Source organism: Mesorhizobium sp. M1329, from assembly GCF_040318035.1.
Taxonomy (GTDB): Bacteria; Pseudomonadota; Alphaproteobacteria; order Rhizobiales; family Rhizobiaceae; genus Mesorhizobium.
Window position 1 is genome coordinate 1 of sequence record NZ_JAMYLN010000031.1, and the last position, 55496, is coordinate 55496.

The window sequence follows — 55496 nt, forward strand, 5'->3', positions numbered from 1 at the left end:
ATGCCCCCTAAGTCTCTCAGGCTTTTTCGCGTGGGCCTGTAGTTGTTATAATGATACTGGGGGGACGGCGTTATTTTAACGCCCCCCCCGCGGGCCTGTTCGCGCCCACCTCTCCCCCGCTTCGCGGTGGGCGAGGAACCCAAGTCTTGAGAGGTCGGCGCCCGACCCCCTCTGTCGCCTTCGGCGACATCTCCCCCACTTTGGGTCCCCTTTTGGGGGGAAATGGCAGTTTCGCCGTCCGCGCTTACTTCCTCGCTGGTCAAAATCCTCGCGGCTTGGCACAGTCGGACAAAGAGGAGCCTGTTGATGCCGAAGACCGCCAGTGCGACGAAACCAAAACCCTGGGCCGAGATGGCGACGCATCTGGTCGATGTCGCCATGGGCCGCAAACCCGCCGATCTCGTCATCCGCAACGGGCGCTGGGTCAACGTTCATTCCGGCGAGATCATCGCCGGCACAGACATCGCCATCGCCGGCGGCCGCTTTGCCTATTGCGGGCCGAATGCCAGCCATGCCATCGGCCAGGGCACCAAGGTGGTCGATGCCGGTGGCCGCTATCTGGTGCCGGGGCTTTGCGACGCGCATATGCATGTCGAGAGCGGCATGGTGACGGTGACGGAATTCTGCCGCGCGGTGATCCCGCACGGCACCACCTCGATGTTCATCGATCCGCATGAGATCGCCAATGTGCTCGGCCTGCCGGGCGTGCGGCTGATGCATGACGAGGCCGTCGCCATGCCGGTCAACGTGCTCGTGCAGATGCCGTCCTGCGTGCCCTCCGCCCCGGGGCTCGAGCATGCCGGCGCCGAGCTGACCGTCGCCGACGTTGCCGAGGCGATGACCTGGGAGAACATCATCGGGCTCGGCGAGATGATGAATTTTCCCGGCGTCGCCGCCAACGATCCGGTGATGTCGGGCGAGATCGCCGCGACGGTGAGGGCCGGCAAGACCGTCGGCGGGCATTATGCCTCGCGCGATCTGGGCCTGCCGTTCCATGGCTATGTCGCCGGCGGCCCGGAGGATGACCACGAAGGCACGCGCGCCGAGGACGCCATCGCCCGCGTCCGCCAGGGCATGAAGGCGATGCTGCGGCTGGGCTCGGCCTGGTACGACGTGGCATCACAGATCAAGGCGGTGACCGAGAGCGGCCTCGACCCGCGCAACTTCATCCTGTGCACCGACGACAGCCATTCCGGCACGCTGGTGCACGAAGGCCATATGGACCGGGTCGTGCGCCACGCCATCAGCCAGGGCTTGAAGCCGGTAACCGCGATCCAGATGGCGACGCTCAACACCGCCCAGCATTTCAAGCTGGAGCGCGAAATCGGCTCGATCGCGCCGGGTCGGCTCGCCGATCTGCTGATCGTCTCCGACCTCGCCGAAATGACCATCGACGAGGTCTATGGCCGCGGCGTCAGGCTGGCCAAGGGCGGCAAGCTCGAGATCGACATTGCGGCCTACGACTATCCGAAGACAGCGAAAAACACCGTCAAGCTCGGCAAGAAACTCAAACCCGGTGATTTCGACATCGCGGCACCCATGGGCGCCAACGAAGTGCGGGTGCGCGTCATCGGCGTCATCGAGAACCAGGCGCCGACGCGGGCGCTCGAGGCCGATCTGCCGGTTGAAGAGGGGCTGGTCGCCATGGACCGCCGCAACGACGTCTGCCAGATAGCGCTGGTCGAGCGCCACAAGGGCACCGGCGGCGTCACCAACGCCTTTGTCTCCGGCTTCGGCTATATCGGCGACTGCGCCATGGCCTCCAGCGTGGCGCACGATGCCCACCACATTATCGTCGTCGGCACCAACAAGCAGGACATGGCGCTGGCCGTGAACCGGCTGGGCGAGGTCGGCGGCGGCGTTGTGCTGTTCTCCAAGGGTAAGGAGCTGGCGCTGGTCGAAATGCCGATCGCCGGGCTGATGTCGGACGAGCGCGCCGAAATCGTCGCCGCCAAGGCGGACAAACTCAGCGATGCCATGCGGCAGATGGGCTGCTCGCTGAACAACGCCTACATGCAGCACTCGCTGCTGGCGCTGGTCGTCATCCCGGAGCTCAGAATTTCCGATGTCGGCCTGATCGACGTGACGACGTTTCGGAAGGTCGATCTGTTCGTTTAGCGCCGTCGTGCGGAACTTTTGAGGCTGGAGGGACAGCGCCCCCCTCTGTCCTGCCGGACATCTCCCCCACGAGGGGGGAGATCGGACGTCACCTCGGTTTTCGCCAATCTTCCTCGTCGCAAAAATTGAGCAGAGCGCTGAAGCTGCCAATCTCCCCCCAAGTGGGGGAGATGTCCGGCAGGACAGAGGGGGGCGCGAAGGATTGCTACTTATGCCCGGCAGCCCACGCCGTTGCTCACCCGCCGGTGGCGATGGTCAGCACCTTGAACGGCGTGGTGATGACGATCTCGGCGACCGAGCCGACGGCCTTGCCGAGGCCCTGGCCGAGATTGTCGAGCTGGGCCGGCGCGGTTTCTTCGGAGGCGAGGCCCGCCGGGGCGCGCAGGCGGTCGCCGAGCAGCTGCACCAGAAACGGGTTGTCGGCGAACTTGGCGTGGTTCAGCCGGTCGCCGCCCTTTGTCTTGGTCAGGTCGACCACCGAGACGCCATAGCTGGCGAGGTCGGCCGCGTCGCCATAGTCGCCGACGCGCGGCTTGTCGCCGGAGATCATGGTCGACAGTCTGAGCGCCCGGTCGTCGCCCGAAAGCAGCACGGCGAACGGCTTGTCGGGCTTGCCGTAGCGGATCATCTGCTTCTTGAACACGTCGACGTCGATGTCGGGCGAGGCCAGGATGACGTAGCCGAGCTTGCCGCCGAGGTCGCGGTCGCCGGTGATGGCAAGCTGGCGCAACGCTTCCATCGTCACCCAGGTCCCCATCGAATGGGCAATGATGTCGATGCTCTTGGCGCGGCTCTTGGCGAGCATGCGCAGCGTCGCTTCGAGATCGTCGCGCGCCGCATTGGCGCTTTCCTTGTCGTAGATGTAGCCGGTCGTCTTGCCGCTCGATGCCCACGAAAACAGCACCGGCGTTCCCGGGTATTTGGTGTCGTGCGCGATCTGCGTCAGCCGGTAGATGCCGTCGTCGAAGCCGTTGTTGAAGCCGTGCACGAAAACCAGCGCGCGGTCGCCGCGCATCGCGATGTCGGCGCCGACCGCCTTGGCGAATTGCGGGGCGCCTTCGTAGAAGGTGACGCCGGTCGCCGTGAAATCCTTCGCCGGATTGCTGTTGGCCGAGCCCTTGACCCGCTCGATGGCGCCGAGCTGGTGGATTTTGGGCACCGTCACCTCGACGCTGGCAAAGCTGGTGGTCGGCGAACGGTCGCCGTCGAACACCTGCCGGGGCTCTTTCGTTGCCCTTTGCCGGGTTGTGGCGACGAAGATCTTGTGCGTTGCCGCAATGTCGGAAGCAGGTACGGTGATCGTCGTCTTGTTGAGCAGGTCATGCGTGTTCTGGCCGGCGCAGCCGGTAACCGCGAGCGCGAACGCAACGACGAGAAAGATCTTCGAAGGCACGATCACGCGGGCTCCCGCAAAGGCGACGTCGAGCCGGAGACGTCTTGGCCTATTCGATAGAGGCAGAGGCCGGCACGGTCCAGTTCAAACTGTCCCGATGGCGCGGCAAGGGTCAACAATGACGGCCGTGCAATGCAGCTATTGTCCGACCGAGGCGATGCGGTCTGTCACTTCGCGGTCACTGGCAAACCCGTCATCCTCGCGCAGCTTCTGGCCGATCAACTGCACCAATTCCGGATTGTCGGCGAATTTGGTGTGGTTGAAGCGGTCGGCGCCCTTGACGCTGGAAAGGTCGACGACCGACACGCCATAGCTGGCGAGGTCGGCAGCATTCTTGTAGTCGCCAACGCGCGGCCGCGAACCGGCGATCAGGCCCGATAACCTTAGCGCCCGGTCGTCGTCGGAGAGCAGCAGGATGAACGGCTTGTCCGGCTTGCCGTAGCGGCGCATCTGGCTCTTGAACACGTCGACGTCGATGTCGGGCGAGGCCAGCACGACGTCGCCGAGCTTGCCGCCGAGATCGCGGTCGCCGGTAATGGCGAGCTGGCGCAGCGCCTCCATGGTAACCCAGGTCCCCAGCGAATGGGCGACGATGTCGATGCGCCGCGCGCCGGTCTGCGCCAGCATTCTCAAGGTCACTTCCAGCTGGTCGCGGGCAACGCTGGCGCTTTCCTTGTCGTAGACGTAGTCGGTGGTCTTGGCGCCCGACGCCCAGGAAAACAGCACCGGCGTGCCCGGATAGCCGGAATCATGGGTGATCTGGGTGACGCGGTAGACGGCGTCGTCGAAGCCGGTGTTGTAGCCGTGGACGAAGACCATGACGCGGCCGCCGCGCGCCGCGATGTCGGCGCTGAGCGCGCTGGAGAATTTCGGCTGGGTGTCGTAGCCGACGACCTCGGAAGCCATGAAGTATTTGGCCGGATCGTCCGACTTGCCGCGCGAGCGCCGCTCGATCTGGCCTGTCTTGTGGATGCCGGGGACGGTGACGTTGACGCGGGCATAGTTCAGCGTCGCCGACCGCTCGCCGTCGAAGACCTTGTTGGGATCGTCGGAGCGCTTGCGCGTGGTGGCGATGAAGATCGAGTGGTTGCCGGCGATTTCCGTCACCGGCACCGCCATCATGGCGCTGCCGAGCAGTTCCTCGGTTTGGCGGCCGCCGCAGCCGGCGAGCAGCGCGGCAAGAACAATGATGCAAATTGTCTTCAAGGGCACTTAAGCAATTCCACTCCGGCCTAACCAAAGGCCCATCCACCTCCGCCGCACCTCCCGGACAGGCGAAGTGCGGCAGAAGTAAGTCGCAGGCGCCGAAATGCGCTCAGCGCCTCGCGACTGCCATCGCACTGTTGCGCGAAAGCCAGAACGGCGGCAGGAAGGCCGGAATGTTGGAAAAGGGCAGCACTTCCGGCTTCAGCCTTATGCCGAGCACGTCGGTCATGAAGGCGCGGCGCGCCTCGATGCGGCGCCAGGCTTCAGGATAGCGCGCGGCGATCTCTTCGCGCAGCGCCTCGTCGGCCAGCGCGATGCCGTCCTCGATGTTGGTGGTGAAGTAATCGGTGCCGGTCGCCGGGATGATGTCGACCTGCAAGGCCATGCCCGACTTCAACCTGATGTCGGAGCCGGAAAATACCGGCGAATGCATCCATTCGTCGATATGGACGAGATGGCCGGGATTGAGCGACACGCCAAAGAACGGATCGCCGATGCGCTTGTGCACCGCTTGCCACAACGCGCCGCCGGGAACGCCGATGCCGACCGTCTCATACCAGTCGACGACGGCGCAGAAATAGGGCGCGACCAGCCTCTCGACATAGTCCTGGATGCCCCTTGGAAGCTCGGCCGCGTCCTCGACCAGAAAACCGGCGCGGGCGTTGAGTGAGCCATGGATGCCATAGGCCATGGTGATCGGGTCGCCGCGCTTGATGACGTCAAGACGCGGGCTTGGCAGGCCATAGGGCGCCCGCCTGCCGGCCGACAGCATCGGGTGACAGCATTGCGGCAGGCCGTTGATGCCCATCAGCCGCGCCGCCTGCAATTCGGTCATGCCGGGTTCGATGCCTTGCAGCACATTGCGCAGGCCTTGCGAGGAATAGGTCGCGGCGAATTCGAACGCCGCCAGCTGGTCGGCCTCGTTGATGGCGCGCAGGCCGTCGGCAGGGTTCATCAAAAGGTTCGCCGCGTTGACGACCACGCCCCTATCGCCGGCAAGGCTGCGCAACGTGTCGGCGATGAAGGACGGCAGGTCGAGCGTCGTTTCGCCAAAACCGACATCGCCGGGGCCGAACGGCTTCCAGCCGATGGCGCCGATGCGCAGGCCGGCTTTCAGGCCGCAATCCACGAGGATGTCGGCCAGCGCTTGCGAGCGGTCGCGCGGCTGCGCCGGCAGCGAAAACGTCTGGTAGAGCACGCGCTCGTACGGCCCGTCGCAGATCTCGGCATAGCCCCAGCCCTCATTGCCGACCAGTAATTTCGGCGGCTTGCCGGCAACGATGACCAGCAGCGTCTCCTCGAAGCGCGGATCGTAGCCGCAGAGATAGGCGACATTGGCCGCATGTTCGCGGTCGCCATAGACGACGAAGGCATCGAACCCGCCGCGCGCGACCAGTGCCGCTATGCGGACCTCATAGGTGGCGCGCGTAACCAGCGGCATCACCGTCGGCTCGCCGAACTCTGGCAGCGACACGGTTTTCTGGGCCACCGATGCGACAGGCATGAACAGACGCTCCTAACGGCCAACGCGGTTTTGGGAATACCCTTTCGGGGTGGCCGGACAATGGCTTCGCGAGGCCGGATATGCAATAGCGGGACCGAATTCGGCTAGCTGTGGGGTGCTCTTGCCATGACCAGTTTCTCCTCTCGCGTCGCTGCCGCCGCTGCCGCGATCCGCGAGATCTTTCCGGAAACACCGCTGCAGGAAAACGACTATCTGTCGAAGAAGACCGGCGCGCGGGTGCTGCTGAAGCGCGAGGACCTGACGCCGGTGCGATCCTACAAGATCCGCGGCGCCTTCAACTTCTTCCGCAAGACGCTCGCCGCCGGCAACGCTGCCGAGCTGTTCGTCTGCGCCTCGGCCGGCAATCACGCGCAGGGCTTTGCCTTCGTCTGCCGCCATTTCGGCAAAAAGGGCGTCGTCTTCATGCCGGTGACGACGCCGCAGCAGAAGATCGACAAGACGCGGCTGTTCGGCGGCGAATTCGTCGAGATCAGGCTGGTCGGCGATTTCTTCGACGACTGCTACCGCGCGGCACTCGAATTCACCGAGACTGCCGGCGCACACATGGTGCCGCCTTTCGACCACAAGGACATCATCGAAGGGCAGGCGACCGTCGCCTACGAGATATCGGGCCAGATGCCCGGCGCGCGCATGCCGGATATGGTCATGCTGCCGGTCGGCGGCGGTGGCCTGGCCGCCGGCGTCACCCATTATTTCGCCGACCAGCAGCGTGAAACACGCTTCGTCTTTTGCGAGCCGGCCGGCGCACCGAGCCTGAGCGAGAGCCTCGCCACCGGAAAGCGGGTCAAGCTCGCCAAGGTCGACAATTTCGTCGACGGCGCGGCGGTGGCCGAGATCGGCCGCGAGCCGCTGCGCCACCTCAAGGAGTTTGCCGCCGATACCGTGCGGCTGATCCCGGAAAACCGGCTCTGCGCAACCATGATCGAAATGCTCAATGTCGAAGGCGTCGTGCTGGAGCCGGCCGGCGCGCTGGCGATCGACGCGCTCAAGGATTTTTCCAGGAAGGAAATCAGGGGCAAGACCATCGTTGCCGTGGTGTCAGGCGGCAATTTCGATTTCGAGCGGCTGCCCGATGTGAAGGAACGGGCGCTGCGCTTCGAGGGCTTGAAGAAATACTTCATCATCCGCTTTCCGCAGCGGCCCGGCGCGCTGCGCGATTTCCTCGAATTGCTAGGTCCCGACGACGACATCGCCCGCTTCGAATATCTGAAGAAATCGGCGCGCAATTTCGGTTCGGTGCTGATCGGCATCGAAACCAAGGACCGCCGCAATTTCGACCTGCTCAAGGCGAATTTCGATGCCGAGAGCGTCCATTACCAGGACATCACCGACAACGAGACGCTCGCCGGGTTCATCATATGAGCAGCAACGATCTTCCGAACGCTCCGGCGAAGGTTTTTATCGCGCTGTTTTCCGGCATCAACGTCGGCGGCAACCGCATCGTCAAAATGGCGGAACTCAGGTCATTTTTCGAGCAGCTCGGCTTCTCCGATATCGCCACCTATGTGCAGAGCGGCAACGCCGTCTTCCGGTCGCCAGATTGCGATGCGGCGATGCTGACCAGGCGGTTGGAAGCGGAATTCGAGAAGAAATGGGGGTTCCATTCGCGCATCATGGTGCGCGATCTCGGCTGGCTCGAGCGGCTGGCGGTGGACAATCCCTATCCGGAAGTGGCCGGCGAGCCGACGAAGCTGCACGCCTATGCGCTGGAGCGCCAGCCGACCGCCGAGGAGGTCGCCCGGCTGGCGGAAAAATGCACCGGGCCCGAACGCTTCGAGGTCAAGGGCGACGTGCTCTACCTGCATGCGCCTGACGGGCTCGCCAAATCGGTGTTTGCCAATCTCATCCCGCGGGTTCTGAAGGTGCCTGGCACGGCGCGCAATTGGCGCACCGTGCTGATGCTGCTCGAGATGGCCAAGGCCGGCGGTTGAGGTCGTCTACGCGGCCGGAGCGCGTTTCCAGTCGAATGCCAGCTCTTCACGGAAGGCGAAGCGCTTGATGTGCTCGGCAACGACCGTTTCCAGGCGCTCGAGCGAGCCGGCTTCATCGGTCGTCACCGCAATGTGCAGCGCAGCCTGGTCGGCATCGAGAACCGTGCGGCCGAGCGTCAGATCGATAGTGCCGTGGTTCGCGTCGAATTCGACTGGAAACTTGTGCGCCCAATGTTTGCACAGCTGCTGCAGATAGCGGCTGGCATGTTCGGTGGCGACGTCGACATGGCTGGTCGGCATGAATGAATTCTCCTGGGGAATGCGGACGCGAAAACTGAACCAGGGCCCGTCGACGTCCGTTCAAGATGGCGTGATCGGCTACCAGCTGCCGGTGTTCGGCATCGACGCCCACGGCTCGGCCTTCGGCTTTGCCGGACCTTTCTGCAACAGCTCGATCGAGATGCCGTCCGGCGATTTGACGAACGCCATGTTGCCGTCGCGCGGCGGCCGGTTGATGGTGACGCCATTGTCCATCAGCCGCTGGCAGGTGGCGTAGATGTCGTCGACCTCATAGGCGAGATGGCCGAAATTGCGGCCACCCTTGTAGTCTTCCGGATCCCAATTGTAGGTCAGCTCGACCAGCGGCGCCTTTTCGGAGATGCCGCTCTGCTCGTCTTCGGGCGCTGCGAGAAAGATCAGCGTGTAGCGGCCTTGCTCGTTTTCGTGGCGGCGCACTTCCTTGAGGCCAAGCTTGTTGCAGTAGAAATCGAGCGAGGCATCGATGTCGGCGACGCGGACCATGGTGTGCAGATAGCGCATGATTTCCTCCTTATGTTGCGTTGCGGCGCAACATAGGGGCGGCCCGGCCAAAGGGCAATCGGCCGCGCTTGCCGGCGCCGGCAAACGGCAAATCTGCTATTCCTGTATGGAACCGTGAAAAAAGGCACGTCAGGTCTTGCACACACCGGAAGCCGCGGTGTTAATCTGATACCAAGAATCAGTTGCAGTGTTTCTTGAAAAAAGGGGGCGTTCTTATGGGGGAAAAGGCCTCTTTCATGGGGCGGGACGGGGCCGGTAACGATGCGTTGAAGCGGGATGAGAGCGCCGATACGGCCGATCTCGTCGAAATCGCCGGCGCCATCAAATGGTTCGACGTGGCCAAGGGCTACGGTTTCATCCTTCCCGATGATGGTACTTCGGGCGACATCCTCCTCCATGTGACATGCCTTCGAAAGGACGGTTTTCAGACCGCCCTGGAAGGCGCCCGCGTCGTCTGCCTGGTCAAGCAGGGCGAGCGCGGGCTGCAGGCCTTCCGCGTGCTCTCGATGGATGTCTCCACGGCGGTGCATCCGGCGGAGATGCAGGAGCAGCGCACCCATGTCGCGGTGACGCCGGAAAGCGGCCTCGAACGGGCGCTGGTCAAATGGTTCAACCGCACCAAGGGGTTCGGCTTTCTGACCCGAGGTGAGGGCACCGAGGACATTTTCGTCCACATGGAGACGCTGCGCCGCTACGGCATCACCGAACTCCGGCCGGGCCAGGTGGTGCTGGTCCGCTTCGGACGCGGCGACAAAGGCCTTATGGCTGCCGAAATTCACCCCGATATGGGTACCTTGCCGGTCTCGCATTAGTTCCGGTCGAGGATTTCATATGGCTCACAGGAACCGGCTGACGGCGGGCGCGCTATGCGCCGGGATTTTCCTCATCGTCGCCGCAAGTGCGTTCTTCTATTTTCAGCAACCGAGTTCGGCCGACGGCAAGGCGATGATCCTTCCCGTCGATCCGGTGCCGCTGGTCGCGGTGACGAAGGCCGGCGAGCGTTCTTTTTCCGTCGAAATCGCCGACACGCCCGCCGAGCGCGAGGCTGGGCTGATGTTTCGCCGCCACATGGCCGACAATCACGGCATGCTGTTCGTCTTCGGTGCGCCGCAGGATGTGAGCTTCTGGATGAAGAACACGCCGATGCCGCTCGACCTGATCTTCGTCGGCCAGGACGGCCGGATCCGGGCGATCAAGCAAGGCGAGCCGCAGTCGGAGGCGATCATCTCGCCGGACGAGCCGGTGCGCTTCGTACTCGAGCTCAAGGCAGGCACCGCCGCCAAAAAGGGCCTTAAGGACGGCGACCTGCTGCGCCATCCGGCCATCGGCACGGCGCCCGGGCCGGCCATGCCGCCGCCCGACAAGGGCGATGCGCCGAATGTCGATTCCGACTGAACGGGCAGGATCTTCGGCCGATGCAGTTCTTCTCCCATGACGGTTTCGACCTTGCTTTCCTTGACCGCCAGCCGGCATCGGGGCAGGGCGATCCGATCCTGATGATCCACGGCTTCGCCTCGAGCCATTACGTCAACTGGGTGTCGCCCGGCTGGTTCAAGACGCTGAACGATGCCGGCTACCGTGCCATCGCCTTCGACAATCGCGGCCATGGCTCGTCGTCAAAGAGCTATGACGAAGCCGACTACACGCCGGCAAAAATGGCGTCGGACGCGGCAGCGCTTTTGAACCATCTCGGCATCGAACGCGCTCATGTCATGGGTTATTCGATGGGCGCGCGCATATCGGCCTTCCTGGCGCTCTCCGACCCGGACAAGGTGGCGACGCTGGTCTTCGGCGGTCTCGGCATCGGCATGGTCGACGGCGTCGGCGACTGGGATCCGATAGCCGACGCCCTCCTGGCCAAGGATCCCGCAGGCACCAGAGACCCGCGCGGCCGCTCGTTCCGCGCCTTCGCCGACCAGACCCGCAGCGATCGCCGGGCGCTCGCCGCCTGCATCGCCACCTCGCGCGAATTGCTGAGCGAGGCCGATCTTGCCCGCATTGCCCAGCCGACGCTGATCGCCGTCGGCACCAAGGACGACATCGGCGGCTCGCCGGATGAACTCGCCGCGTTGATGCCCAACGCCAGGGCCTTTCACATCAAAGGTCGCGACCACATGCTGGCGGTCGGCGACAAGACCTTCAAGCAGCGCGTGCTGGAGTTTTATGCCGAGCATCCGCTTTGATGGATGGCTCCCCAAAGGCGGCCATTGGGCCTGAAGCTGGGGTTCTTAGCGGTTTTGCAACGATACAGGACTAAATAAGCGTGACGCGCGGATCGGTTCAACTCCGCCACGCGCTAAACAGGGTTGGGGGTACGATGGTACAATGGGGAAGAAGCGACGCCGCTTTGCCGGGCGTCGTTACGAAAAGCACGTTCGGCGAATGGTCCGTTGTTCTAGCGCTGGCCGCATTGGCGACAGGGGCGATTGCGATCACCGCGTTGATAGCAATGCCGAGCGACGCCTCCCCACTGCTCCAGAACAGTGCGACGGGCTTCTTCGCTGCGGTATTTTTCCTGGCCGGGCCTTTGGCACATCTTACCGGCGCGGTCTTCGGGCTGATGGCGCTTGGGCGCCCAAACGACAATCGTGTGCTCGGCCTGGCTGGCATCGTGATCAACGGCGCGTCGCTGGCGGCCGGGGTGTTCATGCTGTGGGCAATGGCATCGACTTTTGGCGCATTCACCTGATCTCATTTCGGGCAAATCTCCGGACGCAAGCGGCCGACGCGTCGGGCTATGATCCGCCTTGGTCATTGCCAAGCGCCTTGAGCGACCGCGCCATGTTTTGCCGGGCCTGGGTTTCGAAGCGCAGGCGGAATTCTTCGCTATGGAAGATATGCGGGCGGGCGAGGAAGCCCTTCAGGACTGTGGCACGGCCGGCCCGCCACATCGGCTCATCGACCCACTGATATTCGCGGCGGACCGCCTGTTCGTAAGCGTCGAACACGTCAGGCGCAGCACCCAGGATCGCCAGGTCCATGTCGAGGAACAGCGCCGCGTCACGAACCGAATGCTGGTCGCCAAGGGGCGGCAATTCGTGGCCGGCGGTCGCAGTGATCATCGCCGCGATGCGGCCGATGCGTTGTGCGTCGGCGCGGCCGGCGAGCTTCTCCACGGCAAGTGCAGCGCTCCTCGCCTCATTGTCCTTGCCGCGGCTGTCGTAGATCGCGTCGTGGAACCAGATCGCCGCTTCGACTGCTTCAGGATCATGCAGCAACGCCCTGTAATCATTGGCCAGCGCCAGCATCGCCTCGATGTGGCCGAGGTCGTGGTAGTGGCGGTCCCCGGCCTTGTAGAGCGCGGAAAGCTCGCGCTTCAGGGTCTCGTCCATCAAGGTTGCGTTTTCCATGACTGCTTGAAATTCCGCCAACCAAATCCATTTGACGAAGCACTAAGGAAAATTGAGTTCACCCGTGCTATGATCTGGCTTATAGGTGCGGCCGGAGAATAGGCAAGCCGCCAAGCCGAGACATTGGATGGCCGAGACATTGGATGGCCGGAGACATCAGATGAACAGCGTTACGATTTCCCGTCCCACCAGGGTGCAGCCGGTAGATCCGATCTGGCGTTCGATCCGCGACGAAGCGATGGAAGCGGTCAACCGCGATCCGCTGCTGGCGGCGTTCCTTTATTCGACCATCCTCAATCAGGAAAACCTGGAAGAAGCGGTTATCCACCGGCTGGCCGAGCGCCTCGCCCACCAGGACATCGGCTCCGACCTCATCCGCCAGACATTCAAGGCGATGGCGGCCGACGACAAGGACTGGTCGACGACGGTGCGCGTCGATATCCAGGCCTATTACGACCGCGATCCGGCCTGCGACCGCTTCATCATGCCGGTGCTCTACTTCAAGGGTTTTCATGCCATCCAGACGCACCGGCTGGCGCATTGGCTGTGGAACCAGGGCCGCCAGGATTTCGCGCTGTATCTGCAGAGCCGGTCGTCCTCGGTGTTCCAGACCGACATCAATCCGGCAGCCCGCATCGGCAAGGGCATCTTCCTCGACCACGCCACCGGCCTCGTCGTCGGCCAGACGGCGGTGATCGAGGACGACGTGTCGATCCTGCACGGCGTGACGCTGGGCGGCACCGGCAAGGCCGGCGGCGACCGCCATCCCAAGATCCGCTACGGCGTGCTGATCGGCGCCGGCGCCAAGATCCTCGGCAACATCGAGATCGGCCATTGCTCGAAGATCGCCGCCGGGTCGGTGGTGCTGTCGCCGGTACCGCACAACAAGACGGTTGCCGGCGTGCCGGCCCGCGTCGTCGGCGAGACCGGCTGCGACCAGCCCTCGCGGCAGATGGACCAGCTGTTGCCATCGCAGACGATGGACCACGTCGTCAGCTTCGACATCTGAGCGCTCGGGCAGGGGCTTGGGCAAGGGCTTGTCGCGTCGGACCAACTATCGATGTCGGCGCCGCCCCTCATCTGCCTGCCGGCATCTTCTCCCCGTATAGTGACGGGGAGAAGGGGCTGACCGTAGCGTCGGCGCCCTTTCAGCAACGCTGGAGATTGGCGAAATCCTTTGTGAAGGCGTTCCTTCTCCCCGTCACTATACGGGGAGAAGTGACCGGCAGGGCGATGAGGGGCGGCGCCGACTTGAGGCGATTGCCCGTCTTCTCTCGTCGGCTTTGCCTTTACATGGTCATTGTCGACGTGTCAGAAGCGCGCTCAAACGAGCAAGCGACGATCGGAGAAGACTGTTGAAGCCGGACGAAATCAGAAAGCTGGACGCCTATTTCAAGCGCACCTTCCAGAACCCCAAACTCGAAGTGAAGGCGCGGCCGCGCAAGGAAGATTCGGCCGAGGTCTATGTCGGCGACGAGTTCCTCGGCATCGTCTTCAAGGACGAGGACGACGGCGACTATAATTTCTCGATGGCGATCCTCGACATCGATCTGGCCTGAGCCGGGAGTTTAGCTGGCCGGACCTGGTTGTTGCAGGCGGATCGCCTGATGGCGGAGCGCAAACCTCGGAGACTGGCTGGAGCATCCCCAACTTCGTCATCCCAGGGCGGAGCAAGGAGCGAAGCGACGCGGCGCAGACCCGGGGATCCATGCCGTTGCCTGTCGGCAGTGCGCCTGCGGACCAGAACGGTACGCTACCACCCAGTTCCGCGAAAAAGCTCGAACCACTCAGGGTTGGTCTTCTCGATCAGCTCGATCTTCCGCTGGCGTGGCCAGCGCTTCAGCGACTTCTCGCGCTGGATGGCATCGCGAATGTCGAAATGTTCCTCGTACCAGACCAGACGCTGTACGCCGTAGCGGCTGGTGAAGCACGAGCCTTCGCCAGATTTGTGCTCCGGCATGCGGCGGCCGAGGTCGTTGGTGACACCGATGTAGATCGTGCCGCGCTTCTGGCTTGCAGTCATGTAGGCATAGCCGGTCATGGTTGAACGGTAGCTTGCGCCGGCGCCGACGCAAGTGCCGTTCTGAACCGCTGCATTCCTCGGCTGAGGTAACGGCATGGATCCTAGGGTCTCCGCCGTCGCTTCGCTCCTGCTCCGCCCTAGGATGACGAAGGCGTGGTGGGCCTACAGCTAATCGCAAACCCTGGAGATTGGTAGCCCGATTGGCGGGGCTCCAGCCCACAGCCCTTCAGGCCGGTCAAAGGATCGAGCTACCGCCCCGTCTTCAGCACACGCGCTGCCTCGCCCGAAATCGCCGCGTCGAGCGCCTGCCAGTCGCCCAGGAATTCCCGGGGGAAGCGGTAGGTGAGGCTGAGATTGTCGCCGACCAGGATGTCGCGTTCGCAGGGCGCTAGCGATTCGTCCGCGCTCGGGCCGCTCAGGCAGCGTGCAACGAACGGATCCTTACCGGGGCGGTCGGCGACCGCCAGCACTTCGTTGAGATAGCCTGATTTTTCGCTGAAGGCGTAAAGCGTGATGCCGCCAGGGCCGGGCGTACCCGGCTTGGCGATCAGCGCGCTGTAGATCGGCGCGAAACGGCCGCTCATGTCGCGCGACATCATCTGCGGCTCGAACGACAGGAAGACGATGTCCTTGCTGGGTCCGGTGTGGTTGAAGTCGTCGCGGGCAGCCTCGCTGTAGCCGTCCATCTCGGGATAGCGCAGATAGAGGTCGAGCCGCGAGGCGATGCCGTCGCGCCGGGCCTGGGCAAAGCGGATGACGTTGGCCGGCACGGCGATGACGTTGTTGCCGATGACGACCTTGTGGACCGTGGTGTCGTCGGTGTACCCGGCCATGGCGATCGAGCGGCCGAACCATTTGCCGCCAAGGCTGATCGCCACCGAAAGCAGTGCCAGCGCGGCGAACGCATAAAACACCCGCTTCATCAGCGTCGAATCGACGACGCTGAGTTGCGGGCCCTCAGTGGCGGCTGCCTGCTTCATCGCGACCCTCGTTTGCCGTCCCATCGGCTGTACCTGAACGACACATCTCGGCGCGGCACGGCTCTTGCTTCGCAGCTTTTGCAGGCGACTGTGCGATTTCATGGTAAACGGAGGGTAAAGATGGGTCCGGTCGAACAAATCATATTCAGTTTTATGGCTGGGCTGACGGCTTGCGGCCTGGTCGGATCGGCGATGGAGCTGGTCGCCGGCCGCAAGCTTGCCTTCGTCCAGCCCTACGTATCATCGAAGCACATGCTGCGCTCGCTCGCCGCGACGGCTTGCGCCGGGCCGCTGATGTTCGCCAACGAGGCGCTAGACGCCTGGCGCGAGCGTCGCATCTCGGTGCTGGGGCTGATCTCCTGCGGCTGTACGGCGACCATCTGGGCGCTGGCACTGGGCATGGTGGTGATCGCCATTGCGTCCTGGGCGGCTTCGCTTCTAGGGTCTGGCAGCTTGTCGGTGTGAGACGATCTGGAGACAGCAATGCCGATCTACGCGATTGACGGAAAAGCGCCCGCTTTCGAGGACGCCGACAGCAACTGGATCGCGCCCGACGCCACCCTGATCGGCAATATCAGGATCGGCCGCAATGCCGGCTTCTGGTTCGGTGTCGTCGTCCGCTGCGACGACGAGCCGATCGTCATCGGCGCCGACACCAACGTGCAGGAGCACACAATCATGCACACCGACGCCGGCTTTCCGCTGACCGTCGGCCAAGGCTGCACGATCGGCCACCGTGCCCTGCTGCATGGCTGCACCATCGGCGACAACAGCCTGATCGGCATGGGCGCCATCGTGCTGAACGGCGCGAAGATCGGCAACAACTCGCTGGTCGGCGCCGGTGCGCTGGTCACCGAAGGCAAGAAATTTCCCGACAATTCGCTGATCGTCGGCTCGCCAGCGCGCGTCGTCAGGATGCTCGACGAGGCCGCAATCGCCAGGCTGCGCGCCTCGGCCGCGCATTATGTGGCAAACGGCCGGCGGTTCAGGGCGGGGCTGAAGGAAGTCTAGCCGACCCAGAAATGGTGGAGCCGGGCCTTAGGATACCCAAAGCATAGCCCCTTCCAAGTCAAACCGGCTGGGCGGTCGGCCGGAACAAGATCTCGTTGATATCGACGTCGTCCGGCTCGTTGATCGCGAAGGCGACTGTTCGGGCAAACGTATCTGGCCCCACGGCGATCTTGCTCACGAAGTCCCTGGTGCCCTGCTGGATATCCTGCTCGCTGATATGCTCGAGCAACTCTGTGCTGACAGCGCCCGGCGAGATCACCGTGGTGCGGATATTGTAGGGTTTGACCTCTTTCCGCAGACCCTCGGACAGCGCACGCACGGCGAACTTGGTAGCGCAATAGACCGCCGCACCCGGGTCGACCACATGGCCGTATACGGACGAGACATTGATGATGTGCCCCGATCGCTGCTCCTTCATGTACGGAAGCGCGGCCGCGATGCCGTAAAGGACGCCCTTGATGTTGACGTCGATCATCCGGTCCCATTCGTCGACCTTGAGCCGTTCGAGCGGGGCCAACGGCATGAGGCCCGCATTGTTGAGCATCACGTCGATGCGGCCGAATTCCCGGACCGCCGTGTTCACCAGGTTCTGGACCTGGCCGGCGTCGGTGACGTCCGTAGTGACGGCCTTGGCTTTGAACCCAGCGGCGCTCAGTTCCTGGACAAGCGCGTCGATGCGGTGTGACCGGCGTGCACCCAGGACCACGGAAGCGCCTCGTCCGGCAAGATGGCGTGCCGTCGCTTCTCCGAGGCCACTGCTGGCACCGGTGATGACGACGACCTTGTTCTCGATTCCTTCGGACATGAGATTCTCCTAGACAAGAATTGAAAGAGTTCAGGTGCGGGGCCTGGCCGAGGCGGCGAGCAAGGCCGAGCCCGTGAGCAGGACGGCGGCGAGAAGGAAGGCGCTCCACCAGCCGGCCACGTCGAACAGCAAGCCTCCCGCGATAGCGCCGCCCGCGATCGCGAGCTGGATCAGGGCGACCTGGAGTCCGCCCCCGGCCTCCAGGTCTTCAGGGATGAGCTTGGTCATCCAGGTGTTCCACGCCACCGGGATCGGGGTCGCGAACAGTCCCCAAAGAACCAGCAGGCCGGCCGTGGCGCGTGCAAACGGTCCAAAGGCAATCAGCAGTAGAGCGAAGACCGCGAGTGCACTCGGCAGCCCGATCAGCACGGCTGTGAGGTGCCGCCGGAGTATGAAGCCGACAATCGATAGTCCCGCCACGCCACCGAGGCCGACGCCCAATAGAGCAAGTGAGAGGGCGTTGACCTCGAGGCCCCTCACGTTTTCCAGAAACGGCCGCAAATAGATCGAGAGCGCGTTCTGCCCGATGAAAGCGAGCCCGGTCGCGCCCATGCCGATGGCGAATCTGCGATTCCGCAGCAGGCCGAACATACTCGACACCGACGCGATCTCTATCGGTGGCATCTTCGGGAGAACGGCCAACTGCCAAACGAGCGCCGCAAGGCCGATGGGGACAGTGACGAAAAAGGTTCCCCGCCATCCGATCAGCGATCCGAGGAAGCTGCCGACGGGCGCGGCAATCACCAATGCGAAGGCAGTGCCACCCTGGAGCAAGGCAATGGCCTTGGGCAGGTCGGGTCCCGCGGCCAGGCGGGCCAGAATGGCCGTCGACAGTGACCAGAAACCACCGATCGCGATGCCGACCAGCGCCCGCCCGGCCAGGAAGACCAGGAAGTTGGGAGCAAGCGCCACCGCCAGGCTCGATGCGGCCAGCACTGCCGTATAGAGCAGAACCACCGTCCGTCGATCGACGTTTCGCAACAGCGAGTTGCCGAAGAGGCTGGTAACCACGGCGAAGAATCCGGATACCGCGATTGCCTGGCCGGCCTGACCCCCGGAGGCGGCCAGATCCTGAGCGATCGGGGTGAGCAGGCTCACCGGCAGGAACTCCAGTCCGACCAGAAGGAAGGTGAGCAGCGACAGGCAGACCACCGCAGACCATGGGGTCGTCGTGCTGTCACCTGCTGCGGCCTCGCCCAGCGCGAAATCAATGGCCATAAGGCAGTCTCCTGTCCGTTGCCGAACTAAGTAGTCGGGCTGGCCAAATGCGACTAGCGGGTATAATTTTGATGTGGTTGTGAATGAGGCTCATCAATGCCACGCGACGAGTTCGCCGAAATGCGCGCGTTCCTGGAGATCACCCGGACGCGGAGCTTCACCCGAGCAGCCGCCAAGCTCGGCGTCACTCCTTCGGCTCTTAGCCACACCATCAAGTCGCTGGAGTCGCGGCTTGGCGTTCGTCTTCTGTCTCGCACCACGCGCGACGTGGCCCCGACGGCGGCCGGTCAACGCCTCAAGGAAGGCATCGAACCGCACTTCGAAGGCATCGCGGCTGAGGTCAGCGCTCTCGGCGTCCTTCGCGACAGGCCGTCCGGCAACATCCGCCTGGTGTGCACCGACGATTCGGTCGACATTGTCTTCCGCGCCCGGCTGCCAAAGTTCCTGAGCGACTTCCCCGATATCAATGTCGAGCTGGTGGTCGACAACGCCTTCACCAACATCGTCGAGCGCCAGTTCGATGCCGGCGTGCGGCTGGGCGAGTCCATTGCCCGGGATATGGTAGCCGTACGCATCGGAGCCGACGTGACCTACACTGTCGTCGGCTCACCCCATTACTTCGCCCACCGGACACCGCCGGAGACGCCGCAGGAGCTGACCGACCATAACTGCATCAACTACCGGCTGCCGACGTCAGGATCGGTCTATGCCTGGGAATTGCGGGAAGGCGCGCGCGAGTTCAGTGCTCGGGTCGAGGGGCAACTGACGCTTAACAACATGGGGCCGGCGATCCAGGCCGCGCTTGACGGAGTGGGCTTGGCCTATCTGCCGCGCGAACTCGTCATTCCACACATTGAGAGTGGCCTTCTCCAGGAAGTCCTGACCAAATGGTGCCCGACGTTCCAGGGTTACCACCTGTACTATCCAAGCCGACGCCATCCCTCTCCGGCGTTTTCCGCCTTTGTCGACGCGTTCCGTGTCAGGGGCAAGTAACGGCGTTTCGGCGACGAACGACAGCTCGTATCCCACAAACGATCGTGAGACAGCTTGGGTGACGAAGCGCAGTTGGAGGCAAGCCGGGATAACTGAATCGAATGTGTTTCGCCCAGAAATGGTGGAGCCGGCCCGGGGACGGGGCCGGCTCCTTAAACCCGGTCGTTGGGGACGGGGAGGGTGGGGACTCGACCGGGTTTTGCGTCGCGTCCTCAGCGGACGCTGGCGACCGCGTCGGAGCGGCCGTCGTTGATCGTCACCCAGGCGCCGGAATTCCGCTCGGACTGGCGCTTCAGGTAGGTGTAGCCGGTATTGGTCCAGGACAGCACCTTGGGCTGCAGATTGTCGAGGATGAACTCGCCAAGGCTGGTGCGCACGGTCAGCACCGCATGGCCGTCGCCGTTGCGCTGGCGCACGACCGTCATCAGCAGATCACCGGCCGGCACGCCGATGCTCATCAGCTCGCGGCGCTTTTCCAGCGCATAGTCCTCGCAGTCGCCGAAGCCGCTATTGGGAAAGGACCAGACTTCCTCCTTGCCCCACATTTCCATGTCGGTGCGCGGCGCGACCTTGCTGTTGACCGAATTGTTGATCTTGACGATCGTCGCCCACAGCTTGCGGGTGAGCTCGACGGGTGCCCGCCCAGGCGTCCTCTGATTGCATTCCTGCGGAAGCTGCTGGCACAATTCGTAGTGACCGACCGGCTGTGTGGTGCGGCCGCCGGTGTGCATGAAGGCCGGCTCCGCCGCGTTTGCAATCCCCCAACCGAAAAGCTGCATCGCTATTGCCGCCAGCAACAGCTTGCCCCTCATCCTGTTCATTATTCAGTCTCCCCGTTTGAGGAGACAATGACACGGCTGGATTTATTTGACGCAAAAGCACGAAGTAGACATTAAGTAAAACACCAATAGAATAAACGTAAAATTTGACGCAATTGAGTATAGAATTGTTTAAGGATTCTAGCCAGGTGTGTTCCCATGCTTCGTCGCACCGTTCGAACAGCTAGGATGGCGGGACAGAGGGGGGCGCGAAGGATCGCGAGCCTCTCTTCCCGATGGCGCTAAGGCTTCTGCGTCATCCGCGCGGTGAGCTGAATTCGGTATCGAGCGTTTCCGGCCGCTGGATGACGGCGAACTCGATGGCGACGCCATCTTCGAAATGACGCACTATCTGGCCGCGCATGGTGCCGAGCGTCACCTGGACGCCGATGGCCGGCTTGACGTCGATCTCGATCGCCGCGCCCGACAGCGACAGGTCGATGATGCGGCACTGGTACTGGCGTCCGTCGGCAAGCTGCAGCACGCTCGTCGGGTTGCGCGGTGCGACGCGTTCATGGCGGCGGTCTTCCGGCAGGTCGAGCTCGTGCTTGTTGGCAAGCCAGGTCAGTTGCGCGGCGAGCTTGTCCCTCTTGCGGTCGGACGCGATGACGGTCATCGCAAAGCCATCCTGCAAAGTGCGGGTGATGACGCCTTCGATGCGGCCGATGTGATCGATATAGGCAATGACCTTTTCGCCAGCCAGGCCGGCGCGCTCGGTGCGCAGCGCAACGTTGCCGGGCGACATGTCGACCACCTGGCACGGATGCTCGGTGCGGTCTTCCAGCATGAAGCGTCCGTAAATTTTCACGCGGACGCGCTGAAAGTTACGCCTTTCAGCTTGGGACGGCGCATGGTCGACCGCCGCTGACCTCATCACTGCCATACCCCGTTCGTCATTCCGCGCATGGATGCGGGGAATTTCAGCGGAAAACTACAACAAAGCAGGTTAACAAAGGGGAAAGCCCGGCGCTGTTGCTTTAAGCTTTGGGCATCATTCCTCGCGTCCGCCGTCGAAGACGACCAGGTGACGGATGCGGCGGGCCTGGCCGAGCGCCGAAATCGTCTCGGGCGGGTCGAATTCCGATGGGGCGAGCGAGGGAACCTCTATCGCGGGCCGGTTCTTCAGGAACATCGGCTCCTTGTCGGGATCGACGACACGGATCGAATCGATCAAGGCGTCGAGAACCGGGTCGGCACCCAGCCAGAAGGGTTTTTCGACGGCGCTTATCACGCCGAGGCAGCGCGGGCTCTCGACCCCGCCGTCGAGCGGCAGCGCGAGCAGCTCGAACCTGTTGGATCGGCCGTTGCGGCTGAAACCCTCATAGGTGATGAGCATCACCGATTTCTGGTCGAAGACGCCGTCGGTCAGCTTCGAGATCAGCCGCTGGTCCTTCTCGCGCCACAGCGAAGGGAATGAAAACCCCTTGAGTTCGCGGCCATAGACCGCGCAGAGCCTGGTGCCGGCCAGCCGGAACACCGCTTCGCCGCGCGTGTCCTTTTCCAGGATGAACGTGTCGGCCAGCAGCGACTTGATATCCGCGGGTTCGACTTCCGAGCGCTTCGGGGCAGGGCGTCCGTCACGCAACCGGTTCCAATAATGGAACAGCGTGATCGATCCGGTCTGGTTCATGCTAATGCTGCTCCGCGCATTCTGTCTTCTGATGTCCCATCGGTGAACAGAAGGGCGCCCTCCGAAGACCTACATGCGTTGCGGAGCAGGATGCGTGCCAGCATCGTTAATACTTGTTCACGGGTCGGGGCGGTTAAGGTTAACAACTGGTTTACGTTGCGCGCCAGCCAGCCCTGTGGCACACCAAAACCACTCCAGAAGCGGTCGTTTTGCGACGATCGGCAGCACTTCAGTCAAGAGTTCAGGGGGAGCATGGGGGCTCGACCAGCCGTTCAAGGGAAACCTTGGACGGCTTCTTTTTTGATTCGGGGCTGCTGATTCGCCGTTTGTGATTCGGTTGGTCGTGATCTACATGCTCGCGAAGTCCAACCCAGCGACTGAGTGCAAGCCATATGAGCGACCCAGAAAGCCCACCGGAGATCGAGCAGGGCGAGGGCGGGCCTGTCGCCCGCGAACCGGAGCAGCGCCGCGAGCCGGTGTTCAACCTGCCGCCCGTGGTGCTGGCGGTGATCGGCATCTGCGTCGCGGTCCATCTGATCCGGGTCTATTGGCTAACTGACGACCAGGACTTCGAACTGCTTGTCAGGGCTGCCTTTGTGCCGATCCGCTATTCCGGCCGCTTCGACCTGGATTTCTTTGCGTTTTCAAGCCCTTTCACCTACGCCTTCCTGCATGGCGGCTTTGCCCATCTTGCCATCAATATGGTGTGGCTCGCGGCCTTCGGCTCACCGCTGGCCAACCGCTTCGGCGCGCTGCGCTTCAGCCTGTTCTTCGCCGCGACCGGACTGGCGGCGGTGGCATTGTTCTGGGCCATGCATCCGCTTGGCGAGGCGCCGCTGGTCGGGGCCTCCGGCGCGATTTCCGGTATGATGGGCGCGGCGGCACGCTACGGCTTCCGCATCGACCGCTCGTCGGGCAAGGCCGCCTTCGCCGGTCAGCCTTTGCCGATGGCGGCAGTGCTGCGCTCGCGCGGCGTCGTCACCTTTCTCGCCATGTGGATGGTGATCAACCTCGCGACCGGCCTCTTCGGCCTGGCGCCTGGCATTGACGGCCAGATCGCCTGGGAAGCCCATATTGGCGGCTTTCTTGCCGGCTTCTTCGGCCTGCGGTTTTTTGATCGGCGAGAGCAGGCACCCCGGCAGGCGGACGAGCCGGAGACCTGAGACCTCCGCACTTGAAAAGCAACCGATCGCGGCGCACCATGTTCATCCCAGGGAAAGCCGGCCAGGGCAGGAGCCGGCAAGGAAATGCAGAGGAGGACGCCATGACTGTTAAGGCAATTCTCGAGGCAAAAGGCCACGACGTGGTGACGCTTGGGCCGAACGAAAAGCTCAGCGAAGCCATCCGCATGCTTTCCGAACACAGGATCGGCGCGCTGGTCATCACCAACGGCGATCACAAGATCGTCGGCATCCTTTCCGAGCGCGATGTGGTGCGGGTCCTCGCCAAGGAGGGGGCCGCGGCGCTCGACCTCGCCATCCGCTCGGCGATGACGCCCAAGGTGAAGATCTGCAATGAGAACCACACCGTCAACGAGGTCATGGAGATCATGACCAAGGGCCGCTTCCGCCATCTGCCGGTGGAAAAGAACGGGCTGCTCGACGGCATCGTGTCGATCGGCGACGTAGTCAAGCGGCGCATCGAGGATGTCGAGCGCGAGGCCGAGGAGATCAGGGCCTACATCGCCACGGCATGAGGCGACGGCGGCCGGGTTGCCGGCCATTGAATCTTTTCAAGCCGCTATAGCAGTCCATCGCGGCAGGTGCGGGCCTGTGCCGCGTCGGCGTCTGCGGCTTTGCGCTTGTCTCTTTTGGCGGTTTGCACTAGCGAAGTTGCACATCAAAATATGCGTTCTCGCATGTCCGCAATTTCAATATGCAGGCCCTTATGAGCATCATCGATACCCGCACGCCCGACGCCAAGCGCCTGGTTCCCGGCGCTACCGGCGACTGGGAGATCATCATTGGCCTCGAGGTCCACGCGCAGGTGACCTCGCAGGCAAAGCTGTTTTCCGGCGCCTCGACCATTTTCGGCGCCGCGCCCAATGCCAATGTCAGCCTGGTCGACGCGGCGATGCCCGGCATGCTGCCGGTCATCAACGAGGAATGCGTCAAGCAGGCGATCCGTACCGGGCTGGGCCTGAAGGCTGAGATCAACCACAAATCGGTCTTCGACAGGAAAAACTATTTCTATCCCGATCTGCCGCAGGGCTACCAGATATCGCAGTTCAAGCAGCCGATCGTCGGCGAGGGCAAGGTGATCGTCTCGGTCGGCCCGGACCGGCAGGGCGAATTCGAGGACATAGAGGTCGGCATCGAGCGCCTGCACCTGGAGCAGGATGCCGGCAAGTCGATGCACGACCAGCATGCGACGATGTCCTATGTCGATCTCAACCGCTCCGGCGTGGCGCTGATGGAGATCGTCTCCAAGCCGGATATGCGCTCCGCCGATGAAGCCAAGGCCTATGTCACCAAGCTGCGCACGATCGTGCGCTATCTCGGCACGTGCGACGGCAATATGGACGAAGGCTCGCTGCGCGCCGACGTCAACGTCTCGGTGCGCCGGCCCGGCGGCGAATTCGGCACGCGCTGCGAGATCAAGAACGTCAACTCGATCCGTTTCATCGGCCAGGCCATCGACTATGAGGCGCGCCGGCAGATCGCCATCCTCGAGGACGGCGGCAGGATCGAGCAGGAAACGCGGCTGTTCGACCCCAACAAGGGCGAGACGCGCTCGATGCGCTCCAAGGAAGAAGCGCACGACTATCGCTATTTCCCCGATCCCGACCTTCTGCCGCTGGAATTCGACCAGGCCTATGTCGACGCGCTGGCAAAGGACCTGCCGGAACTTCCGGACGCCAAGAAGGCGCGGCTGATCACCTCGCTCGGCCTGTCGACCTACGATGCCTCGATCCTGGTTTCGGAAAAGGCGATTGCCGATTATTTCGAGAAGGTGGCGGCCGGGCGCGACGGCAAGCTCGCCGCCAACTGGGTCATCAACGACCTCCTGGGGGCCTTGAACAAGGCCGGCAAGGATATTGAAAACGCTCCTGTTTCGCCCGACCAGCTTGGCGCGGTCATCGACCTGATCAAGGAAGGCACCATCTCCGGCAAGATCGCCAAGGATCTCTTCGAGATCGTCTGGAACGAGGGCGGCGATCCGCGTCAGCTGGTCGAAAGCCGCGGCATGAAGCAGGTCACCGATACCGGCGCCATCGAAAAGGCGGTGGACGAGGTGATCGCGGCCAACCCGGACAAGGTCGAGCAGGCGCGTGCCAAGCCGACCATGGCCGGCTGGTTCGTCGGCCAGGTGATGAAGGCGACCGGCGGCAAGGCCAATCCGCAGGCGGTCAACGAGCTGGTCAAGGCCAGGCTCGGGATCGAGTAGGATGTTCGTTCGCACCGCCAGCGAGCGCGATCTTGCGGCGGTGCGCGCATTGCTGGTCGAGACATGGCATGCCACCTATGATGCCATCTACGGCGCGCCGCGGGTCACCGAAATCACCGATGAATGGCATTCTATCGCCGCGCTCAAAACACGGCTGACGCGGCCGAACTCGGAGTTCCTGCTCGCCGACGACGGCAAGAGCATCGGCGGCATGGCTTTCGCCGCCGCCACTACGGATCCCGGAATCGTCATGCTGAACCAGCTTTACGTGCATCCGGCCTGGCAGAGGCAAGGCATCGGCCAGGCGCTGCTGGACGAGATCGAGGCCAGCTTTCCGGAGGCTCGAACGCTGCGCGTCGAGGTCGAGGAAGCAAATGCTCCGGCCATCGCCTTTTACCGCTCGAGAGGGTTCCTGCCCGCCGGCAACACAGCCGATTGCGGCGGCGCCTCGGGGTTGCCGGCGCTGGTTTTGGAGAAGGCGATCGGCTAGCTCGTTCGCCTGACGCTAGTTGCGTTTCACAGGCAGGTTGGAGCAGCCGGCAGCGAGAAACTCGCACGGCAGGCTGCCGCCGCCACCCGACGTGTGCGGGGGCGTGGCGGCTTCGATCTTTTCGACCTCGTAATATTTCGAGGTAACGCCCCATCTTTTGACGCCCTGGCACGTCGAGCGCACGCCAACCTCCGTCGCCTTTGCCGCAGTCTTGTAATAGGTGGTGATCCGGCAGGATTGGCTGACCGGCAGCGCGTTCGCCGGGCTCGTGACCGGCGGCAGGAAGCTCGGGAAGGCAAGCAGCGAGATTGCCGCAATGATCCGGACGGCGGGCATGGTGTGGGGGAAGTGCAGCATCGTTTGTCTCCATCGATGGCTCCGCTCGCTCGTGGCGCAGCGGCGCGTTTGTTCCTGCAAGATCAGGCCATGAAGCCGGCGCTGCCGCATCTGCCGCGCGGGGGAGGCGGCAGCGGTCTGAACCGCCGCCGTCATCCGCGAGCGGCCGCGTCAGGGCGTTTTCGGCTTGATGAGCGTCTTTATCGGAACGGCGACTTTTGGAGGCCGGACCGTACTGGTTCCACCATCGACGGCCAGCCCGCCGCTGTTGAGATAGCGCACCGTATAGTGCAGCTCATAGCCCGGAACTCTGATCCATGTAGGTTTGTGATTGAACTGGTCCGGAGGCCTCGAATACCACTTCGGGATCTGCATGATCTTGGAACCGGCACCGAATCCCGCAGTCTTGGCCGCTACTGCGAAGGCGCTGTCTCTGGGATCGTTCGGCGGCTGATCGACATTGCCGATGACGACCAGCGAATCGTATTTTCGCGCGTCGAGCCGTACTGCGGGAAGGTTCAGCGCAGCCACGTCGCCTTCGCGCATCGTCAGCGCCTTCTGGAGGCCATCCTCATTGGCATAGACGTTGAGGTTTATGGCCTCGGAGGCCGCATAGACGACATTGTTGTGGAAGTCGCGGGCTGCCAGGCGCGTGAGACTGTCGAAGGTCACTTCTATCGTCGGCTTGGCTATGGCGTCCGTCACCACCAGGTTGCGTCGCGGCACCGTCCAAAAGATGAGATCATCGTCGGTGGCCTGCGTGCCGGCATCGGAGCCGTCTATGGCCGAGCATTTCGAATTCGGAACCGGCGTCGTCACCGGCAGGGGTGCCGAAAACGAGCTGCGTACCTGGGCGTCGATGTAATTGCCGACGTTGAAAACGTCTTCGAGGATGTTGCCGCCCTCGAAGCTCGCCGGGCCGGGTTGCGAGCGGATGATGACCTGGCTGGAATCGGTCTGCCAGCCGCTGCAGAAGACGTTGACGTCTATGGGAATGCCGATGTGACGGTCGGAGGTCACCGGGATCGAGACTTTGATGGTCAGGATGTAAGGAACTTTGACAAACCAGCTGTTCGGCCGGTTCAGCATCTGCGTCGCAAAGCGCGACGGCCGCCATTGCTTCAGCGATTCGATCGATGCGCGCGATGATCGTCCCTGGGCGGCCAGCTGTGCGTTGGTGGCGTCGACCTTGGCTTGCGCCAGGTTGCGGACGGTGTTGGTGATCAGGAACACGCCGAGTTCGGCTTTGCAGGGCCTGTTCGATTGTGTGGGATTGCATGGGGCAAGTGCCGCACTGGGAACCGGCGGCCCCGAAGGCGGCGGCTGGGCGGCCGCAGTGGCCGCCATCAGGCAGAAGAACAGCATCGTGCAGGTTTTCAACATGGTATCCTCGCTCTGTCGTTGGAAACCACCCTCCGGCTAGACGGCAGCATTTGTCCGATGGCGGTTCATCGCCCGCGGGGGATGAATCGCGAAACATCGGGCGGGCCCAGCGACGTTGAGCCGCCGCCGTCCTTTCGGATCGGATGGCTACTGCTTCACGGCGCCTTCGGTTGTCGCCTTCGGCGCGACGACCTTCGGCTTGGGGGTTTTTGGCCCTGGGTCGACTACCAATGCGGCCGTGCAGGAGCATTTGCCCGAACCGCAGTTCAGGTCGCCCTTGCACATTTTGGAATGCCGCATGTCGGTGCAGTCGGCGGTCCCGGAGCAGGAGCAACTGCCTTGCCCAATCGTTCCGGACTGACATTTGAAGCTCCATGCCGGATCGGCGGCAAGGCCGGCCACAGCGAGCGATAAGGCAAAAAGCGTCGTCGAGATGAGCTTGCGCATGAATACCTCCCGGTTCTATCGAACGATGGAACCACGAAGCAGCAACGCCTTCATCTCCCGCGCGGGGGACGAACTCGCATACCGGTGACGATCGTCAATGCTGTCCCTTCAGCACGACGAGATAACCGCGTTCGACGCGAAGCCGGAACGCGATTTGCCCTGCAGTGCCCGGATCCTTGGAAACCTTGTCGATGACATAGCCGCTGGGATGCGAGCCAAGCCATTCTTCCGGTTTGTCGGTGGTTTCGAATGGCTTCTGCAACCGGGCCAGGAAGCCGACTTCGCCTTGATAATCGAAAGCCACAGCCCAGTCCGCATCCTTTCGCTCGTCGATGAAGTTGGCGAGCGGCGTCAGGTCATAGCGTTTGAACGCGGTTGCCGATGCCAGCGCGTGGCCAATGCCGAAAATGACAAGCATGACGACGGCCGAGCTCTTCAGCCTAGCGAGCGGGATCTCCGCCATGAAATAGCCGAACAGGATGACCACGAACGGCAACATCGGCACGACATAATGGGGCTGCTTGCCGGATATCGCGCTGAACACCAGAAAGACGGCAACGAACGAGAACGACAGCAGGCGTAAGGCGCGCAGATCCGGCGACTTCGTCTCGATCAGGCTGCGGATCCGCGCGCGCAGCTTCAACCGCCAGACCTCGGGTATGAAGATCCACGGTATGAACATGACTGGCAGCAGCAGCAGATAGAAATAGAACGGCCGGCCGTGCGAATTGCGCAAATTGCCGGTGACACGCCCCGCCGACTGGTTCCAGACGAGATCATAGACGAAATTGCCTTTTGTCAGGATGGTCGCCGGCACCAGCCAGATCGCCACCGGAATCAGCGCGGCGAGCACTGCCAGGCCCACTCCAGCGAGGAAGTTCGGTGTCGCCAGTCCCGCCCGCCGGTCGCGCCAGAACGGGTAGAACAGGATGGGCGCGCCGATATGGATCAGCACCACCGGGCCTTTCGTCAGCACGCCCATGCCGATGAACAGCCCGGCCAGAACGGCCTGCCAGCGGTTGCCGCTGCGGCCAAAGGCAATCAGCGACAACAGCGCGGCAAGCACAAAGACCGTCAGCAACAGGTCGAACAGGATCAGCGTCGAATAGATGACGAACACGCTGCTTCCAGCGACCAGCCAGGGGATGCGCCGCGCGATGTCGTCACGGCCCGGAAACAGGGTCTTTGCCAAAGCCGTCGTCAGCCAGATGACGAGCGAGGAGGTGGCGAAGATGACCAACATCGCCGCCGGCCGGCTGGCGCCGAAAACGGTCCAGACAAGGTCGATAAGCCAAAACAGCAGTGGCGGCTTTTGCAGATAGGGCGCGAAATTCATCGTCGGGACGAAGATCTGTCCGCTCAGATACATTTCCCAGGTGACGCTGAGATATCGCGTTTCGTCGACGGGCAGCAGTGGCCGGAAAGCGACCGCGATTACGATCAGCCCAAGCAGAAGGAGGTAGGGGAGTAGCCGCTCGGTAGATGTCGGTGTCAAAGATCGAGATCCGTGCCAGAAACAATTTTCATTCCAGCCGAGCATAGTGCCGCGTTTCTGGACCGCGAACGACCGCACCATGATTTTGGCCGAATTGCAACGATGCCGGTTTCGTTTCGCAGAAAGGCTTGGAAAACTGACGGGCCGGGCCTTTTGGACCGCTGCCGGTCGGGGGGAACCCAGTGCAAATCAACTGGAGCGCAAGGGCGGCGACAATTCGCGCATCAACAGTTCGAGCTCGCGCTGATCGCCTGTACCGGTCTTGTCGAAGATCGTCGCCAGCTGCGACTTGACGGTGCCGTCCGAGACGCCGCCGGCCGCGGCGATTTCCTTTCGCGTCAGGCCGGCGGCAACGTGACCGGCGACGCGCCTTTCCGCCGCGGTCAGTCCGAACAGCGCCGCAATGGCGTCCAGCGCCGGGATAGGCGCCGAACCGGCCGCCGCGATGAAGATCGCTGCGGCGGCGCGCTGCGCGATGCGCGCCGAGATTTCACGCCGTGCCAGCGGCATCACATGGGCCACCGCCGGAACGGCCGTCTTGGCCAGGGGAATGTTGATGCCGCAAGGTCCGAGCGCGAATTCGTCGCGCGTGCCGAGCTGGACGGCGCGGCCGATTGCGGCGTTGGCGTTGGCATAGGTGAATGAAAGCTGGCCCCGCACGCAAGCAACCGAAATGTTTTCGGCGAGCAGCGCTTCGGCTGACGGGTTGGCGAAGATGATGGTCATGTCTTCGGCGACGATCAGCACCGGATGGTCGAGGCTTTCGATGATGGAGCGGAAGATTTCGGCCTTGCGCCGCTCGGCCTCGAACAGGTCGCCGATGGTCACCGCGCGCCGCACATGCGGCGCCAGCAGGCAGACAAGCTCGAGATCCTCGCGGGAAATCTGGCGCCTGTCCTTGTCGGTGACCACCATCAACGTGCCGATCCGGGTCGGCCGCTTCATCAACGCCACCCAGAAGAAATCGTCCAGGCGGTTGGGTTGCACCCATTCGCGTACGATGCGGCTTTCGAGCCATCTCTGTCGCGTATCCGGGCCTTGCAGGGCGTAGATCGAATCGACGGTGAACGGCACGTCGATCTCCATCTTGGGAACCGCCGCATAGAACGGCACTTGCGAGCCGTAGTCATGCTTCAACGGCTCAAGAACTGCGGGATCGCCGCAGGACACCGAAAACCGCGCGGAACTGCTGATCGTGTCGATGACGGCGAGCATGGCAAGCTGGCCTTCCGCCAGGTTGCAGATGGCCTCGAGTGTCGCCTGCCAGCGGTCGACGTCGGCAATCGAATCGTAGATCGCCTCAACGACCTGCGGCAGCGCGCGACCGGCCGTGCCCGCCAGCGATGACATGAGCCCCTCTCATTTGCCGTCCTTGAGGCAACGAAGCTTCAACTCCTAGAATAACGCTGCGTAAGGTTGCCAACAACCCATTTCATCTGCTTCGCGCGGACGCGAAAATAACATGATCATTTCGCTTTCCCGCCAGCCATTTGCTCCTCGGTTGCGGCAAGACGCTTGCCTTCGCAATGCCGTGACGCCATAAGCAGGAACAGGCGCCGCAGCCGCCGCGAGGACTTGCTTCAAGGACTTGCCACGAGGATTTGGATGAAAACTTTCCTTCTGCAGTTTTTCACCTGGTGGAATAGCCAGACATTGGGAACGCGCTTCCACACCTGGCGGCACGGCAAGAAGGTCGGGCAGGACGAGGTCGGCAACGTCTACTATGAGGGCGGCGTCGATTCGGAAGGCCGCACCCGTCGCTGGGTCATCTACCGCGACTATTCGGAAGCCTCGGCGATTCCGCCCGGCTGGCATGGCTGGATTCATCACCGTGTCGACGTTGCGCCGCCAAGCGAAGAGTACAAGCCACGCGACTGGCAAAAGCCGCATGTGCCGAACCTCACCGGCAGCCCCGCAGCCTATCGCCCGAAAGGCTCAGTGCTGACCAACCAGCATCGTCCGCAGGTGACGGGCGACTACGACGCCTGGACGCCTGGTTCGTGATCGATCGGCGCGACATGCGCGCGGTCTCCACGGGGCGGTCCCCACGACGACGGTCCTTTGTCGCCACAATTGCTGTTTAGCTGTTTGCTGATCCGACAGCAGCAACTAGCCTTGGCGTTAAGAGAATCACCCGGGCGCAAACCACCGGACCTTGCATGAGCATGTTCAGCCGAATTTTGACGGGCGGATTAACCGCGGTCGTTCTCGCTTCTATGGTGGCGCTTGCTGCTGCGCAGGAGTTGGCGCCGCCTGCGCCGGACGCGTCGGTGGCGCCTGCAGCACCCGCAGTATCCGAGCGCATCACCAATCCCGTCGCTGAATTCGCCGGCATCGACAAGATCACCGGCCGTATCATCACCTTCGATGTCTATATCGACGAGACGGTGCAGTTCGGCGCTTTGCAGGTGACGCCGCGCATCTGCTATTCGCGGCCCGAAAACGAAGAGCCTAAGACGGATTCGTTCGTCGAGGTCGACGAGATCACGCTCGACCGGAAAATACGCCGTATCTTCACCGGCTGGATGTTTGCCGAAAGCCCCGGGATCAACGCCGTCGAGCATGCCGTCTATGATATCTGGCTGAAGGGCTGCAAGCAGAAGTCCGACGTGCCGGCACCCGCCGCCCCCAAAACCAACTAGACTTTGTCAGCGCGCGGCGGATACCGCGCTTTGCGGAACCGCATTGTTGCCCGCGCGTTGGGGCCTCTCTACGGTGGAGGTTGCCATGATGATGGCCAACAAGAACGAACTTCTCGACATCGAAAGGGGATTCTGGAGCGGCGGTGCCGACTATTTCAAGGCCAATGCCGATACCGAATGCCTGGTGGCCTTCCCGCAGATGGCGCGGGTGATGAGCAATACCGATCTGGCCGCAACTGCCACGGACCCGAACCGCTGGCGCGATCTCGACATCGACCTCAAGGGCATCATCGAGCCTGGCAGCGACATCGTCATGCTGACCTACGAGGCGCGTGCGACGCGGCAAGATGGCGAAGCCTATGCAGCGCTGGTCAGCACCGGCTATGTCCACCGCGTCAACGGCTGGAAGATGATGTTTCACGCACAGACGCCGCTGGCGACGGCAGCAAAAGGCTGACCGGCTGCTAGAGCAATTCCAGGAAAAGTGTGAACGGTTTTGCGTTTCTGTGAAACGATGAACCATTCCAGTTTATGGAAAAAACACGGCCTCGCCCTTCAGCGCCTCGGCCAGCATCTTCTCGTACTTGCCGCGCGGCACGTCGATTGCGCCGAAGCGTTTGAGATGCTCGGTGGTGAACTGCGTATCGAGCAGTGCAAAGCCGCGCGCCTTCAGGCGTTCGACGAGGTGAACCAGGCAGGCCTTTGACGCGTCGGTCTCCCTGGCGAACATGCTCTCGCCGAAAAACACGCGGCCGAGCGATACGCCGTAGAGCCCGCCGACCATCCGGTCGTCGTGCCAGGCCTCGACCGAATGGCAATGGCCCATCCGATGCAGCTCGATATAGGCTTCGCGGATCGGTGCGTTGATCCAGGTCGACCGCCGTTCCTCGCGCCTTTCGGCGCAGGCCTCGATCGTCGCCTCGAAGTTGAAATCGATGCGGAACTCGAACAGGTTCTTGCGGATCGTCTTTCTCAGGCTTTTCGGTATGTGGAACCCGTCGAGCGGAATGATGCCGCGCGTCTCCGGCCGCACCCAGAACACTTCGGGGTCATTGGCGCTCTCGGCCATCGGGAAGACGCCGGAGGCATAGGCTTTGAGCAAAAGGTCAGTCGGGATGCGATAACCGGGTGCGTAGGGACGGGTCATCGCTTCGCCCCTGTATCACTCGCCTTCGGCCAGGTATTTTTCCAGCCAGTGGATGTCGTAGTCGCCATTGGCGATGTCGGCGTTGCCAACGAGGTCGCGAAACAGCGGCAGCGTCGTCTTGATGCCGTCGACCACGAATTCGTCAAGCGCGCGCCGCAGCCGCATCATGCATTCGACGCGGTTGCGGCCGTGCACGATCAGCTTGCCGATCAGGCTGTCGTAGTAGGGCGGGATTTTGTAGCCGGAATAGACGCCGGAATCGACGCGGATGCCGAGGCCGCCCGGCGTGTGGAAGTGGGTGATGGTGCCCGGCGAGGGGGTGAAGGTGCGCGGATCCTCGGCGTTGATACGGCATTCGATGGCATGGCCATGGAAGCGGATATCCTCCTGGCGCACCGAAAGCCCGCCGCCCGAGGCGACGCGGATCTGCTCGTGCACGAGATCGATGCCGGTGATCGCCTCGGTGACCGGATGTTCGACCTGCAGGCGCGTGTTCATCTCGATGAAATAGAACTGGCCATCCTCATAGAGGAATTCGATCGTGCCGGCGCCGGAATAGCCGAGATCGGCGATCGCCCTGGCGCAGACGCCGCCAATATGCGCGCGCTCCTCGGCATTGAGAGCCGGCGAGGGCGCTTCTTCCCAGACTTTCTGGTGGCGGCGCTGCAGCGAGCAGTCGCGCTCGCCGAAATGCACGCCGCGCCCGGCGCCGTCGCCGAACACCTGCACTTCGATATGGCGCGGCTTCTGCAGATATTTCTCGATATAGACTGCGTCGTCGCCGAAGGCCGCACCCGCCTCCGAGCGTGCCGTCTGCAGCGCCACCTCGAGATCGGCCTCGCTACGCGCCACTTTCATGCCGCGCCCGCCGCCGCCCGCCGACGCCTTGATGATGACGGGGTAGCCGATCGCGGCGGCAATGCGCTTGGCTTCCTTGTCCTCGGTGACCGCGCCGTCGGAGCCGGGCACCACGGGAATGCCGAGGCGTTTTGCGGTACGCTTGGCCTCGATCTTGTCGCCCATGATGCGGATATGGTCGCCGGTCGGGCCGATGAAGGTGATGTTGTGCGCGGCGAGGATATCGGCGAACTTGGCGTTCTCCGACAGAAAACCGTAGCCGGGATGCACCGCGTCGGCGCCGGTGATCTCGCAGGCGGCGACGATCTGGTGGATGTTGAGATAGCTGTCGCGCGACGGCGGCGGGCCGATGCAGACGCTCTCGTCGGCGAGACGCACATGCATGGCGTCGGCGTCGGCGGTCGAATGCACCACCACCGTCTGGATGCCGAGCTCCTTGCAGGCGCGCAGCACCCTGAGGGCGATTTCGCCGCGATTGGCGATGAGGATTTTCTGGAACATCTTTCGCCTGTTCCCGGCTCTACTCGATCACGACGAGCGGCATGCCATATTCGACCGGCTGCGCATCTTCAAACAGGATCGCCGTCACTGTGCCGGCGCGCGGCGAGGGGATCTGGTTCATCGTCTTCATTGCTTCGATGATCAGCAGCGTCTGGCCTTCCTTGACCTTCTGGCCGATTTCGATGAACGGCCTGGCGTCGGGCGACGGTGCCAGATAGGCGGTGCCGACCATCGGCGAGGCAACGGCATTCTTCGACACGTCGGGCGTCGCTGGCACGGCCGCTGCCGCAGGCTGCGCGGCTGCCGGGGCATAGGCCGGCTGAGCTGCGGCGACGGCATGGACGGCCGGGGCCTGCCGCGAGACGCGCACCTTCAGATCGCCTAGCTCGACCTCGATCTCGGTCAGGTTGGTGTCGTTCAGTATGCCCGCCAGATCGCGGATCAGCTGCTGGTCAACACCGTTCTTCTTTATCGACATTTTCGAGCCTTCTGTTTGTTGGCCGGTCATAGGCGTGCAGCCAGCGCCTGCAGCGCCAGCGTGTAGCCGAGCGGCCCGAACCCGCAGATCATGCCGACGGCGACCGGCGCGACCATGGAAACGTGGCGGAATGGTTCCCGCGCGTGGATGTTGGAGAGATGCACCTCAGCGACCGGCAGCGGCGCGACAGCGCGGATGGCATCGTGAATGGCGATCGAGGTATGGCCGTAGGCGCCCGGATTGATGACGATTGCGGCGGCCTTGTCGGCGGCCTCCTGGATCCAGTCGACGAGGTCGCCCTCATGGTTCGACTGGCGGAAATCGATCTCCAGCCCAAGTGCAGCACCTGCCTGCTTGCAGTCGTCGGCGATCGCGGCAAGCGTCTTACCGCCATAGATGCCCGGCTCGCGCTTGCCGAGCGCGTTGAGATTGGGGCCGTTCAGGACGAAAACCGTTTTCAAAAAATGCCGACCTTTCCCGGCGCGGCTCAGCCGGCGCGCCGGACCCTCTATAATGGGCATAGACGCTGGCGAAAAGAGCGCAAGTGCGTTCTTTCGCCGTCCACAACAGCCGGAAAACGGCCCGTGCCGGAAACCCGCAGCCTAATCGAAACCCGAACGCTAATCAGAGCGCGGCCTTCGCCGCCTCGATCTTTTCGGCCAGCACTTCCTGGCCAAGCGCGCCGAACACCACCTCGTTGCCGACCACATAGGACGGCGTTCCGGTGATGGCGAGCTTGGTGGCGAGATCATAGGTCTTGGAGAAGGCCTCAGTGATGCTCGGGTCCTTCATCTTTTCGCGCAGCGCCGCCTCGTCGGCGCCGAGCGACAACGCCACCTTGATTGCCGCCGCCTCGGTGGCGCGCCCCTGGCCGCCGAGCAGCGCATTGTGGAATTCACCGTATTTCTCCGGCTTCATCAAATGGAAGGCCATCGAGACGACGCTCGCCTTCTGCGAATCCGGGCCGAGGATCGGGAACTCCTTGAGCACGAAACGCAGGTCCGGATCGGCCTTGGTCAGCGCGCGCATGTCGTCGATGGCGCGTTTGCAGTAGCCGCAATTGTAATCGTAGAACTCGACGATGGTGACCTTGCCGTTCGGATTGCCGACAACACCGTCAAATGAGGAATTGAAGATCTGGTCCTTGGCGTCTTTGATGACGCCGAGACTGGCGACGCGCTGTTCTTCCTTCTGCTTGGCCTCGAGTGCCTGCTGGGCCTCCAGAAGCACTTCCGGGTTCTTCAGCAGATAGTCGCGGACGATACCTTCGACTTCGGTGCGGTCGAGCTTGGTTTCCGAGGATGCCATCTGGACAAGCCGCGCCGTGCCGGCCTTCGCCGTCTGCGGATTGCCGGCGACGAAGCCGAACGCCAGCATGGCGAGGGCCGCTGCCACTCCGGTAGTGCCCAGCAGAATTGCCTTGGTCATGATCCTCGATCCTCTTGCCTGTGTTCGGGTCTGCTCGGTTTGGCTGCGTCGCAGCCTGCGTCCGAAAGGTTCACTTCTTCTTACCTGATGGTGCGTAGTTTATTATGTCCTGCGCGCGAAGCCAGCCCGGCTCGCCCCGCTTCATGGTCTGCTGCGCCCGCATGGCGAAGATTTTCGCATTCTTGTAGTCGCCGGAATAAAAATGCCCTTCGGCGGTTGCAAGCTCGGCGGCCGGGATGTTGCCGAGTTCCCCGTAGGCCTGTGCCAGATAGCGGTATCCGTCGGCGTTTTCGCGATCCCGTCCGAGGCCGGTGTTGATCTGCGCCACTGCCTTCTTCAGCGAATCCTGCGTGCCGATGGCCATCAGCGCCTGGCCATAAGAGACCGGCAGCAGCCCGGATCGCGCCGGATCGAGGCTGACCGCCTTGGCATAGGCGTCAGCCGCATCCTTCGGCCGGTTCGCCTTCATCAGGATGTCGCCGCGTAATTCCTGGAAATAGGGATTTTTCGGCTGTTCCTTGATCAACGCGTTGGTCTTGCTGAGCGCCGAGGCCAGATTGCCGAAAAGATAAGTCATCTGCGCGTCGCCATAGCGCGAGGCGAGGCTGCCGGGATTCTTGCGCATCAATCGCGACGCCGCGGCCTGGCCTTGCATATAGGCGGCGATCTTGATGCGCATCATATCGTGGCGCTGCTGCAGTGCCGGCGGGTCGACCTTGTCGACGTAAGGGCTCTGCTTCACCAGCACTTCGAGATTGGCGATACGCTCCTGCGGCATCGGATGGCTGATCCTGTAGGGATCGACTTGCGCGCCCGAGAGCGACAATGCGTTCTGGAAGCGGCCAAACGTCTTCAGCATGCCCATGCCGGACTGGCCGGTTGCATTGAGATAGGTGATCGCCGAACGGTCGGCGGTCATCTCCTCGGTGCGCTGATAGGCGAGGATGCTGCGTTGCGCCATCTCGCCGCCGCCGGCCACCACGCCCATGCCGGCGCCGGCGAGGCCGCGGCTGTTGCTGGTGGCGCCGGCCACCATGGCGCCGGCGCCAAGCAGCGTCGCCAGGATCGCCATCGTCTTGGCGCGCTCGAGCTGTTCGCGCAATTTCTGCTGGTGTCCGCCGGCGATATGGCCGGCCTCGTGGGCGATGACGCCGATGATCTCGTTGGGCGTTTCGGCCGTCATCAGCGCGCCGGTGTTGATGAACAGGCGACGGCCGGCAACGAAGGCGTTGAAGCTCTGGTCGTTGACCAGCACGATGTTGATGGCGTCGCCCGACAAGCCCGCTGCCTTGAAGATCGGCCGCGCGTAATCGCGTACCAGCGCCTCGATCTCTGCATCGCGCACAACCGGCACATTCTGCGCAAAGGCATTGACCGAGCCGGCGATGGCGACCACCGCGGCAAGCGAAAGCGTCGCGAGGGCGCGCGCTGTCCTGGCGATCGTCGATTTGGGTCGGCTCAACATGGCAGCTCCACTGGTAGACGAGTGGGCGAAGGATGAAAAGTCGGCAGCCTAAACTTACCGAACTTGTGATCCCCACACCAATCGGGCATTTGTGCGGCGCGGCCAGCATGGCCGGCACGTGCGGACAAGTGTGGTGGATTGAAAAATGGTTGTTTCGCTTTCGCGCCGCGGCGCGGTCGAACCGTTCCATGCCATGGACATCCTGGCCGAGGCGAATCGGCTGAAAGCCAAGGGCCTGCCGGTCGTTTCCATGGCCGTCGGCCAGCCTTCCGATCCGGCGCCAGCCGGGGTTCGCGAAGCGGCGGCCAATGCCCTGAAAGCAGGCCGCATCGGCTATACCGACGCGCTGGGCCTCGCCGGCCTGCGCAAGGCGATCGCGGCGCATTATGGCGAGCACTACGGGCTTGACGTTTCGCCCGAGCGGATAGCCGTCACCACCGGATCGTCGGCTGCCTTTAACCTCGCTTTCCTGGCAATGTTCGATCCAGGCGACCGCGTCGCCATCGCTGCACCCGGCTATCCTGCCTATCGCAACATCATGGCCGCGCTCGGCATCGACATCGCCGAGATCGAGCTCGACGGCGCCGCCTATCTCCACGCCGAGCACCTGCAAGCCGCGCATCGCGAAAAACCTCTGAAGGGCGTGCTGTTCGCCAGCCCGGCCAACCCGACCGGCGCGGTCATTCCCGCCGGCGATCTCGAGGCGCTGGTCGAGACAGCTCAAGAGCTCGGCATCGCCGTGATCTCAGACGAAATCTACCACCGGCTGGCCTATGCTGCGCCCGACACGACCGCGCTTTCTTTCGGCGCGGATGTGACGGTGATCAATTCCTTCTCGAAATATTATTGCATGACCGGCTGGCGCATCGGCTGGATGGTGCTGCCGCAGGAACTGGTGCGGCCAGTCGAGCGCATCGCCCAGAGCCTCTACATCTCGCCGCCCGAACTGTCCCAGATTGCCGCGATCGAGGCGTTCAAGGCGACAGAAGAGCTGGAGGCGGTGAAGGCGCGCTACGCCTGGAACCGCGAGCTCCTGATGCAACGCCTGCCGGAACTCGGCTTTGCGCTTGCCGCGCCGATGGATGGCGCGTTCTACGCCTTCTGCGACGTCACCAGGCACACCAATGACAGCATGGCGTTTGCGCGCAGGATGTTGGCCGAGGCGCATGTGGCGGCGACGCCAGGCCGCGATTTCGATCCGCTGCAAGGCCATCGCACGATGCGCTTTTCCTATGCCGGCAGCCACGACGACATGGTCGAGGCGATGGCGCGTATCGAACGCTGGCTGAAGTAGCAGGGGCGACGATGCCGGAGTTTGATCAGGCGCCTCAACTCGAACATGCGTTGCGCGACGTCGCTGCCGAAATGGCGGAGCGTACCGATCGCGGCGACGTCGCCAGCTATATTCCCCAGCTCGGCAAGATCGATCCGAAAAAATTCGGCATTGCCGCGGTGACCAATGACGGCCGCGTGCTGACCGCGGGCGATGCCGACGAGGCGTTTTCGATCCAGAGCATCTCAAAGGTGTTCACGCTGACGCTGGCGCTCGGCAATGTCGGCGACGCGCTGTGGCAGCGGGTTGGGCGCGAACCTTCGGGCAATCCGTTCAACTCGATCGTCCAGCTCGAGCACGAGAACGGCATTCCGCGCAATCCATTCATCAATGCCGGCGCCATCGTGGTCTCAGACATCCTGCTTGCCGGCCATCAGCCGCGCGAGGCGATCGGCGAGATCCTGCGCTTCATCCAGTTCCTGGCCGATGACGACACGATCATCATCGATCGCGAGGTCGCGGCGTCCGAACGCGCCACTGGCTTTCGCAATTTCGCGCTTGCCAATTACATGAAATCGTTTGGCAATCTCAATCACGCGCCGGAACTGGCGCTGGGCGTTTACTTCCACCATTGCGCGATCGCCATGAGCTGCCGGCAACTGGCCCTGGCCGGCCGCTTCCTTGCAAATGGCGGCAAGAACCCGGCGACCGAGCATTCCGTCGTGTCGGCCGAGCGCGCCCGCCGCATCGGCGCGATGATGCTGACCTGCGGCCACTATGACGGCTCCGGCGACTTCGCTTTCCGCGTCGGCATTCCCGGCAAGAGCGGCGTTGGCGGCGGCATATTGGGGATCGTGCCGGGCGTCGCGTCGCTTGCCGTCTGGTCGCCTGGCCTTAATGCCAACGGCAATTCCAGGCTGGGCTCGATCGCGCTAGAGAAACTGGCGAAGACAATGAACTGGTCGATCTTCGCGCCATAGTCTTGTCGCCTGGGATTGGGACAAAAAGTCCCGCGCAGCCGATCGCCAGCGCGGGACTTTTTAATCAGAAAGTCTGGCTAATGCACGGAAAGGCTTAGAAAAAGCCCTTCCGTTGCCACCAGCCGGCACGCTTCGGCTTGTCCTCGGCCTTTGCTTCCTCGGTCTTTGCCTCGTCGGGGACGATCGAGGAGACGACCGGCACGACCGGAGCATCCACCGGTACGGGCTTGCGCCGCGACGGCCGGACCTTCGGCGCTTCCTCAGCAGCCGCCACTTCGGTCTCCTGCGACACCGGCGCAGCGGTCTCGCCGGAAGCCACCGACGCCGCCTCGGCAGCCGATGTCTCGGCGCCCGCAATCTCGGCAACTGCTTCCGCCGCAACCTTCTTCGGCTTGGCGGCACGGCGCGGCTTCTTCGGCTTTTCGGCGCTCGGCATGTCGTCGTTCGCCGGAGCAAGCACCGCAAGCTCTTCGGCCGGCGGCGCACCTTCCGGCTCGCCGGTCACGGGCTCTGCTTCCGATACGGCACCTTCTGTTATGGCGGCTGGCTCGCCGGCGCCGGCTTCCAAGCCATCCTCGCCGTCCTCACGGCGATTGCGCTTGCCGCCGCGCTTGCCGCGCCGGCGCTTCTTGCCGTGACCGTCGTCCGCCGCTTCCGCCGTTTCGGCAACATCGGCCGGCGCTTCACGTTCCGCTTCGGCGGCTTGGTCGTCCGAGGCTACGAAGGCGTCGTCTGTCGGCGCCGAAACGGAAGCACCTTCCATAGCAGCGCCGTGCTCGCGGTCGCCATGTTCGCGATCCCCGTGGTCGCGATCGCCATGTTCACGATCCTTGCCGCCGCGCCGTCTGCGGCGCTTGCGGCGCTTGCGATCGCGGCCTTCGCCGTCCTCGCCGGACCTTGGCTGCTGCGGCTGCTGGACAGGGCGTGGCTGCTCGGCCTGCACCGGTGCCTCGTCTTCCTCCTCGATGACGATCTCGTCCTCGGGTTCTTCCGGCTCGACATAGGCCGGGAACGTGCGGACCTCGACGAAGCCTTCCGGCTTTTCGGCCAGCGCACCGCGGAAGATGGCATAGTGTTGTGCACCGACCGCGTCATCGGCTTCGATGGTGATGGTCACGCCGAAGCGGTGCTCGAATTCCACCAGCGTGCCGCGCTTGTGATTGAGCACATAGAGCGCGGTTGCTGCCGGCGTCCGCACCGTGATGTGGCTGCGCGAATCCTTGAGCAGGAATTCCTCGATTGCCCGCACCACCATCAGCGCGACCGAGGAATCGGAGCGCACGTGGCCGGTGCCGCCGCAATGCGGGCAAGGCTTCATGGTCGATTCCAGCACGCTGGCACGGATGCGCTGGCGCGACATCTCCATCAGGCCGAAATGCGAGATGCGGCCGACCTGGATACGGGCACGATCGTTCTTGAGGTGATCCTTCAGCCGCTTCTCGACGGAGCGGTTGTTGCGGTTCTCCTCCATGTCGATGAAGTCGATGACGATGAGGCCGGCGAGATCGCGCAGCCTCAATTGCCGGGCGACTTCCTCGGCGGCTTCCAGATTGGTGTGGAGTGCAGTGTCCTCGATCGAGTGCTCCTTGGTGGAACGGCCCGAATTGACGTCGATGGCGACCAGCGCTTCCGTCTGGTTGATGATGATGTAGCCGCCGCTCTTCAGCGTCACCTGCGGCTGCAGCATGCGGTCGAGCTGCGCTTCGATGCCGTTGCGCACAAAGATTGGCGTCGTGTCGCGGAACGGCTGAACCACCTTGGCGTGGCTCGGCATCAGCATGCGCATGAAGTCCTTGGCCTCGCGGTAGCCTTCTTCGCCGGAAACCAGGATCTCGTCGATATCCTTGTTGTAAAGGTCGCGCACCGAACGCTTGATCAGGCTGCCTTCCTCGTAAACCAGGGCAGGGGCCGTGGATTGCAGCGTCAGATTGCGGACGTTTTCCCAAAGCCGCATCAAATATTCGTAGTCGCGCTTGATCTCTGCCTTGGTGCGGCTTTCGCCGGCCGTACGCAGGATGACACCCATGCCCTGCGGCACTTCGAGATCGGCGACGACTTCCTTCAGCCGCTTGCGGTCCTGCGCATTGGTGATCTTGCGCGAAATGCCGCCGCCGCGTGCCGTGTTCGGCATCAGCACCGAATAGCGGCCGGCCAGCGACAGATAGGTGGTCAGCGCTGCACCCTTGTTGCCGCGCTCTTCCTTGACGACCTGCACCAGCAGGATCTGCCGGCGCTTGATCACTTCCTGGATCTTGTACTGGCGGCGCACTGGCTTGCGCCGGTTGCGCACTTCTTCTAGCGCGTCTTCGGCGCCGACCGATTCGACCTCGTGATCGTCCGGATGCGAGGATTGCACCTCTTCCAGCATGCCGCGGTCATTGTCTTCGGAGGTTGCTTCGCTGCTTGTCTCGGCCCCGCTTGTCTCGGGCCCGCTTAGCTCGACTTGCGGGACGGCTTCCGAGATTACGTCGGCATCGATGCTGGCAGCGATGGAACTGGAACCGCCTTCGGACGGCTCGGTCTCACCGCGATCGGCGACTTCATCGCTCTGTCCGGCAGCATCCTCGCTCTGTCCGGCAATGTCGGACATGGTGTTGTCGGCAGCGGAATCCAGGTTTTCTGCGACGGCATCTTCGCCGTTCTCGCTATTCTCACCGTCGGACGCGCCTGCCTCGCGCCTGTGTTCGCCGCGGTCGCGGGTCTTGCCGCCGCGCCGGCGTCCGCGCTTGCCACGGTCGCGGCTCTGGCGGTCCTCGCCTTCGGCGACTTCCTCGTCCTCTTCGTCCTGGGCCTCCTGTGCTTCCGCACGCAGCAGCGCCTGACGGTCGGCGACCGGAATCTGGTAGTAGTCGGGGTGTATTTCACTGAAGGCGAGGAAACCGTGACGGTTGCCGCCATATTCGACAAAGGCTGCCTGGAGGGAAGGTTCGACGCGCGTTACGCGGGCGAGATAGATGTTTCCTTTGAGCTGCTTCTTGTCCTGGGATTCAAAGTCGAATTCTTCAATACGGTTACCGCGAACGACGACAACGCGTGTTTCCTCCGGGTGGGAGGCGTCTATCAGCATTTTGTTGGGCATTATCTCGTTTCCTCCCGGCAGCCGTCGGCCGCAGCTTGCAGGACAATGCCCGCTGCCGTGGACCTGGAACATGGGTGCCGGACAATTGAACGTCCGCCGGCCGCTGCCTGAGCGCCATGGCGGTGCCGCCCGCAGCCGTAGTGGCGCGGTTTGTTGCGGACCTTTCCATGATTGCGCTTGAAGCCATCGTCACCAGCAGAACCTTTTGAACCAAAGCCCGGGAAAAACCGGACCAGCTTGTTTGCTCATACAGAGCCGGCACGGGACAATCCCGGCCGTTTTGCTCACGCAGGCGATTCCCCCGCCACGGGAGCACGCCTGCGAAAATCGTCGCGATCACCGATGCCTTCTTCGCCTGAAGCGAAAGGAGCCGTCTTGCGTCTGACCTGTAGCAGGAAGCTGCGGAGGAGGACGGTTCCAGGATTGCAGTGATCCACCATCGCTTTTATGATTTGGCGGGTTGGAAGGCAACCCCGATTCCCGATGCCGGCAAAAAGCCGTTCCGCAGCGGAAGCCCCGGTCCCAAGCCTTCCATGAAAAGGCTTGGTTAACCTTCTCTGGATACCAATCGTTAATCGAGTTCGCGGCCTGCCAGAACTTTGACAAGCAATAAGGCACTTCGACAAGCCATCGGGCATGACGCCAAACGGGAGCGACTGGTAGAAAGATGGGACTGGCAGGCTTCGCAGACAAGGGCCGTCATCATGGAGGCCGGTTCTTCCGCACCGCCTGCCTGCTGCCGCTGATCCTGGCTTGCCTGGTCTTTTCGCCGCTTTCGCGTGCTGCCGACGCACCGCTCGGTGCCACAAGCTACAAGATGGCCGGCGATGCCACCAAGATGCGCATCGTCATCAATTTCGACCGCGAGCCCGACATCAAATGGTTCCTGCTGCGCGGCCCCAATCGTCTGGTCATCGATCTGCCGGCCACGAGATTCGCCCTCAATGCCAAGGATGTGAAGCCGCGCGGGCTTGTCCGCGCCGTGCGTTACGGCGAACTCGGCGAGAGGAAATCGCGGCTGATTCTCACCGGCAAGGGACCGTTCGCCGTCGACAATCTCGACGTGCTCAAGAACGATGACGGCAAGGGCTACCGCATCGCCATCGACATGTCGGCGGCGTCGCAGCGGGAATTCGATGCGGCGCTCGCCAATCAGGCGCTGACCACCGGCTCGACGGTCTCCGCCGACAAGGCCGGCAGGGTCGGTACCGGGCCGGTCTCCAATCCGGGCCATCGTTTCACCGTCGTCATCGATCCCGGCCATGGCGGCATCGACGGCGGTGCCGAGGGCCTGAACGGTACGGTCGAGAAGAACGTGACGCTCGCCTTCGCCATGGAACTGCGCGACAAGCTCGCCGCCGGCGGCAAATACGACGTGTTCCTGACGCGTGAGACCGATGTGTTCCTGCGGCTCGACGACCGCGTGCGCATTGCCCGCCAGCATGAGGCCGACCTGCTCATCTCGATCCATGCCGACACGATCAGCCTCAAGGGCATCCGCGGCGCTACCGTCTACACCGTGTCCGACAAGGCTTCCGATCCCGAGGCGCAAGCGCTTGCCGACCGTGAAAATCTTTCCGACCAGTTCGCCGGCATGGAGATCAAGGACGACAGCAAGGAAGTGACCGATATCCTGATCGACCTGATCCGCCGCGAGACGCATAATTTTTCGATGAGCTTTGCCCATACTCTCGTCGGCCAGCTTTCCACCAGCGTCGGCCTGATCAACAACCCGCAGCGTTCTGCCGGCTTCAAGGTGCTGAAGGCGCCGGATGTTCCATCCGTGCTGGTCGAACTCGGCTATCTGTCAAATGCCAAGGACGAAGCACAGTTGCTCAGCGCCGATTGGCGCAACAAGGCGACCCAGAGCATAACCAACGCCGTTGCACTGTTTGCTTCGGCCAAGAGCGGAACGGGGGCCGGAGGCTGAAATGCCCGCCGGCGCCCACAACCTGAAGCAGCGTTGCACGGCGACAACACCCTGTGCTTTTATTTCCGGCATTCGAAACCGAAATTCCATGCTGCCGTATTTTGCCCACATGGTCGCGACATGGGTTTTGCGATTACGGTTTGGGATCGTCCCGAAAGCTTGCGTGAAGGGCGGCTTCGTTTAGGAAATTCCCGAACCAAGGACTGGAGCGGGTATGATTCGTCTCATTGGCTATTTCTTCGGCATCGGCACGACGCTGGCCCTTTTGGTCGCGGCGGGCGTGGCGATCTATATCGGCCATTTGTCGAAGGACCTGCCCGATTACGAGGTGCTGGCCAAATACGAGCCGCCGGTGACGACCCGCATCCACGCGTCGGATGGCGCGCTGATGGCCGAATATGCGCGTGAGCGGCGGCTTTATCTGCCGATTCAGGCGATCCCGGATCGCGTCAAGGCGGCCTTCCTGTCGGCCGAGGACAAAAATTTCTACAACCACCCCGGCATCGACGTGACTGGCCTTGGCCGCGCCATTGTCGTCAATCTGCAGAATGTCGGCTCGGGAAAGCGCCAGGTCGGCGCCTCGACCATTACCCAGCAGGTGGCGAAGAACTTCCTGTTGTCTTCAGACCAGACCTACGAGCGCAAGATCAAGGAGATGATCCTCGCCTTCCGCATCGAGCAGGCCTACTCGAAGGATCGCATTCTCGAGCTCTATCTCAACGAGATTTTCTTCGGCTTCGGCGCCTATGGCGTCGCCGGTGCTGCGCTCACCTATTTCGATAAATCGGTGAACGAGCTCACCGTGGCCGAGGCCGCCTATCTCGCCTCTCTGCCGAAGGGTCCGAACAACTATCATCCCTTCAAGCATGCCGATCGCGCCTTGGAGCGCCGCAACTGGGTCATCGACCAGATGGTCGAGAACGGCTACGTCACACATGAAGAAGGCGAGAAGGCCAAGGCCGAGCCGCTCGGCGTCACGCCGCGCCGCACCGGCAATTATCTCTTCGCCGGGGAGTATTTCACCGAGGAAGTGCGTCGCCAGATCATCGCGCGCTATGGCGAGAATGCGCTCTACGAAGGCGGCCTTTCCGTCCGCACGACGCTCGATCCGAAGATGCAGCTGATTGCCCGCAAGGCCATGCAGAACGGTCTCATGAAGTTCGACACGCTGCGCGGCTACCGCGGGCCGGTCACGAGCATCGACATTTCCGGCGACTGGGGCGTGCCGCTGGGCAACGTCAAGCGATTGGAGGACGTGCCGGAATGGTCGCTCGCCGTCGTGCTCGACAGCTCGGCCACCGGCCTGTCCATCGGCCTGCAGCCGACGCGCCAGATCTCCGGCGAAATCGTCAAGGACCGCGTCGAAGGCACTGTCAGCAAGGAAGACATGAGCTTCGCCATGCGCCACGTGGTCGACGGCAGGACCGTCAAGGCGAAGTCGCCGGCCGACGTGCTGAAGCCGGGCGACGTGATTTTCGTGCAGAAGAACGACGGCTCGGACAACAGCTACAGCTTGCGCCAGGTTCCTGAAGTGGAAGGTGGCCTGATCGCCATGGATCCGCATACCGGACGCGTCCTGGCCATGGTCGGCGGTTTCTCCTACGCGCAATCGGAGTTCAACCGGGCGACGCAGGCCATGCGCCAGCCCGGATCGTCGTTCAAGCCGATCGTCTATTCGGCCGCCCTCGACAATGGCTATACGCCTGCCTCGGTGATCATGGACGGGCCGATCACCATCCAGAGCGGCAACACGACCTGGACGCCCAAGAATTACGACGGAACGGTGGCCGGCCCGGCGACCTTGCGCTCCGGTATCGAGAAATCGCGCAACCTGATGACGGTGCGGCTTGCCAACGACATGGGCATGAAGCTGGTCGTGGAATATGCCGAGCGTTTCGGTGTCTACGACCATCTGGCGCCGTATCTGCCGATGGCGCTGGGATCCGGCGAGACGACGGTGATGCGCATGGTGTCGGCCTATTCGATCATGGCCAATGGCGGCAAGTCGATCAAGCCGTCGCTGATCGACCGCATCCAGGACCGGTATGGCAAGACCGTCTTTAGGCAGGACGAACGCGGCTGCTCGAACTGCAACGCCGCAGAATGGCAGAACCAGCCCGAGCCGGAGCTGGTCGACAACTCCGAGCAGGTGCTCGATCCGATGACGGCCTACCAGATCACATCGATGATGGAGGGCGTCGTGCAACGCGGTACCGGCGCCACCATCAACGAACTCGGCCGTCACATCGCCGGCAAGACCGGAACGACCAACGACGAAAAGGATGCCTGGTTCATCGGCTTTACGCCGAACCTCGTTGTCGGCCTCTATATGGGCTACGATCAGCCGAAAGGTCTCGGCAAGGGCGCGACCGGCGGCGGCCTTGCCGCGCCGATCTTCAAGGACTTCATGCGCGTGGCGCTGGACGGCACGCCCAATGTCGACTTCAAGGTTCCGGAAGGCATGAAGCTGATTGCGATCAATCGCAAGACCGGCATGCGGGCCAACGCGGGCGACGCCGGAGCCTTCATCGAAGCCTTCAAGCCGGGTACCGGTCCCGCCGACAGCTACTGGGTGATCGGCATGGGTGCGGACGGCTCCAACGCCACCGGCGGGGCGCTGTCGCCGCAGGCCAACCAGGCCATCCAGTCGGGCGGCGGCGGGCTCTACTGACAATCGCTACATTGTGTCGGGCCGGCTTGACGATCATGGTCGAGCCGGCCCATCCCGCTTTACAGGGGCCGGTGCTTTACAGGGGCGGGCGCTTTACAGGAGACCGTGCCGTCCCTATGTATCGCGCCACCAAACCGCCATCCAGCAACAGGACAGAACAGCCAGCCATGCGCGCGGAAACGCAAAATATTGTCGACGAGATCAGGCAGGCGATCACCCTGCTGAGGAGGCATCTTTGACTGGGACCAAGCCATAAAGCGGCTTGAGTACCTGAACGTCCGCGCCGAGGATTCCAGCCTCTGGAACGAGCCGCTGGAAGCGCAAAAGCTGATGCGCGAGCGTCAGGGCCTCGAGGAAGGCATTGCCGCGGTCAAAGGCCTCACCCAGGCCCTGGAAGACAATATCGGCCTGATCGAGCTTGGCGAGGAAGAGGGCGACGAGGGCGTCATCGCGGAGGCCGAAGCGGCGATCCGCTCGATGCGCGGCGAGGCCAAGGCGCGCCAGATCGAAACGCTGCTGTCGGGCGAGGCTGATACCAACGATAGCTATCTGGAAGTCCATGCCGGCGCCGGCGGCACCGAAAGCCAGGACTGGGCCTCGATGCTTCTGCGCATGTATACGCGCTGGGCCGAGCGCCGCCGCTTCAAGGTCGAGGTGCTGGAAGTGCATGACGGCGAAGAAGCCGGCATCAAGTCCGCCACGCTGCTGGTCAAGGGCCACAACGCCTATGGCTGGCTGAAGACGGAATCCGGCGTGCATCGTCTCGTGCGGATTTCGCCCTATGACAGCAATGCGCGCCGCCACACCTCCTTCGCCAGCGTTTGGGTCTATCCCGTCATCGATGATACGATCGACATCGACGTTTCCGAATCCGACGTCCGTATCGACACGTATCGTTCCTCGGGATCGGGCGGCCAGCACGTCAACACCACCGATTCGGCGGTGCGCATCACCCATCTCGCCACCGGCATCGCGGTCGCCTGCCAGGCGGAGCGCTCCCAGCACAAGAACAAGGCGAAAGCCTGGGAAATGCTGCGCTCGCGGCTTTACGAGGAAGAGCTGAAGAAACGCGAAGCGGTGGCGAACGCCACGGAAGCGTCGAAGAGTGATATCGGCTGGGGCCACCAGATACGTTCCTACGTGCTGCAGCCCTATCAGTTGGTGAAGGATCTGCGCACCGGTGTCGAGAGCACCAGCCCGTCGAGCGTGCTCGACGGCGACCTCGACGATTTCATGGAAGCCTCACTGTCGCAGCGGATCGAGGGTGGCGCTGGTGAAACGGTGGCCGATATCGACTGAGGGTGGCGGCACCAGTCCGGCAGTACCTGGTTTCATCACGCGAGAGTTACGGCCATCGCGCGAGAGTGACGAGCTCTCAATTTGAACTTACCTGTCGTTCTACAACTTTGTTTTTCATCGAATTTTTCAAAATCGATTTCGGCTTTTGACGCGGATGCCTCGGGCCTGCCGGTGCCAAGCCTGGAACCAGCGCGAGCCGATCCCGTTATTGGCGATCCCACTGCCGGGGTTGACCAGGTTTCGTCAATCAGGACGGCAGGTTGGTTCCGGTTGCAGAGGTCGGCGTTCGGTTGCGACAGCAATTCCTTGCGCCAACCAAGGAATCAGCCCAGCATTCATGCGCTGGGGAGGAAAAAAGCATTTATGGCCGGACGCGGCGTATCTGCGACCTGACGATCCGGCCACTGGGAAGACACGTTCCGGGAACGGGCAAGCGAGATGCTTGACAACCGTTGATAGGAACTGCGCTCATGCCTGCTCTCACAACCAGACCGGCCCCAGTCGCCCGCACGGCGCGCCGACTCCTGAATTCACTTGTCGCGGCAGCGGTTTTGATAGCTGCCGCCATTCCATTTGCAGCGCCTGCTCTGGCGCATGATGCCAAGCCGACCGCGGCCATGCCGCAAGGCTGGAGCTATCCGTTCTCCTGCTGCTCGGGCTATGATTGCCGCGAGGTCTCTCAGACATCGATCAGCGAACGTCCCGAGGGCTATGTCATCAAAGGGACCGGGGAAGTCGTGGCCTATAGCGACAAGCGGATCAAGAATTCGCCCGACGGCGAATATCATTGGTGCTCCGTTGCCGGTGCCAATGACGGAAAGACCATCTGCCTGTTCGTGCCCCCATCGTCCTATTAGCGCATGACGCCCAAAAGCTTGCCCGCGGGGTGACACCGAGGGGTGCAGCGGTTTTGAATCGGTGGGCCTTCGAACGGCAACCCAGTACTTTTAACCTGTGCATCGCAGGCTCACAGGTCGCTGACAGGCAGTTGTCAGGAGCGTTCCTTTATGCTGCCTTTGCCGTACGGGGCGGCGGCATTGTGAGGGACTAAATCCATGCCCATCAAGGCAAGCTGCCACTGCAAGGCGACGACATTCGAGGTTTCGCAAGCGCCACAGACAGTGACGCGATGCACCTGTTCCTTCTGTTCGAAACGCGGTTCGTTGTGGGCCTATTACACCCCATCGCAATTCAGGCTCACCAGCCCGCCGGAGAATGTCTCGTTCTACCAGTGGGGATCAAAAACCATAAAACACGGTTTTTGCGCCACCTGTGGCTGCGGCACCTTCACCGAGACGCCGGACTGGTCGACAGGCGAGCCGAATTTCGACAATCCGAAGATCAGCGTGAACTCGCGGCTGTTCGACGATTTCGATCTCGACAAGGTCGAAGTGGTGGTCATCGACGGCAAGAATCTCTGGTAGCCGGTCGAATTGCGGTGGTCGCGCGAGCCGCTGCAGGCGTGTGGAATTGAGCCGGGGAAAGCCGCGGGAGCGGCTTTTGCTGGTCCGCTTTTCGCCGCATTTCATGTTACAAGTCTGCTGGAAGGGCTGATGCGGTGCGCCGTTGCGCGGCCGTGGAATGGAGAGGGACCACCGTATGAAAAAGATTGTGCTCGCCGTCGTGGCGACGGCTGTGCTCGTGAGCGCATGCACCACCGATCCCTACACCGGGGAACAGAAGGTTTCCAACACCGCTGCCGGCGCCGGTCTCGGTGCTTTGGCGGGTGCCGGGCTCGGCATGCTTGCCGGCGGCAACGACCGCCGCAACGCGCTGATCGGCGCGGGCATCGGTGCGCTTGCCGGCGGTGCCATCGGTGCCACCATGGACCAGAATGAGGCCGAACTGCGCCGGCAGCTTCAGGGCACCGGCGTCAGCGTCACCCGCACCGGCGACCAGATCATCCTCAACATGCCGTCCGACATCACCTTCAACGTCGACCAGGATGCGGTGAAGGCCGGTTTCTATCCGGTGCTGAATTCAGTGGCCCTTGTGCTGAAAAAGTTCCGCCAGACCACGGTCGACGTGTTCGGCCACACCGACTCGACCGGCAGCGACGAGCACAATTTCGACCTGTCGCAGCGGCGCGCATTGGCGGTCGCCAACTATCTGTCTGGACAGGGCGTCGATTCCCGCCGCTTCGCCGTCACCGGCTTCGGCAAGACGCGTCCGATCGCCTCCAACGCGACCGCTGCCGGCCGGGCTCAGAACCGCCGCGTCGAGATCCAGCTGTCGCCGCTCACCTGAGGCAAGCGCCCGAACCGGGAGCGGCCCCGCAAAGGGGCCGCTCTAAATGGTTGTGGCGGACCGCCGGCCGCCGGCGCCCTTCGTTCGTGATGTCAGGACGGGGTTCGTGATGTCAGGACCGGGCCGGCTGATCGACAATCGCGGCAACGATCCGGCGCACGATCGGAAGCACGATCAGCAGACTGGGAAACGCGACAAGCCATGAAGCGCCCCATGCATAGCTCCAGGCCGCTATAAACCCGTTCGTCCAGCCTGCGCCGATTGCCGTCGAAACCGCCGAGACAATCGAGGACATCAGAATTGAAAGAACCAACGGCATCACCACCGCGCCGTAGGAGGGCGGCAGCTTTCTCAATTTGAAGGCTCGGTCCGGTGATGCTTGCATCGAAATCTTCCAATCAAAAATGTGCGTAAGCGTTGTGAGGACGATCAGGCGGCATATGCCGTCTGCAGCGCCAATTCCCGAATGAAGCTTCGCAGCGAACGCGGCTCGCGGCCAAGCGCGGCGCGCAACGTCAGGCTGTTCCCGCCGAGGCCGTATTTGGCGTAGTGGCTGTGTACTTTGGCCAGCATCTGCAACTGGCGGTCGGTATAGGGAAGGCGGGCCTTCGCCGCCCAGTCCTGAAATGTCGGCTCGCCCGCCGAAACCGGCCGGCCAAGCGCTTGGCTCATCATGGCGACGACCTCTTCGCGACTGTGCATACCGTCGGCGCACAGCTCGAGGGTCGCATAGGACAAACGCGCTTCGGTCAGTGCGATCGCCGCCACTTCAGCGACATCGCGGTAGTCGACGCGGGCGAGCTTCGCCGTCTTTGGAAACGGCTCGGCGAAAACGCCGTGCTCGACAACGGACGGCCAGGCGGCCGCGATATTCTGCATGAAATTGGCCGGGTGCAGAATGGTGTATTCCATGTTTGTCGAATAGAGGGCAGCTTCGACGGGTATCTTGCTTGCATGGTTTTCCAGCCTCGTATTGGTGGGCTGGATCACCGACGAAAAGACGAACTTTCGAACGTCTGCTCGCGCCGCTGCCTCAACCATGGCAACCCCCATGGCGGCTTCGTCGGGAGCAAAGGCCGGTCCGATGTGGAAGACACCGTCGACACCTTTCACGGCCTGCTCAAGGCTCTGATGGTTGCGCAGATCTCCGATCGCGATCTCGGATGCGCCGGCTTTCCGGGCTTTTTCGGCACTCGCGGCGTCACGAACAAGCGCCCGAACCCCGGCATTGCGGCGGACGAGTTCAGGCACCACCAAGCCGGCAACGCGGCCTGCGGCGCCTACGACCAGGATGGTTGGACTGGGTGTTCGCATGACGATCTCCTTCCCTCGAGTCTGCCTTTCGGCCAATGCGGGGAAGATAAAGTCTGGCGAACTTCGTTACAATTCATCGATTTTGCGATAGTTTCTCTCGATTTTCGGGAGAAATAGGCGATGAGCCGGATAGATGATTTCGAAGCCTTCATTGCCATTGTCGAACATGGCAGCCTGACGGCTGCCGCACGCCGGCTGAACCGCTCGCTGCAGTCGATCAGTCGGTCCCTGGCGACATTGGAGGAATCAATCGGGGTCGAGCTTCTGCACAGGACGACACGCCGCTCGACGCCGAGCGAAGCCGGAGCGGTCTTTTTCCAGCGCATCAAACCCGCCGTCGAGGAAATTAACGAAGCCAGGCTTCAAGCAGCCAATCGACGGTCGGAGCCATCCGGCATCCTGCGTGTGAGTGCCCCGGTTCTGTTCGGCCCGGACTTCCTCGTGCCGGTTATCGCCGACTATATGCGGACATATTCCCGGGTCGAGGTTGACCTCCAGCTTTCCGACGAATTTGTCGATCTTGATGCCGAGGGTCTCGATCTGGCGGTAAGGATCGGCAATTTGCCGGATTCCAATTTACGTGCGAAGCGCCTGGGGGCGCTGCGGCGCGTGGTGTTCGGCGCACCTGCCTACTTCCAGCAACAAGGCCGACCGGCCCATCCGCTCGAATTGCGTGAGCATGAATGCATCGTACGAACCGTCGACGGCCGCCCAGGCGAATGGATGTTTCAGATTGAAGGTAAGCCCCGGCCGGTGAAGGTCGCGGGCACCTTCCGGTCGAATTTGATGATATCGATCTATGCGGCCGCGGTTCACGGATTGGGTTTGGGCTACTCGCCGCTTTGGCAGGTAAAACACCTCGTGGACGATGGCCGCCTGGAACTGGTTCTGACCGAATTCGAGCCAGTGCCGGTGCCAATACACGCCGTGTGGCCGGAAGGCAGATCGTCCTCGGCCAAAGTTCGCGCTTTTCTGGACCTGCTGGCATCCCGCCTGGAGCTCAAGAACCTTTAGCGCAAAGCGATGCAAGCCCTGGAAATGTGCCACGGAAGGGTGTCATCTGGAAGGAACTGCGCGTCGGTGTACGCGCGAACGCCGTCTCAGACCTTGGCGACGATGCGCATAAAGGCTGGCATGTCGTCGCCGAAGCCGACGGTTGCGTCATTGTCTTCCTGACGCTGGCGGGCAGGGCGCTCGCGCTGTGGCCTGGTGTCGCCGGGTTCCGGCGCGCGCCGTTCGTTGCGATCGGGCGAAGCTTTGCGTTCGGTGTTTTCGGAGCGGATCGCGTCCTTGCGGGTACGCCGCTCGCCAATGTCGGCGACGGCGGCTTCGGCCACGACCGGCTGTTCCTCGCTAACCGCTTCCGGCGCCGTTTCCTCGCCACGTTTGGCCTGGCGTTCACGCGGTTTGCGTTCGCCCCTGTCCTTGGCGTCGTCCTTTCGGCCGGCGCGGCGTGGTGCACCGCGGCCACGGCGCGGGGCCTCATCCTCGCCGCCCTCGCTGGCGACGACCGTCGACAGGTCGCCGTCGTGCCATTCGATCTTGGTGCCGATCAGCCGCTCGATGGCGTCGATGTATTTGGTGTCCGATTTGGTCGCGATGGTGAAGGATTTGCCGGAGCGTCCGGCGCGGCCGGTACGGCCGATGCGGTGGACGTAATCCTCGGCGTGGATCGGCACGTCGTAATTGAAGACATGGCTGACATCGGGAATGTCGAGGCCGCGCGCCGCGACGTCCGAAGCAACGAGGTAGCGCAGCTTGCCGTCGCGGAAATTGGCCAGCATCTGCATGCGCGCACGCTGGTCCATGTCGCCGTGCAGAGCGCCGGCGTCGAAATCATATTTCAGCAGCGAGCGGAACAGCTCCGATACTTCGATCTTGCGGTTGCAGAAGATGATGGCGTTCTTCAGCTCGGCATCCTCGGCCTTCATCAGATTGCGCAGCGTCTCGCGCTTGTCCCAGGGCTTTGGCCCGGATTTCACCAGCCGCTGGATGATGTTGGTGGCGGCAGATGCTGCCTTCGACACTTCGACGCGCACCGGCGCGTGCAGGAATTTCTCGGTGAGCTTGGTGATCTCCGGCGGCATCGTCGCAGAGAAGAACAGCGTCTGCCTGGTGAACGGGATCATCTCGCAGATACGCTCGATGTCGGGGATGAAGCCCATGTCGAGCATGCGGTCGGCCTCGTCGATGACGAGGATCTCGACGCCGTTGAGCAGGAGCTTGCCGCGCTCGCGATGGTCGAGCAGACGGCCGGGGGTCGCAATCAGCACGTCGGCGCCGCGCTCGAGCTTCTTGTCCTGCTCGTCGAAGGACACGCCGCCGATCAGCAGCGCGATGTTGAGCTTGTGGTTCTTGCCGTATTTGACGAAGTTTTCCTCGACCTGCGCGGCGAGCTCGCGCGTTGGCTCGAGGATCAGCGTGCGCGGCATGCGGGCGCGGGCGCGGCCCTTTTCCAGCCGGGTGAGCATGGGCAGGACGAAGGACGCCGTCTTGCCGGTGCCGGTCTGGGCAATGCCCAGCACGTCCTTGCCGAGCAAGGCGTGCGGGATAGCACCAGCCTGGATCGGCGTCGGCTCGGTGTAGCCGGCATCGGTAACTGCGGAAAGGACCTTCGGCGACAGGCCGAGGTCTGCGAAGGTCAACGCTTCTTGAGCGATCTGGGTGTCTGAGGACAAGTTTGGCTGTCTTTGGCTGGTTCGGGGGCGCAACATAAGCAGTCGCGGCAAGCGCCGCGCGCCTGCAAGATTGGTATTGCAGGTAGGCGCAAGCCCACGATTTGTCAACACAAACGGGCGGCATTGGCGCGATTGTGAAGTCGTAGCG

The 55496-nt window shown here is 62.8% G+C and carries 56 protein-coding genes; 28 read left to right on the forward strand and 28 right to left on the reverse strand.

The window, feature by feature from the left end:
- Nucleotides 1-306: 306 nt before the first annotated feature.
- The gene (gene ade / locus NKH21_RS25540) at nt 307-2118 is read left to right on the forward strand and encodes an adenine deaminase (protein WP_352868256.1); all 1812 of its coding nucleotides are present in this window, start codon (nt 307-309) and stop codon (nt 2116-2118) included.
- Nucleotides 2119-2353: 235 nt separating this feature from the next.
- On the opposite strand, the gene NKH21_RS25545 is transcribed toward ade, so the two are convergent.
- The 3 genes from NKH21_RS25545 to NKH21_RS25555 form a co-directional block, all read right to left on the reverse strand.
- Nucleotides 2354-3517: an alpha/beta hydrolase gene (locus tag NKH21_RS25545; RefSeq protein WP_352868259.1), complete on the reverse strand. Its 1164-nt coding sequence runs from the start codon at nt 3515-3517 to the stop codon at nt 2354-2356.
- Between the two features lie 132 nt (nt 3518-3649).
- Nucleotides 3650-4723 carry an alpha/beta hydrolase gene (locus NKH21_RS25550; protein ID WP_352868261.1) on the reverse strand — a complete coding sequence of 358 codons (1074 nt, stop codon included), beginning with the start codon at nt 4721-4723 and terminating at the stop codon, nt 3650-3652.
- Between the two features lie 103 nt (nt 4724-4826).
- Entirely contained in the window at nt 4827-6221 is a 1395-nt protein-coding gene (locus tag NKH21_RS25555) for a hypothetical protein (protein WP_352868263.1), read from the reverse strand.
- A 126-nt stretch (nt 6222-6347) separates the two neighbouring features.
- Between NKH21_RS25555 and ilvA the strand changes: the two genes are divergently transcribed.
- Both ilvA and NKH21_RS25565 read left to right on the forward strand, forming a co-directional pair.
- Complete coding sequence (gene ilvA, locus NKH21_RS25560; protein ID WP_352868265.1) at nt 6348-7604, forward strand: threonine ammonia-lyase IlvA; 1257 nt, start codon at nt 6348-6350, stop codon at nt 7602-7604.
- Nucleotides 7601-8173, forward strand: coding sequence for a DUF1697 domain-containing protein (locus NKH21_RS25565; RefSeq protein ID WP_352868268.1), 573 nt, complete (start codon nt 7601-7603; stop codon nt 8171-8173). Before ilvA ends, NKH21_RS25565 begins: the two co-directional genes overlap by 4 nt.
- Nucleotides 8174-8179: 6 nt before the next feature.
- Here NKH21_RS25565 and NKH21_RS25570 read toward each other — a convergent pair whose 3' ends face one another.
- Complete coding sequence (locus NKH21_RS25570; RefSeq protein ID WP_352868271.1) at nt 8180-8473, reverse strand: DUF2218 domain-containing protein; 294 nt, start codon at nt 8471-8473, stop codon at nt 8180-8182.
- A 78-nt stretch (nt 8474-8551) separates the two neighbouring features.
- Entirely contained in the window at nt 8552-8992 is a 441-nt protein-coding gene (gene gloA, locus NKH21_RS25575; protein ID WP_023674793.1) for a lactoylglutathione lyase, read from the reverse strand.
- Between the two features lie 215 nt (nt 8993-9207).
- Between gloA and NKH21_RS25580 the strand changes: the two genes are divergently transcribed.
- The 4 genes from NKH21_RS25580 to NKH21_RS25595 all read left to right on the forward strand — a co-directional run bounded on the left by NKH21_RS25580 (nt 9208) and on the right by NKH21_RS25595 (nt 11681).
- Nucleotides 9208-9804: a cold-shock protein gene (locus NKH21_RS25580; protein ID WP_502903448.1), complete on the forward strand. Its 597-nt coding sequence runs from the start codon at nt 9208-9210 to the stop codon at nt 9802-9804.
- Nucleotides 9805-9823: 19 nt separating this feature from the next.
- On the forward strand, nt 9824-10387 hold the full coding sequence (locus tag NKH21_RS25585; protein ID WP_352868275.1) for a DUF192 domain-containing protein: 564 nt from the start codon (nt 9824-9826) through the stop codon (nt 10385-10387).
- Between the two features lie 20 nt (nt 10388-10407).
- Nucleotides 10408-11175: an alpha/beta fold hydrolase gene (locus tag NKH21_RS25590; RefSeq protein WP_352868277.1), complete on the forward strand. Its 768-nt coding sequence runs from the start codon at nt 10408-10410 to the stop codon at nt 11173-11175.
- Between the two features lie 134 nt (nt 11176-11309).
- Complete coding sequence (locus NKH21_RS25595) at nt 11310-11681, forward strand: hypothetical protein (protein ID WP_352868280.1); 372 nt, start codon at nt 11310-11312, stop codon at nt 11679-11681.
- Nucleotides 11682-11727: 46 nt separating this feature from the next.
- On the opposite strand, the gene NKH21_RS25600 is transcribed toward NKH21_RS25595, so the two are convergent.
- Nucleotides 11728-12342: an HD domain-containing protein gene (locus NKH21_RS25600; protein ID WP_352868282.1), complete on the reverse strand. Its 615-nt coding sequence runs from the start codon at nt 12340-12342 to the stop codon at nt 11728-11730.
- Between the two features lie 160 nt (nt 12343-12502).
- On the opposite strand from NKH21_RS25600, the gene cysE reads away from it, so the two are divergent.
- On the forward strand, nt 12503-13351 hold the full coding sequence (cysE, locus tag NKH21_RS25605; protein WP_023717455.1) for a serine O-acetyltransferase: 849 nt from the start codon (nt 12503-12505) through the stop codon (nt 13349-13351).
- 346 nt (nt 13352-13697) lie between these two features.
- On the forward strand, nt 13698-13901 hold the full coding sequence (locus NKH21_RS25610; protein WP_023674799.1) for a DUF3126 family protein: 204 nt from the start codon (nt 13698-13700) through the stop codon (nt 13899-13901).
- Nucleotides 13902-14095: 194 nt separating this feature from the next.
- Here the strand turns inward: NKH21_RS25610 and NKH21_RS25615 are convergent, their stop codons facing one another.
- Entirely contained in the window at nt 14096-14383 is a 288-nt protein-coding gene (locus NKH21_RS25615) for a GIY-YIG nuclease family protein (protein WP_352868346.1), read from the reverse strand.
- A gap of 230 nt (nt 14384-14613) precedes the next feature.
- The gene (locus NKH21_RS25620) at nt 14614-15345 is read right to left on the reverse strand and encodes a hypothetical protein (RefSeq protein ID WP_352868285.1); all 732 of its coding nucleotides are present in this window, start codon (nt 15343-15345) and stop codon (nt 14614-14616) included.
- 120 nt (nt 15346-15465) lie between these two features.
- Between NKH21_RS25620 and NKH21_RS25625 the strand changes: the two genes are divergently transcribed.
- On the forward strand, nt 15466-15810 hold the full coding sequence (locus NKH21_RS25625; RefSeq protein WP_352668269.1) for a DUF6949 family protein: 345 nt from the start codon (nt 15466-15468) through the stop codon (nt 15808-15810).
- 18 nt (nt 15811-15828) lie between these two features.
- Complete coding sequence (locus NKH21_RS25630; RefSeq protein ID WP_352868288.1) at nt 15829-16356, forward strand: gamma carbonic anhydrase family protein; 528 nt, start codon at nt 15829-15831, stop codon at nt 16354-16356.
- Nucleotides 16357-16414: 58 nt separating this feature from the next.
- On the opposite strand, the gene NKH21_RS25635 is transcribed toward NKH21_RS25630, so the two are convergent.
- A complete protein-coding gene (locus NKH21_RS25635; RefSeq protein WP_352868290.1) occupies nt 16415-17161 on the reverse strand; it encodes an SDR family oxidoreductase in 747 nt (248 codons plus the stop codon).
- Nucleotides 17162-17191: 30 nt separating this feature from the next.
- The gene (locus NKH21_RS25640) at nt 17192-18379 is read right to left on the reverse strand and encodes an MFS transporter (protein ID WP_352868293.1); all 1188 of its coding nucleotides are present in this window, start codon (nt 18377-18379) and stop codon (nt 17192-17194) included.
- A gap of 96 nt (nt 18380-18475) precedes the next feature.
- Here NKH21_RS25640 and NKH21_RS25645 point away from each other — a divergent pair, with 96 nt between their 5' ends.
- Entirely contained in the window at nt 18476-19372 is an 897-nt protein-coding gene (locus NKH21_RS25645) for a LysR family transcriptional regulator (protein WP_352868294.1), read from the forward strand.
- Nucleotides 19373-19584: 212 nt separating this feature from the next.
- Here the strand turns inward: NKH21_RS25645 and NKH21_RS25650 are convergent, their stop codons facing one another.
- The 3 genes from NKH21_RS25650 to NKH21_RS25660 all read right to left on the reverse strand — a co-directional run bounded on the left by NKH21_RS25650 (nt 19585) and on the right by NKH21_RS25660 (nt 21820).
- Nucleotides 19585-20184 (reverse strand): transglutaminase-like cysteine peptidase, encoded by a 600-nt coding sequence (locus NKH21_RS25650; RefSeq protein WP_352668306.1) that lies wholly within the window; start codon nt 20182-20184, stop codon nt 19585-19587.
- 262 nt (nt 20185-20446) lie between these two features.
- On the reverse strand, nt 20447-21064 hold the full coding sequence (locus NKH21_RS25655) for a PilZ domain-containing protein (RefSeq protein WP_352492546.1): 618 nt from the start codon (nt 21062-21064) through the stop codon (nt 20447-20449).
- A 117-nt stretch (nt 21065-21181) separates the two neighbouring features.
- On the reverse strand, nt 21182-21820 hold the full coding sequence (locus NKH21_RS25660) for a PAS domain-containing protein (protein WP_352668258.1): 639 nt from the start codon (nt 21818-21820) through the stop codon (nt 21182-21184).
- 392 nt (nt 21821-22212) lie between these two features.
- On the opposite strand from NKH21_RS25660, the gene NKH21_RS25665 reads away from it, so the two are divergent.
- The 4 genes from NKH21_RS25665 (at nt 22213) to NKH21_RS25680 (ending at nt 25697) form a co-directional block, all read left to right on the forward strand.
- Nucleotides 22213-22983, forward strand: coding sequence for a rhomboid family intramembrane serine protease (locus NKH21_RS25665; protein WP_352868296.1), 771 nt, complete (start codon nt 22213-22215; stop codon nt 22981-22983).
- Between the two features lie 101 nt (nt 22984-23084).
- Nucleotides 23085-23516 (forward strand): CBS domain-containing protein, encoded by a 432-nt coding sequence (locus tag NKH21_RS25670; protein ID WP_023717464.1) that lies wholly within the window; start codon nt 23085-23087, stop codon nt 23514-23516.
- A gap of 191 nt (nt 23517-23707) precedes the next feature.
- On the forward strand, nt 23708-25207 hold the full coding sequence (gene gatB / locus NKH21_RS25675) for an Asp-tRNA(Asn)/Glu-tRNA(Gln) amidotransferase subunit GatB (RefSeq protein WP_352868299.1): 1500 nt from the start codon (nt 23708-23710) through the stop codon (nt 25205-25207).
- A 1-nt stretch (nt 25208) separates the two neighbouring features.
- A complete protein-coding gene (locus NKH21_RS25680) occupies nt 25209-25697 on the forward strand; it encodes a GNAT family N-acetyltransferase (protein ID WP_352868300.1) in 489 nt (162 codons plus the stop codon).
- A 15-nt stretch (nt 25698-25712) separates the two neighbouring features.
- On the opposite strand, the gene NKH21_RS25685 is transcribed toward NKH21_RS25680, so the two are convergent.
- From NKH21_RS25685 to NKH21_RS25705, 5 genes are all read right to left on the reverse strand, one after another.
- Complete coding sequence (locus tag NKH21_RS25685; protein WP_352868301.1) at nt 25713-26054, reverse strand: hypothetical protein; 342 nt, start codon at nt 26052-26054, stop codon at nt 25713-25715.
- Nucleotides 26055-26204: 150 nt separating this feature from the next.
- Nucleotides 26205-27413, reverse strand: coding sequence for a hypothetical protein (locus NKH21_RS25690; protein WP_352868303.1), 1209 nt, complete (start codon nt 27411-27413; stop codon nt 26205-26207).
- Nucleotides 27414-27563: 150 nt separating this feature from the next.
- Complete coding sequence (locus NKH21_RS25695) at nt 27564-27863, reverse strand: hypothetical protein (protein WP_352868304.1); 300 nt, start codon at nt 27861-27863, stop codon at nt 27564-27566.
- Between the two features lie 94 nt (nt 27864-27957).
- On the reverse strand, nt 27958-29358 hold the full coding sequence (locus NKH21_RS25700) for an ArnT family glycosyltransferase (RefSeq protein ID WP_352868305.1): 1401 nt from the start codon (nt 29356-29358) through the stop codon (nt 27958-27960).
- Between the two features lie 189 nt (nt 29359-29547).
- Nucleotides 29548-30708: a helix-turn-helix transcriptional regulator gene (locus NKH21_RS25705; RefSeq protein ID WP_352668244.1), complete on the reverse strand. Its 1161-nt coding sequence runs from the start codon at nt 30706-30708 to the stop codon at nt 29548-29550.
- A gap of 255 nt (nt 30709-30963) precedes the next feature.
- Here NKH21_RS25705 and NKH21_RS25710 point away from each other — a divergent pair, with 255 nt between their 5' ends.
- The 3 genes from NKH21_RS25710 to NKH21_RS25720 all read left to right on the forward strand — a co-directional run bounded on the left by NKH21_RS25710 (nt 30964) and on the right by NKH21_RS25720 (nt 32457).
- Nucleotides 30964-31362, forward strand: coding sequence for an NADH:ubiquinone oxidoreductase subunit NDUFA12 (locus tag NKH21_RS25710; RefSeq protein ID WP_352668241.1), 399 nt, complete (start codon nt 30964-30966; stop codon nt 31360-31362).
- 155 nt (nt 31363-31517) lie between these two features.
- Complete coding sequence (locus NKH21_RS25715; protein ID WP_352451095.1) at nt 31518-32000, forward strand: DUF2155 domain-containing protein; 483 nt, start codon at nt 31518-31520, stop codon at nt 31998-32000.
- Nucleotides 32001-32088: 88 nt separating this feature from the next.
- The gene (locus NKH21_RS25720; protein WP_352868350.1) at nt 32089-32457 is read left to right on the forward strand and encodes a hypothetical protein; all 369 of its coding nucleotides are present in this window, start codon (nt 32089-32091) and stop codon (nt 32455-32457) included.
- A gap of 72 nt (nt 32458-32529) precedes the next feature.
- Here NKH21_RS25720 and aat read toward each other — a convergent pair whose 3' ends face one another.
- The 6 genes from aat to NKH21_RS25750 form a co-directional block, all read right to left on the reverse strand.
- A complete protein-coding gene (aat, locus tag NKH21_RS25725) occupies nt 32530-33147 on the reverse strand; it encodes a leucyl/phenylalanyl-tRNA--protein transferase (RefSeq protein ID WP_352868310.1) in 618 nt (205 codons plus the stop codon).
- A gap of 15 nt (nt 33148-33162) precedes the next feature.
- Nucleotides 33163-34506: an acetyl-CoA carboxylase biotin carboxylase subunit gene (accC, locus tag NKH21_RS25730; protein ID WP_352492533.1), complete on the reverse strand. Its 1344-nt coding sequence runs from the start codon at nt 34504-34506 to the stop codon at nt 33163-33165.
- Between the two features lie 19 nt (nt 34507-34525).
- On the reverse strand, nt 34526-34984 hold the full coding sequence (accB, locus tag NKH21_RS25735) for an acetyl-CoA carboxylase biotin carboxyl carrier protein (protein ID WP_352868312.1): 459 nt from the start codon (nt 34982-34984) through the stop codon (nt 34526-34528).
- A gap of 26 nt (nt 34985-35010) precedes the next feature.
- Nucleotides 35011-35445, reverse strand: coding sequence for a type II 3-dehydroquinate dehydratase (gene aroQ, locus NKH21_RS25740; protein WP_031211260.1), 435 nt, complete (start codon nt 35443-35445; stop codon nt 35011-35013).
- A gap of 163 nt (nt 35446-35608) precedes the next feature.
- Nucleotides 35609-36412, reverse strand: a complete 804-nt coding sequence (locus NKH21_RS25745) for a DsbA family protein (protein ID WP_352868315.1) — start codon at nt 36410-36412, stop codon at nt 35609-35611.
- Nucleotides 36413-36482: 70 nt separating this feature from the next.
- Entirely contained in the window at nt 36483-37877 is a 1395-nt protein-coding gene (locus NKH21_RS25750; RefSeq protein WP_352668234.1) for a M48 family metalloprotease, read from the reverse strand.
- Nucleotides 37878-38022: 145 nt separating this feature from the next.
- Between NKH21_RS25750 and NKH21_RS25755 the strand changes: the two genes are divergently transcribed.
- Nucleotides 38023-39171 carry a pyridoxal phosphate-dependent aminotransferase gene (locus NKH21_RS25755; protein ID WP_352868318.1) on the forward strand — a complete coding sequence of 383 codons (1149 nt, stop codon included), beginning with the start codon at nt 38023-38025 and terminating at the stop codon, nt 39169-39171.
- A gap of 11 nt (nt 39172-39182) precedes the next feature.
- The gene (locus NKH21_RS25760; protein WP_352668229.1) at nt 39183-40130 is read left to right on the forward strand and encodes a glutaminase; all 948 of its coding nucleotides are present in this window, start codon (nt 39183-39185) and stop codon (nt 40128-40130) included.
- 94 nt (nt 40131-40224) lie between these two features.
- Here the strand turns inward: NKH21_RS25760 and NKH21_RS25765 are convergent, their stop codons facing one another.
- The gene (locus NKH21_RS25765) at nt 40225-43209 is read right to left on the reverse strand and encodes an Rne/Rng family ribonuclease (RefSeq protein WP_352668227.1); all 2985 of its coding nucleotides are present in this window, start codon (nt 43207-43209) and stop codon (nt 40225-40227) included.
- 667 nt (nt 43210-43876) lie between these two features.
- Here NKH21_RS25765 and NKH21_RS25770 point away from each other — a divergent pair.
- The 6 genes from NKH21_RS25770 to NKH21_RS25795 all read left to right on the forward strand — a co-directional run bounded on the left by NKH21_RS25770 (nt 43877) and on the right by NKH21_RS25795 (nt 51356).
- Nucleotides 43877-45139 carry an N-acetylmuramoyl-L-alanine amidase gene (locus NKH21_RS25770; RefSeq protein ID WP_352668225.1) on the forward strand — a complete coding sequence of 421 codons (1263 nt, stop codon included), beginning with the start codon at nt 43877-43879 and terminating at the stop codon, nt 45137-45139.
- 214 nt (nt 45140-45353) lie between these two features.
- The gene (locus tag NKH21_RS25775; protein ID WP_352492524.1) at nt 45354-47810 is read left to right on the forward strand and encodes a penicillin-binding protein 1A; all 2457 of its coding nucleotides are present in this window, start codon (nt 45354-45356) and stop codon (nt 47808-47810) included.
- Between the two features lie 167 nt (nt 47811-47977).
- Nucleotides 47978-49109 (forward strand): peptide chain release factor 2 gene (gene prfB / locus NKH21_RS25780; RefSeq protein ID WP_352668223.1). Its coding sequence is split into 2 segments (ribosomal slippage): nt 47978-48043 and nt 48045-49109, totalling 1131 coding nucleotides; the frame shifts between segments, so codons are not numbered across the junction.
- A 470-nt stretch (nt 49110-49579) separates the two neighbouring features.
- Complete coding sequence (locus NKH21_RS25785) at nt 49580-49966, forward strand: hypothetical protein (protein WP_352668221.1); 387 nt, start codon at nt 49580-49582, stop codon at nt 49964-49966.
- A gap of 198 nt (nt 49967-50164) precedes the next feature.
- Nucleotides 50165-50533, forward strand: a complete 369-nt coding sequence (locus NKH21_RS25790) for a GFA family protein (RefSeq protein WP_352868324.1) — start codon at nt 50165-50167, stop codon at nt 50531-50533.
- A 175-nt stretch (nt 50534-50708) separates the two neighbouring features.
- Nucleotides 50709-51356, forward strand: coding sequence for a YiaD family glycine zipper/OmpA-like lipoprotein (locus tag NKH21_RS25795; RefSeq protein ID WP_254817106.1), 648 nt, complete (start codon nt 50709-50711; stop codon nt 51354-51356).
- 112 nt (nt 51357-51468) lie between these two features.
- Here NKH21_RS25795 and NKH21_RS25800 read toward each other — a convergent pair whose 3' ends face one another.
- A complete protein-coding gene (locus tag NKH21_RS25800) occupies nt 51469-51741 on the reverse strand; it encodes a DUF2798 domain-containing protein (protein ID WP_023679921.1) in 273 nt (90 codons plus the stop codon).
- Nucleotides 51742-51785: 44 nt separating this feature from the next.
- Nucleotides 51786-52670: an NmrA/HSCARG family protein gene (locus tag NKH21_RS25805; RefSeq protein WP_352668219.1), complete on the reverse strand. Its 885-nt coding sequence runs from the start codon at nt 52668-52670 to the stop codon at nt 51786-51788.
- Nucleotides 52671-52790: 120 nt separating this feature from the next.
- Here NKH21_RS25805 and NKH21_RS25810 point away from each other — a divergent pair, with 120 nt between their 5' ends.
- Entirely contained in the window at nt 52791-53684 is an 894-nt protein-coding gene (locus NKH21_RS25810; protein WP_352668217.1) for a LysR family transcriptional regulator, read from the forward strand.
- Nucleotides 53685-53770: 86 nt separating this feature from the next.
- Here NKH21_RS25810 and NKH21_RS25815 read toward each other — a convergent pair whose 3' ends face one another.
- The gene (locus tag NKH21_RS25815) at nt 53771-55348 is read right to left on the reverse strand and encodes a DEAD/DEAH box helicase (RefSeq protein ID WP_352668215.1); all 1578 of its coding nucleotides are present in this window, start codon (nt 55346-55348) and stop codon (nt 53771-53773) included.
- Nucleotides 55349-55496: the final 148 nt, after the last annotated feature.

Coding starts and splice junctions, on each gene's coding strand:
- NKH21_RS25600 (WP_352868282.1), bottom strand. CDS start 12,342: ATGGAAAACGCAACCTTGATGGACGAGACCCTGAAGCGCGAGCTTTCC.
- NKH21_RS25595 (WP_352868280.1), top strand. CDS start 11,310: ATGGTACAATGGGGAAGAAGCGACGCCGCTTTGCCGGGCGTCGTTACG.
- NKH21_RS25720 (WP_352868350.1), top strand. CDS start 32,089: ATGATGGCCAACAAGAACGAACTTCTCGACATCGAAAGGGGATTCTGG.
- NKH21_RS25620 (WP_352868285.1), bottom strand. CDS start 15,345: ATGAAGCAGGCAGCCGCCACTGAGGGCCCGCAACTCAGCGTCGTCGAT.
- NKH21_RS25640 (WP_352868293.1), bottom strand. CDS start 18,379: ATGGCCATTGATTTCGCGCTGGGCGAGGCCGCAGCAGGTGACAGCACG.
- accC (WP_352492533.1), bottom strand. CDS start 34,506: ATGTTCCAGAAAATCCTCATCGCCAATCGCGGCGAAATCGCCCTCAGG.
- gloA (WP_023674793.1), bottom strand. CDS start 8,992: ATGCGCTATCTGCACACCATGGTCCGCGTCGCCGACATCGATGCCTCG.
- NKH21_RS25645 (WP_352868294.1), top strand. CDS start 18,476: ATGCCACGCGACGAGTTCGCCGAAATGCGCGCGTTCCTGGAGATCACC.
- NKH21_RS25680 (WP_352868300.1), top strand. CDS start 25,209: ATGTTCGTTCGCACCGCCAGCGAGCGCGATCTTGCGGCGGTGCGCGCA.
- NKH21_RS25615 (WP_352868346.1), bottom strand. CDS start 14,383: ATGACCGGCTATGCCTACATGACTGCAAGCCAGAAGCGCGGCACGATC.
- ilvA (WP_352868265.1), top strand. CDS start 6,348: ATGACCAGTTTCTCCTCTCGCGTCGCTGCCGCCGCTGCCGCGATCCGC.
- NKH21_RS25635 (WP_352868290.1), bottom strand. CDS start 17,161: ATGTCCGAAGGAATCGAGAACAAGGTCGTCGTCATCACCGGTGCCAGC.
- NKH21_RS25715 (WP_352451095.1), top strand. CDS start 31,518: ATGAGCATGTTCAGCCGAATTTTGACGGGCGGATTAACCGCGGTCGTT.
- NKH21_RS25590 (WP_352868277.1), top strand. CDS start 10,408: ATGCAGTTCTTCTCCCATGACGGTTTCGACCTTGCTTTCCTTGACCGC.
- cysE (WP_023717455.1), top strand. CDS start 12,503: ATGAACAGCGTTACGATTTCCCGTCCCACCAGGGTGCAGCCGGTAGAT.
- NKH21_RS25805 (WP_352668219.1), bottom strand. CDS start 52,670: ATGCGAACACCCAGTCCAACCATCCTGGTCGTAGGCGCCGCAGGCCGC.
- NKH21_RS25750 (WP_352668234.1), bottom strand. CDS start 37,877: ATGTTGAGCCGACCCAAATCGACGATCGCCAGGACAGCGCGCGCCCTC.
- gatB (WP_352868299.1), top strand. CDS start 23,708: ATGAGCATCATCGATACCCGCACGCCCGACGCCAAGCGCCTGGTTCCC.
- NKH21_RS25755 (WP_352868318.1), top strand. CDS start 38,023: ATGGTTGTTTCGCTTTCGCGCCGCGGCGCGGTCGAACCGTTCCATGCC.
- NKH21_RS25665 (WP_352868296.1), top strand. CDS start 22,213: ATGAGCGACCCAGAAAGCCCACCGGAGATCGAGCAGGGCGAGGGCGGG.
- NKH21_RS25775 (WP_352492524.1), top strand. CDS start 45,354: ATGATTCGTCTCATTGGCTATTTCTTCGGCATCGGCACGACGCTGGCC.
- NKH21_RS25570 (WP_352868271.1), bottom strand. CDS start 8,473: ATGCCGACCAGCCATGTCGACGTCGCCACCGAACATGCCAGCCGCTAT.
- NKH21_RS25650 (WP_352668306.1), bottom strand. CDS start 20,184: ATGAGGGGCAAGCTGTTGCTGGCGGCAATAGCGATGCAGCTTTTCGGT.
- NKH21_RS25660 (WP_352668258.1), bottom strand. CDS start 21,820: ATGAACCAGACCGGATCGATCACGCTGTTCCATTATTGGAACCGGTTG.
- NKH21_RS25770 (WP_352668225.1), top strand. CDS start 43,877: ATGGGACTGGCAGGCTTCGCAGACAAGGGCCGTCATCATGGAGGCCGG.
- NKH21_RS25760 (WP_352668229.1), top strand. CDS start 39,183: ATGCCGGAGTTTGATCAGGCGCCTCAACTCGAACATGCGTTGCGCGAC.
- aat (WP_352868310.1), bottom strand. CDS start 33,147: ATGACCCGTCCCTACGCACCCGGTTATCGCATCCCGACTGACCTTTTG.
- NKH21_RS25585 (WP_352868275.1), top strand. CDS start 9,824: ATGGCTCACAGGAACCGGCTGACGGCGGGCGCGCTATGCGCCGGGATT.
- NKH21_RS25710 (WP_352668241.1), top strand. CDS start 30,964: ATGAAAACTTTCCTTCTGCAGTTTTTCACCTGGTGGAATAGCCAGACA.
- NKH21_RS25800 (WP_023679921.1), bottom strand. CDS start 51,741: ATGCAAGCATCACCGGACCGAGCCTTCAAATTGAGAAAGCTGCCGCCC.
- NKH21_RS25670 (WP_023717464.1), top strand. CDS start 23,085: ATGACTGTTAAGGCAATTCTCGAGGCAAAAGGCCACGACGTGGTGACG.
- NKH21_RS25795 (WP_254817106.1), top strand. CDS start 50,709: ATGAAAAAGATTGTGCTCGCCGTCGTGGCGACGGCTGTGCTCGTGAGC.
- ade (WP_352868256.1), top strand. CDS start 307: ATGCCGAAGACCGCCAGTGCGACGAAACCAAAACCCTGGGCCGAGATG.
- NKH21_RS25555 (WP_352868263.1), bottom strand. CDS start 6,221: ATGCCTGTCGCATCGGTGGCCCAGAAAACCGTGTCGCTGCCAGAGTTC.
- NKH21_RS25565 (WP_352868268.1), top strand. CDS start 7,601: ATGAGCAGCAACGATCTTCCGAACGCTCCGGCGAAGGTTTTTATCGCG.
- NKH21_RS25785 (WP_352668221.1), top strand. CDS start 49,580: ATGCCTGCTCTCACAACCAGACCGGCCCCAGTCGCCCGCACGGCGCGC.
- NKH21_RS25790 (WP_352868324.1), top strand. CDS start 50,165: ATGCCCATCAAGGCAAGCTGCCACTGCAAGGCGACGACATTCGAGGTT.
- NKH21_RS25630 (WP_352868288.1), top strand. CDS start 15,829: ATGCCGATCTACGCGATTGACGGAAAAGCGCCCGCTTTCGAGGACGCC.
- NKH21_RS25655 (WP_352492546.1), bottom strand. CDS start 21,064: ATGAGGTCAGCGGCGGTCGACCATGCGCCGTCCCAAGCTGAAAGGCGT.
- NKH21_RS25810 (WP_352668217.1), top strand. CDS start 52,791: ATGAGCCGGATAGATGATTTCGAAGCCTTCATTGCCATTGTCGAACAT.
- NKH21_RS25695 (WP_352868304.1), bottom strand. CDS start 27,863: ATGCGCAAGCTCATCTCGACGACGCTTTTTGCCTTATCGCTCGCTGTG.
- NKH21_RS25685 (WP_352868301.1), bottom strand. CDS start 26,054: ATGCTGCACTTCCCCCACACCATGCCCGCCGTCCGGATCATTGCGGCA.
- NKH21_RS25765 (WP_352668227.1), bottom strand. CDS start 43,209: ATGCCCAACAAAATGCTGATAGACGCCTCCCACCCGGAGGAAACACGC.
- NKH21_RS25580 (WP_502903448.1), top strand. CDS start 9,208: ATGGGGGAAAAGGCCTCTTTCATGGGGCGGGACGGGGCCGGTAACGAT.
- NKH21_RS25745 (WP_352868315.1), bottom strand. CDS start 36,412: ATGACCAAGGCAATTCTGCTGGGCACTACCGGAGTGGCAGCGGCCCTC.
- NKH21_RS25705 (WP_352668244.1), bottom strand. CDS start 30,708: ATGTCATCGCTGGCGGGCACGGCCGGTCGCGCGCTGCCGCAGGTCGTT.
- accB (WP_352868312.1), bottom strand. CDS start 34,984: ATGTCGATAAAGAAGAACGGTGTTGACCAGCAGCTGATCCGCGATCTG.
- NKH21_RS25625 (WP_352668269.1), top strand. CDS start 15,466: ATGGGTCCGGTCGAACAAATCATATTCAGTTTTATGGCTGGGCTGACG.